Source organism: Shinella sp. HY16, from assembly GCF_028534175.1.
Classification (GTDB): Bacteria; Pseudomonadota; Alphaproteobacteria; order Rhizobiales; family Rhizobiaceae; genus Shinella.
Map to the genome: position 1 here is coordinate 1 of NZ_JAHYXL010000005.1, position 57,671 is coordinate 57,671.

A 57,671-nucleotide genomic window follows, 5' to 3' on the forward strand; every position below is an offset into this window, starting at 1 on the left:
ATGTTGAAACAAGCCGCGACCGATCAGAGCGGAAACCTGCGCTCGCTAATTGCCTCTGATGCAGAGGAGCTGATGCGCCAGCTCCAGGCGCATCAGCAGCGAACCTTTCCGCCGACGGCCCGGAAGAGCATCCGGCAGTTCTCGTCGGCCGAGGCTGCGGAATTCATCGGCATCCACCAGGGGTATCTCCGCCAGATTGTGGCGGAAGGGCATGGGCCGGAGCCATCCTCCAACGGGCGCCGTACCTATTCCGTCGACGACATCGAGGCTTTGCGCAAGCTGCTCGACGAGGGCGGGAAGGGGCCGCGCAAATATATCCGGCATCGGCGTGACGGCGAGAAGCTGCAGGTCATCTCCGTGATGAACTTCAAGGGGGGCAGCGGCAAGACCACGACCTCCGCCCATCTCGCGCAGTTCCTCGCCCTTCGCGGCTATCGCACGTTGGCGATCGATCTCGATCCGCAGGCTTCCCTGTCGGCGCTGTTTGGTCACCAGCCGGAGTTGGATGTCGGCGACAACGAAACGCTTTATGGCGCCATCCGCTATGATGACACCCGCCGGGACGTGACCGAGATCGTCCGGGCGACCTACACGCCCAACCTCCACATCATTCCCGGCAATCTCGAGCTCATGGAATTCGAACATGAGACGCCAAAGGCACTGATGGCGCGCACCGATACGAACTCCATGTTCTTCGCGCGCATCGGGGAATGCCTTGCGGATATCGAAAGCGCCTATGACGTCGTGGTGATCGACTGCCCGCCGCAGCTCGGTTTTCTCACCTTGTCCGCCCTTTGCGCCGCGACGGCCGTTCTGATCACCGTGCATCCGCAGATGCTCGACGTCATGTCGATGAGCCAGTTCCTGCAGATGACCGGTGACCTGTTGCAGGTTGTGGAAAACGCGGGCGGTACGATGAACTACGATTGGATGCGGTATCTCGTCACCCGCTTCGAGCCGAACGATGGGCCGCAGGCTCAGATGGCCGGCTTCATGCGTTCGATTTTCGGCAACCGTGTTCTTTCCAACGCGATGCTGAAGTCGACCGCGATTTCCGACGCGGGCCTTACCAAGCAGACCCTCTACGAGATCGATCGAGCGCAGTTCACGCGCGGAACCTATGACCGCGCTCTCGAATCCCTGACGGCAGTGAACACCGAGATCGAGGAACTCGTCAAACAGACCTGGGGACGGAAGTAAACAATGGCCAGAAAGAACATCTTCGGTGCAGATACGGATGGAGCGGCCGGCAGCAGTGCCGAAACCGGCTCGCTTGCCGATATCCGACCACTGGCCAATCTCGATCGCCCCTTGCGACGCTCCGGCCCTGTCGGTGCCTTTTCCCAGTCCCTGGGCAGCATTTCGGAAAAGGCACAACGTGCGGCCGACCTCGAGAGACAGCTTTCACATGGCCAGACCATCGTAGAGCTGGATCCCGCGCTCATCGACAGCTCCTTCGTGCCGGACAGGCTTGAGATCGACACCGAAGGGCTGAACAGCCTGATCGAACAGATCCGTGAACACGGCCAGCAGGTTCCGATTTTGGTTCGCCCTCACCCGGATACCGAGGGGCGCTATCAGGTCGCCTACGGCCACCGGCGGCTCGCCGCCATTCGGGCGATCGGTGGAACGATCAAGGCAGTCATCCGGCCACTCACGGATGAGCAGCTGGTCGTGAGCCAAGGTCAGGAAAACAATGCTCGCACTGATCTTTCCTATATCGAGCGGACGTTCTTTGCCCTTCGCCTCGAACGCCGCGGCTTTTCGCGCGATATCATCATGTCGTCGCTCGGCGTGGACAAGGCCGCTCTGTCGCGGATGATCGCGCTGGCGAGCCGGCTTCCCGATGTGTTGATCGAGGCGATCGGCCCGGCGCCGAGCTTTGGCCGTACGCGATGGGCCGAAGTGGCGGATCTGCTCGACAACGCCCTGAAGAAAGCCAGGGCGTTGAAACTCATTCATGCCGATGAATTCAGGGCGCTGTCTTCTGACAGCCGCTTCGAGCACCTCTTCGAGCAGCTGCGGGCGGCAAAACCGAAGCCCAGAAGCGGGGAGTGGCGTGCGGACGGCTCGAAGGCGGTGAAGGTCACGGAGACCGACGGCCAGCTTACCCTGAATTTCAACAAGGCTGCCGTGCCGAAGTTCGGTGCTTTCGTCGAGAAGCAGCTGGACCGGCTTTACGAGGAATTCCTGAAGGAAAACGAGGAGCTTGAACCGTAAAAGAAAAAGGCCCCCAAACGACCAAAGCCGTGGAAGCCTTCTCCTGATTTCTAGCAAGATCAAGAATCGCATTTCCACGAATCCTAGTCAAGAGTCTTTGGCACCGTTTTGGTGAGCGGATTTCTTTTGCCTGAAGAGAGGTGAAGGAAAATGCGGAATGGAAATGTGACGACGCCTTTTGGGCGGCGGCCGATGACGCTTGCTTTGGTGAAAGGTCAGCTGGAGACGGCCGACCACAATCCGAACAAGACAGTCGACAAGTGGAAAGTCTTTCGGGACGTCTGCGAAGCCAAGGACGTTTTCGGTGTTCAGGACCGGTCGCTGGCGGTGCTTCATGCACTGCTGAGCTTTTATCCCGAAGGGGACCTTTCCGACGAACGTGGCCTGGTGGTTTTTCCCTCGAATGCTCAGCTTGCGATTCGCGCGCATGGCATTGCCGGAACGACGTTGCGCCGGCATCTGGCGGCTTTGGTCGATGCCGGATTGATTCAGCGCCGCGACAGCCCGAACGGCAAACGATATGCCCATCGCAACAGGGGAGGGGAGATCGAGGAAGCTTTTGGCTTCAGCCTCGCGCCGCTCGTTGCCCGAGCAACGGAGTTCGCGGGTCTCGCCCAGAAAGTGGCTGAGGAAAAGCTGCGCTTCAAACGTGCCAAGGAGGCCCTGACGCTGTGCCGGCGCGATGTTCGCAAGCTGATTTCGGCAGCAATGGAGGAGGGGGCCGATGGCGACTGGTCCGCGATCGAAGACCTCTATCTCGCGCTGATCGCGCGTCTTCCACGCCTGCCACGACGGGATCAAGTCGATATCGTGCTGGAAGAAATGGAACTGCTGCGCGAAGAGATCGTCAATCTGTTGGAAACACAACTGAAAACAGAAAAATCAAGCGGCAATGCTATCCAAAATGGCCAGCACATACAGAATTCAAAACCCGAATCCATCCATGAACTTGAACCTAGCTCCGAAAAAGAGCAGGGCAATATGTCGAGACAGAAAACACGCAAGGCTGTCGAACCGACCAGAGCTTTCCCTTTGGCAATGGTGCTGAAGGCCTGCCCCGAGATCGGCAATTATGCGCCCGGCGGTTGCATCACGCACTGGCGCGACCTGTTGACGGCCGCCGTCACCGCGCGCTCGATGTTGGGGGTCAGCCCTTCTGCCTACCAAGAAGCTTGTGAAACTATGGGGCCGGAGAATGCAGCGGTTGCGGTAGCCTGTATCCTCGAGCGGGCCGGTCATATCAACTCGCCTGGGGGCTACTTGCGCGACCTCACACGAAAAGCCGCTCGCGGCGAATTTGGCCTCGGGCCGATGTTGATGGCGGCTTTGCGGGCAAATGGCGGGGAGGGAAGGCGTACCGGCTGAATGAGGGATTTCCTCCGTTCTATGGACGTTTGAAACTCCACCGTTTTTGAAGCGCGCTCAGAGGGTGAGCCGGGCGCCTGGAGCACCCCGTTAGAGACCGCTGCCGTGTGCCAAGCGAGGAAGGCAACGAGATGTTGGCTGAAGCAGGAGAGGATTTGCAGAGCGGAGCGAAGGTAGCTGAGGGCATTTTCCCTTCTCCGCGTTGCCGATTTTCGCAGTTTTCTCTCTAATGAGAGGAATGACCGATAAGGCAATCTTATCCAGCGTTATGGGTATTGGACATGTTGTGATGTTTTGCCGGGAATTAGCCATCTAACCGCACGATGGCTTGGCTGGTTGTTGTGGAATTGCCCTGTAGTTCTGCGTCACTTTCACCTTGGAAGGCTATGGACAAAGTGCCTTGCGCTCAACAGCCTGGCGCCTAGCCATTCGCCGGTATGTGCATTTTTCTGAGCCATCGATACATCGTGTCTGCGCTCGACCTATGGCGAGCAGAATGCCCGGTCATTTCAGAAGCCGCCGATAGGGGGGCCGAGGAGCGTCTCTTTGTCGTCACGGGGGCTACCGCGGGCCGATTTCCGTTCATTTGGGAATGAACAGTCGAAAAGAGGCACACACTTTTTTGCAATCGACATCCCTTCGCGCGACGAACCGGGCTTGACTATGCGTTATTTGTCGTTTGTTATAACACTCGACAGAGAAACTTTACAGGAAGCCATGCCATGACCGTGCATCAGATCTCGCGCCATCCGCTTTTCAGTCGTCTGGCGGACCCGTCGCTGGTCAGGCAGCATGGTTATGTCGGGGGGCAATGGGTAGCGGCCGACAATGGCAGCACGATCGCGGTGATCGATCCTGCAACCGCGCTTGAGATTGGCACCGTGCCGAACATGGGCGCCGCCGAGGCTCGCCGGGCCATCGCGCTGGCGGAGGAGGCCAGGCAGGATTGGGCAGCCCTTGCGGCGAAGGATCGGGCTGCGGTCTTGCGACGCTGGTTCGATCTCATGCTCGCCAACCTATCCGACCTTGCTGCTATCATGACAGCCGAGCAGGGCAAGCCGCTTGCCGAGAGTGAAGCCGAAATCCGCTACGCCGCGTCGTTTGCCGAGTGGTTTTCCGAGGAAGCCAAGCGCGCTTATGGCGACCTTATTCCTGCGCCCAGGGCCCAGTCCCGTATCATGGTGCTGAAGCAGCCGATCGGTGTCGTCGCCGCCATCACGCCTTGGAACTTCCCTTCCGCGATGATCACCCGCAAATGCGCGCCGGCCTTTGCAGCAGGCTGCTCGGTCGTGGTGAAACCCTCCGAATTCACGCCTTACTCTGCGCTGGCTCTGGCCGAACTCGCTGAACGTGCCGGTATGCCGAAGGGCATCTTCAACATCGTCACGGGGGATGCGACGTCTATCGGCGGCGAAATGACCTCCAATCCGGTCGTGCGCAAGATCAGTTTCACGGGCTCCACGCGGGTCGGCAAGCTGCTCATGGAGCAGTCGGCGAGCACGGTGAAGAAGGTGGCGATGGAGCTCGGTGGAAACGCCCCGCTCATCGTGTTCGAGGATGCCGACCTCGATGTCGCCGTGCAGGGGGTCATCAATGCGAAGTTCCGCAATACCGGGCAGACCTGCATCTGCCCGAACCGCATCTATGTGCATGAGAAAATCCATGATGCCTTCGTCGCGCGCCTTTCGGTGGCGGTCGGTGCCCTCAAGGTCGGTGGTGGTTTTGTCGATGGTGTGCAGCAGGGTCCGCTGATCAATGAGGCGGCCCTCACCAAGGTGGAGCGCCACGTCGCGGACGCCCTCGACAAGGGGGCCAAGATCGCAACCGGCGGCAAGCGTCATGGACTGGGCCAGACCTTTTTTGAACCGACCGTGCTGACAAATGTCGACGCCAGCATGCTTTTCGAGAGCGAGGAGACGTTTGGTCCGGTTGCTCCCGTGCAGCGCTTCTCTGATGAGAAGAGCGTCATCAAGGCCGCAAACGCCACTTCCTCTGGCCTTGCCGCCTACATCTTCACGCGCGATCTCGACCGCATGTGGCGCGTCGCCGAGCAGATTGAGTCCGGCATTGTCGGGGTCAACGAGGGCCTGGTGTCGAACGAGGTCGCACCCTTTGGCGGTGTCAAGGAATCGGGCATCGGCCGCGAAGGCTCGAAATACGGGATCGAGGAGTTCCTCGAGCTCAAATACGTCTGCATCACCCAATCGGCTGCCTGACAGCTCGCCGAACCAAGCAACCCGCCGGTAATGGTGCCAGCGGGTCTCACCTGAACGCGCATGAAAAAGGGGAAACACGTGAAACTTGCGACTTCATTGAAACTGGGAGTTCTAGCCTGCGCCACCGCGCTCATGGGGGCGATGTCCTTCGCCGGCTCCGCACAGGCGGGTGCGGCACTCGATGCCATCAAAGCCCGCGGCAATCTTGTCTGCGGCGTCGGCCAGGCCGTTCCGGGCTTCTCCGCACCGGCTGCCAATGGTGAACTCGCCGGCATCGACATTGACTACTGCAAGTCGATGGCGGCGGCCATTCTCGGCGATGCCTCCAAGGTGACCTACCGCCAGACATCCTACTCGGAGCGTTTCGTTCTGCTGTCTTCCGGCGAAATCGATGTGCTGGCCCACGACACGACGACGACGCTCAACCGTGAAGGCGCCCAGAGCGCGCGCTTCGCATCGCCGAACTACTTCGACGGCTACACCTTCATGGTGCCGAAGTCCCTCGGCGTCGATAGCCCGGACCAGCTTGCGGACGCGACTGTCTGCATCCTGCAGGGATCGACCTTTGAGGTGAACACCGAGAACTTCTTCAAGTCGCGGGGCCTGAACTATACGCCGCTCGTTCTCAGCGCCTGGGAACAGCTCGACGCGGCCTTCTTTGGTGGTCGTTGCGATGCCTTCGGTGGCAACTACGGCAACCTCGCCGGTTCACGCGCCGGCAACGGCAATGTCGATGACTACATCATCTTCCCGAACTTCATCACGCTGGAGCCCTATGCACCGGCTGTGAAGAGCGGTGATGAAGAACTCTTCCTCGTCGCACGCTGGGTCATGTTCGCTCTCGTCGAATCCGAGCGGCTCGGCATCACGCAGGCGAATGTCGCCGATCTTGCCAAGAACTCACCCGACCCGGAAGTCAAGCAGATCCTCGGCACGACGCCCGGCAACGGCAAGGACCTGGGCCTGTCCGAGGACTGGGTCGTCAAGATCGTCACGGCCGTTGGCAACTATGGCGAGAGCTTCGAACGCAATCTCGGCAAGGCTTCGCCCCTCAAGCTCGATCGCGGTCTCAACGACCTGTGGACGAAGGGTGGCCTCATGTATGCAGCACCGTTGCGTTGATGCGTAGCGAGCGCCTTCAAAACGCGCTGTTTGTCGCGGCAGCCATCGCAGTTCTTGCGTGGCTGTCGCACAATCTCGCGTCCAACCTCGCCGCCCGCGGCATCGGCATCGACTATGGCTTCCTTTGGAACGCCACGTCGTTCCCGATCGGCGAGTCGCTGATTTCCTTCGGCTCCGGCGACAGCTATTTCCGGGCACTGCTCGTTGGTTTGCTCAACACCATCAAGCTGGCCTCCGCCGCCATCGTGCTGTCCACCGTGCTTGGACTTCTGATCGGCCTTGCGGGGCGTACCGCCCATCCACAGCTCCGCGTGCTTGCAAAAGCCTATATCGAGGTGACGCGCAACACGCCGCTCCTGTTGATCCTTGTCGTCTGCGCAACGGCCGTGCGTGTACTGCCGCCGCCGCGCCAGGCCTGGACCCTTGGGGAATCGGTCTTTATTTCCAGCCGCGGCCTTTACATTCCGACGGTCCTGGTCGGGGATGCCGGCCCGGTTCTTGCCACCATCACAGTGCTCGCTCTTGTCTGCGGCTTCCTTTTCTGGCGCATCATGGTGCGTCGTCGCAACGAGACGGGTCACTTCCCGCGATCGGCCACGACGGGGCTGTTCCTTTCGATCGTGGCGCTTGTCGGTGTCGCCATCTATGCGCTTGGTTGGGGCGAAATCCAGAAACCTGCGCTCACGGGCTTCAACTTTCGCGGCGGCATGGGCATGACGCCGGAATATATGGCGATGCTTGCCGGACTTTCCTTCTATACGTCGGGCTTTATTGCCGAGATCGTCCGCGGTAGCCTGGCAGCGCTGCCCAAGGGGCAATCGGAAGCAGCCCATTCGCTGGGCCTTGGACCTCTCCTGACGCTCTATCTCGTGCTGGCCCCGCAGGCGCTGCGTCTCATGCTGCCGCCGCTTGCCAACCAGTATCTCAATGCCATCAAGAACACGACGCTGGCCGTTCTCATCGGTTATCCGGACCTGGTTTCCGTCGGCAACACCGCCCTGAACCAGACCGGCCGGGCCATCGAGACCGTATCCATCTATCTTCTGATCTATCTGTCGCTCAGCCTTGTGACCTCGGCGGTCATCCGCTGGCTGGAGAAGCGCGCGCAACTGGTGAAGTCATGAGTGAAATTACCGCGGCACTCCCGCGCCCTTCCAGCGGCGGGCTCGCCGGCTGGCTGCGCCCCTACTTCCATCCTTGGTCGCATGCTGTGCTGACAGTGGCGATCACCGGCAGCCTTGTTTACCTCTTCTTGCGTTTCTACGGATGGGCCGTCACCGATGCCGTCTTCGGGCAGGCTTCGCCGGAGACCTGCCGTGCGGCTGCAGGTGCCTGCTGGGCCTTCCTGCATGAGCGCTATCACATCATCCTCTTCGGCAGCTATCCGGCCGACCAGTATTGGCGGCCGACGCTCGCTGTCGTGCTGGTGCTCGCGATCCTCATACTCAGTGGCTTCCGGCGTTTCTGGAAGCCGGCCCTGGCGCTTGCCTGGGTCGCTGTCATGGTCATCAGCCTGGTCCTGATGGGCGGCGGCATTTTCGGCCTGCCTGCGGTTTCCACCAGTCGCTGGGGTGGCCTGCCGCTTACCGTCGGCCTGTCTGCCTTCGGTATCGTCCTGGCACTTCCGCTGTCGGTCCTCATCGTGCTCGGCCGCCACTCGAAGGCCACCGTCATCCGCCGCTTCTGCTCGCTCTATGTGGAAATCGTGCGTGGCCTGCCGCTGATTGCGGTGCTGTTCATCGCTTCGACCATGCTGCCCTTCTTGTTGCCGGGCGGCAATCTCATCGACAACATTCTGCGCGCGCAGGTCGCATTGATCCTGTTCCAGGCCGCCTATCTTGCCGAAGCGATCCGCGGTGGTCTCGAGGCCGTGCCGCGTGGCCAGTCGGAGGCCGGTCACAGCCTTGGCCTTTCCAATCGCCTGATCTCCCGCCTCATCGTGCTGCCGCAGGCCTTCCGGATTGCGCTGCCGGCGATCATCAATACCTTCATCGAGTCGATCAAGGATACGACGCTGATCAGCATCATCGGCCTTATCGACGTGCTTGGCGGAGCGCGCGGGGCGATTGCCGACGGCGCATGGCTCGGCTTCTATCGCGAAGCCTACCTCGTCGTCGGCGGTGCCTTCTTCATCTTCTGCTTCATTCTTTCGATCCATTCCCGCCGGCTTGAGCGGGAGTTCGCCAATGAGAAGCGTTGAGGATGGGCAGCAACGAAACAGTGCTGGCGGACGGGGGCTCCATGCAGACCTACAAGACGCTCGTCCAGGATACGCTCAATGAGCAGATCTATCAGCAGATCAAGGAAAAGCTGATCATCGGGGAGTTCCGTCCCGGTGACCGGCTGGTTCTGAGAAACCTGGCCGCGGCCCTCGGCACGAGCGTCGTCCCTGTCCGAGATGCGCTCCAGAAGCTTGAAAGTCTCGGTGCGTTGCGTCTCGAACGTACCTTCGTCGTTCCGCGGTTGACCATCGCGGAGCTCACGGAAATCCGTGATATCCGCGTTGCCCTCGAAGGGCTTTCAGCCGCTCGCGCCGCGAGGGCTGCGACACCGGAAAGCCTTGCAGGTCTGCGCATCCATTTCGACGCCATGGTAGAGGCCGCGCACACAAACGACACCAGCCGGTTTCTGCGCGCCAATGCACGCTTCCACCTGCATATCGCGGATATGAGCAACTCGCCGATCCTGCGCGACATGATCGAACCGCTCTGGTTGCGCATGGGGCCTTCGGTACGTCTGGCCAAGGCCGAGCCCGGCAAGCTGACCGATGCCATTCCCGACCACGAAACGGCATTTGCGGCCATTGCGACGAATGATGCCGCCACGGCCCGCAAGGCCGTCGTTTCAGATGTCGTCAACTGTTTCGGCATTCTGGCGGACTCCTTCCAGGAGGCCGGCGAATGACCGCACGGTTCGATGCCGCCGAAGCCGAAGGTGTCGTATGGCGCTATTTCGGCGTGACTGGCCAGGCCAGTGAGCTTGGTGGCGAGCGCACCCAGAATTTCCGAATCCGGACGCCCGAGGGCTTGGCCTTCACACTCAAGGTCTCGGACCCGCAGGAGAGCCCGGATGGCACCCTGCTTGAGAGCGCCGCGCTTCGGCACATCGAACACGCCGCCATGGATGTCGCAGCGCCGCGTGTCCTGCCTGCCCTGAACGGCGAGAGCTCCGTTTTCCTCGGCATCGAGGATGGTCGCCATCTCCGGTTGCTGACCTATATCGAAGGTACGCCGTTCTCCATCATCGACACGCCGACAAGAATGCTGCGTCGTGCTGTTGGAGAAGCGGTTGCCAGCCTGGATGCGGCGCTTGAAAGCTTCGTTCATCCCTATTTGCGTCAGCGTGACCTCATTTGGGACGTCAAGAACATTGCGCGCCTGCGCCCCTTCCTGGCATTGATCGACGAGGATCGTCGGCCGCTTGTCGAAGCGATGCTCGACCGCTTTGAAACCGTCGCGGGACCGCACATGGCCGCACTGCCCGCGCAGGCCGTTCACAGCGACATGAACGGCCAGAACATTCTCGTCGCCAGCGAGGCGAAGGACCGCCTGTCCGGCTTCCTTGATTTCGGTGACCTCGTCTATGCGCCGAGGCTCGTGGACCTTGCGGGTGCCGCCTTGCTCCAGGTTCAGGGTGGCGAGAATGATCTGCGCAACGCCTGCGATGTCGTCGAAGCCTATCGTCGGGTTTTGCCCTTGAAGGGTCTGGAGATCTCGCTGCTACCGGAATTCATGATCGCGCGCTGCGTCATCAACGTCGTGGTCACGGAGCTCCTTGCGACCCGCGATCCAGCCAACCGCTCCTACATCATGAAGAACAATCCCGTGTCCTGGATGCGGCTGGAGCGGCTTTCGGCCCTGCCGCAAAATCCGTTCAGGAACACCCTCTAGCAGCGAAGGTGCATGCCATGAGCTTACCCGTGATGATCAACGCGTTCGACAGCCGGAACGCCGGAACCCTGGATGAGCGCACGCGCGATCTGGTGGAACGTCGCCAGCGCGTCCTTGGTCAGCCCTACCGCATGTTTTACGAGGAGCCTGTCCATTTCGACTGGGCGAGCGGCGTTCGTCTCTACGATGCCGCCGGCAATGCCTACCTCGATGCCTATAACAATGTTCCCTGTGTCGGCCATTGCCACCCGCGCGTCGTTGCCGCCATCGCCGAGCAGGCGGCAAAGCTCAACGTGCACACGCGTTATCTCGACGAAAGCATTGTCGGCTATGCCGAGCGGTTGCTTGGCCATTTCCCCGCCGACACCAATCGCCTGATGCTGACTTGCACCGGTAGCGAAGCCAACGACCTCGCTCTGCGTATCGCGCGCAACCATACGGGTGGCACCGGCTTCATCGTCACCGCCAATGCCTATCACGGCATCAGCCACGCAATCGCCGCCATGTCGCCCTCTCTCGGCCCGAACGTGCCGCTGGCGGTGGACGTGCGCACCGTCACGGCCCCGGATCCACGCCTTGCCGCTTCGCCGGAAGAGGTTGGCAGGTTCTTCGAGCGCGAGGTCCAGGCCGCCATTGCCGACATGCAACGTCATGGCATCCGTCCTGCCGCCCTGCTGGTCGATACGATCTTCTCCAGTGATGGTGTCTTTGCCGAACCGGCCGGCTTCCTTGCGGGAGCAGTCGCGGCGATCCGCGCAGCGGGTGGCCTCTTCATCGCCGACGAGGTGCAGGCGGGTTTCGGCCGCATGGGCTCGCATATGTGGGGCTTCCAGCGTCACGGGCTGGTGCCTGACCTCGTTACAATGGGAAAACCCATGGGCAACGGCTACCCCATCGCCGGTGTCGTCGCGCGCGAGGAGGTGTTGGAGCGTTTCGCCCGCGAAGCGCGCTACTTCAACACCTTCGGTGGCAACCCCGTTGCTTGCGCCGCGGCCACTGCCGTTCTCGACATTCTCCGGGACGAGGACCTGCAGGCGAACGCATCGAAGGTCGGTGGGCATATGAAAGCCGGGTTCGAGGCGCTGGCGAAGCGTCATGCGGCCATCGGTGATGTCCGCGGGCAGGGTCTTTTCCTCGGCGTCGATGTTCTCGACCCGGAAGGCGTCCCATCCCCCCGCACCGCAAGCGATCTCGTCAATGCCCTGCGCCGCCGCCGCGTGCTCATCAGCGCGTCGGGGCCGCTCGGCCATGTCCTGAAGATCAGGCCACCGCTGCCCTTCTCCATCGCCGATGCGGATGAGCTTTTGCAGGTCTGCGATGAGGTTCTGGCCGCCCTTTAGGACGACGCAATTCAGATCAATCGCGCCGCCGCTGCGGCGTGGCGTAGCAATGCAGGAGGATGCTCGAATGGCGGGCGAAAACATCATACGTGCCGACGATCTTCACGCGGACACCATGCGGATGCAGGTGTCCGCGACGGATGTCGCTATCGATATCGAGAAGATGCACAAGTGGTACGGGGAGTACCACGTTCTCAGGGATATCGACCTCAAGGTGATGAAGGGCGAACGCATCGTCATCTGCGGGCCCTCGGGTTCCGGCAAGTCGACGATGATCCGCTGCATCAACCGCCTGGAAGAACACCAGAAGGGCAGGATTGTCGTCGACGGTATTGAACTCAACGATGACCTGAAGAAAATCGACGAGGTGCGCCGCGAGGTCGGCATGGTGTTCCAGCACTTCAACCTTTTCCCGCATCTGACGATCCTCGAAAACTGCACGCTCGCCCCGATCTGGGTACGCAAGATGCCGAAGAAGGAAGCCGAGGCGGCGGCGATGCACTATCTTGAACGCGTCAAGATCCCGGAACAGGCAAACAAGTATCCCGGGCAGCTCTCCGGCGGCCAGCAGCAGCGCGTGGCGATCGCCCGTTCGCTGTGCATGAAGCCGAAGATCATGCTGTTCGACGAGCCGACGTCGGCGCTCGATCCGGAAATGGTCAAGGAAGTGCTCGACACCATGGTCTCGCTGGCCGAGGAAGGCATGACCATGCTGTGCGTGACGCACGAAATGGGCTTTGCCCGTCAGGTCGCCAACCGGGTGATCTTCATGGACCAGGGCCAGATCGTCGAGCAGAACTCGCCGGCCGAGTTCTTCGACAACCCGCAGCACGAGCGCACCAGGCTCTTCCTCAGCCAGATCCTCCACTAGGAGCGCACCAAGACGCAGCCGCAAAGGGGAGCACTCATGCAAAGATACCGTTACACGGACCTGATGGATTTCTCCGCGCGGCTGCTCGAATGCGCAGGCCTTGCGCCCGAGTGCGCACAGACGGTCGGCTCGCTGTTTCTCGAAGCCGACCTTCTGGGTTATTCGACCCATGGCATGCAGCGCCTGCCGACGAATGTCGAATGGCTGCTCAGTGGCGAGACACGGCGAGAGGGCGATCACACCGTCGTCAGCGCATCCCGAAACAGCGAGGTCTGGGATGCCGCATTCCTTCCCGGACCGTGGATCACGGCAAAGGCGGTGGACCGCGCCTGCGACATGGCGACGACCGAAGGGACTGGGACCCTGGTTGTCCGCCGGGCACAGCATATCGCCTGTCTTGCGAGCTATCTGGAGCGGGCAACCCGACGCGGCATCATGGTGATGATCACCGCCAGTACGCCAACGGAAGCAGTCGTGGTGCCGCATGGCGGAGTGAGCCGCGTATTCTCCTGCAATCCGATCGCCGCCGGCATTCCCACCGATCGGGATCCCATTCTGATAGACACCACCGCGGCGATGTCCGCGCTGGGGCCGCTGAACCGCAGCTACCGACTGGGGCAGACGCTGCCGGTTCCCCTGATCATTTCGCAGGATGGCAGGATTACCGGCGATCCCGCCGAGTTCGTCGAAAGAGGCGGTGGCATTCTGCCCATCGGCGGCACGGAACAGGGCTACAAGGGCTTCAGCCTGGCCCTTCTTACCGAGGCGCTTTCCGGTGCATTGGGCGGGTTTGGCCGGACTTCACAGAGCGGTGACAGCGAGGCGAATGGTGTCTTCGTGCAGGCTATCGATCCCGCCCATTTTTCCGGCCGCGCATCATTCGAGCGCGAGATGGGGCGGTTGGCCGCGCTATGCAGGGCAAGTGCGGTCGCTCCGGGGCACGACCCCGTGCGTATTCCGGGAGACCGTTCGCTCGCGCGCAAGCGTGACCAGCTTGAGAGCGGCGTGGGACTGATTGATACGATCGTCGATGATATCCTGCCTTGGGCGAGCAAACTTGGCTGCCGCTTCCCCACGCCGATCTGAACTGCTTCCGCCCATCGAGACGGAAGCGCCCATCTCCTCATGCTCTGAAGTCAGTCAGCTTCATACCGAAGCTGACTGACTTTGGCGTTCTTTGTTTTCGTCTGTCTTTTCGGGAAAACCGGGTTCCACTTTTCCTGGCAAACTCTAGTCGGTTGCGGCGAGGATGGCGGCCGTAATTGTCTCCGTCTTGTCCTTGCCGGGGCTGACGCCGATGCCCTGTGCTGTGGTGCGCTCGATGGCGGCCATGACGCGGCCGGCGGCGCCGTGCTCGCCGAGGTGATCCAGCATCATTGCACCGGACCAGACGGCGGCGATGGGATTGGCTATGCCGAGATGGGCGATATCCGGCGCGGAGCCGTGTACGGGCTCGAACATGGAGGGTGCGCTGCGATCAGGGTTGATGTTGGCGGAAGCGGCAAAGCCGAGACCCCCCTGGATCGCCGCACCGAGATCGGTCAGGATATCGCCAAACAGGTTGGAGGCGACGACCACGTCGAGGCTTTCCGGCGCCATCACCATGCGCGCGGCCATGGCGTCGATGTGGTAGCTGGTGACCTCGATATCGGGATACTCGGCTGCAAGCTGCTGGGTGATCTCATCCCAGAATACCATTGAATATTTCTGCGCATTGGACTTGGTGACGGAGGCGAGCCTGCCTCGCCGTGCACGCGCCTGTTCGAAGCCGAAGCGCAAGATGCGCTCAACGCCCGCGCGTGTAAAGATGGAGGTTTCCACAGCCACTTCGTCCATCGTGCCCTGGTGGACGCGCCCGCCTGCGCCTGAATATTCCCCTTCCGTATTTTCGCGGATGCAGAGGATGTCGAAGCCCTCCGCACGCAGCGGGCCTTCGACGCCCGGCAACAGGCGATGCGGACGTATATTGGCATATTGCACGAAAGCCTTGCGGATCGGCAGCAGCAAACCATGCAGTGAAACGGAATCGGGAACCTTGGCCGGCCAGCCGACCGCACCGAGCAGGATGGCGTCGAAGGCGCGCAACGTCTCGATACCGCCCTCCGGCATCATCATGCCGTTTTCCTCGTAAAAGGCGCACGACCACGGGAAGGTCGTGCCCAAGAGCTTGAAATCGCGGGCGGCGGCCTTTTCGAGAACCGCCCAGGCGGCCTCGGTGACTGCCGTGCCGATGCCGTCGCCGGGAACGAGCGCGATTGAATAGGTCTTCATGGAAGGGCTCTCCAGGTGTTGCGGATCGCATGAAAAAGGGCGCCGTAGATGAGACGGCACCCCTTTTTTGTTCAATTCAGACCTTCGGTGGCGCACCAGTGTGCGGTGTCGTCGAGGGCCTTGCGCAGGCGGTTCACGGTCTCGTTCACCTGCTCCTCGTTGATGATGAGCGGCGGGCAGAGCGCGACGACGTCGCCGATCGCGCGCACGACAAGGCCGTGGTCATGCCCGGCCGCAAAGGCACGTGCGCCTGCTTTGCCGGCAGCAGCGAAGGGGCGGCGCGTTTCCTTGTCCGCCACCATCTCGATGCCGGCGATAAGACCGGCGCCGCGCACTTCGCCGACCAGTGGATGATCGGCGAGCTCAGCCAGACGCGTCTGGAAGATGGCACCAACGCGGGCAGCGTTGCCGACGAGATCGCGCTCTTCGATAATCTTGAGGTTTTCCAGGCCGACGGCAGTTGCGACCGGATGGCCCGAGGCGGTGAAGCCGTGGCCGAAGGTACCGATCTTTGCCGTGTTGTCGGCAATCGCATTATAGACCGCTTCGGTGAAGACGATGGCGGCAAGCGGCATGTAGGATGAGGTCAGCTGCTTGGACATGACCATGATATCCGGCGTGAAGCCGTAATATTCACAGCCGAAGGTTTTGCCGAGGCGGCCGAAGCCGCAGATCACTTCGTCGGCGACGAGCAGGATATCATACTTGCGGCACAGCGCTTCGATGCCCTTCCAGTAGCCGGCCGGCGGCGGCATGACACCGCCCGCCGCCATCAGCGGCTCGCCGATGAAGGCGGCTATGGTCTCCGGGCCTTCCTCGAGAATGACGGCTTCCGCTTCGGCGATCAGGCGTGCGGCGAACTCCGCCTCGGTCTCGCCCGGGAGGCCGAAGCGATAGTGGTGCGGGCAGGTCAGGTGGCGGACCGGAATCGCCGGCAGGTCGAAATCGCGATGGTTGTTCGGCAGGCCCGTCAAGCTGCCGGCGGCGATGGTGATGCCGTGATAGCCGCGGGTGCGCGCCAGGAACTTCTTTTTCTGCGGCCGGCCAAGCGCGTTGTTCATGTACCACACCATCTTGATCATGGTGTCGTTGGCTTCCGAGCCGGAGCTGGTGAAGAAGACGCGGGTGAGGGGCTCCGGCGTCATCTCGATGATCTTCTCCGACAGCCGGATAGAGGGCTCGTGCGACTTGTGGCTGAAGGTGTGGTAGTAGGGCAGCTTGGCCATCTGATCGGCCGCAGCCTTCACCAGGCGGGGTTCGTCGAAGCCGATGGCGACCGACCAGAGGCCTGCGAGGCCTTCGATATATTCCTTGCCGGCGTCGTCATAGATGTAGATGCCCTTGCCGTGGTCGACGATCATCGGGCCCTGGCGCTCGTGAGCGCGGGCATCCGTATAGGGATGCAGGGTCGTCGTGATGTCCGCATGGGCGAGGGAATTGGAGAGCTTGCCGCTCATAGTCTGTTCCTCCTTGGGGCTTGGCCGCAATGGCGGAGCCCTGGCGGCGACACGAGGCCGCCGCCGCTTGCATGTTTGTGCTGGTATCCTTGCAGATGACCGTTCGGAAAACCGGAGGCGGCGCGACAGGCGCCCGCCTCCGGCGATGGCGACAACACGCCCCGTCGCATCCTGGAACGCGCCGGAATCGACCCGGTACGGTCACGTCGCCGGATGAGGCGGGGGTGAACTCGACAGAATCGGCCCGGGTGCACCAACACGTCGTCACCGCACGGGTGAAGCTTGTCGGGCGGACCCTCATGGCCGGGCTGCTTCCGGTCGAGGAGAGCGAGTTGAATTTCCGTCTAGTGTTATAACAAAAATACCATGCCCTGCCATGTTTTTCGTGTCAAGCCGTGTGTTTGATGTTATGACGGGCCACGCACACAGGGAGAGCCTATTTGACACGTGGTGAAGCACCCTTCGGTGGGGCGAACGCGCCGGAACTGTCTCCAGTATCGCGGGACATGCTGCACGAGCAGATTTACGAGATGCTGAAGCGCAACCTCATGATGGGACGTTTCACCCCCGGACAGAAGCTTCCCCTGCGCGGACTGGCAAAAAGCCTCGGCACCAGTCTGATGCCGGTTCGCGATGCACTCCAGCGGCTGGAAAGTGTCGGAAGTGTCGTCTCGACGCCCAACAGAACGATGATGGTGCCGATCTTCACCACCAAACAATTGCAGGATATCCGCACCCTGCGCTCGATCCTCGAAAGCGCCGCGCTCGAACTGGCCGTGGTCAACCGAACGGATGAAGAGCTTGAAAAGTTGAAAGCCCACGTCGCCGATATTTGTCGCTCGGCGGAAGTTGACGATCTCGATCTTTTTCTCGAAGCCAACTACCACTTCCACATGCTGATTGCCGAAATGAGCCGGCTGTCCTTCATCGGCCAGCTTCTGGAGCCGCTGTGGATGCATATCGGCCCGTCAGTCCGTCACTCGGTGCCCAACAAGACGCTTTTCTACAGCTCGGCGCAGAACCATAAGGATGTTTACGACGCGATCGTTGCCGGGGATGCCAAGGCCGCCAACGCGGCGCTGCAGAGGGATATTTCCGAAGGCTACAACTTCTAAAATACTTTTCAGCCGATTGGCTATGTGAGTGCAGGTAAGCGAGATGGCGCCACAGGCTTGGTGGTGGCTCTCCATCTCTAGACGCTGACAAGGCGCCGGGGCGGATTTCATCTTTACGCCGCCGATCCCGGCGTTCGGTTGGGGCCGCCGTCGACCGTTCTTCCGCCAGTTGGGAATGGTCCCCGCCGATGGCCTTTCCAACATCACCGCATGGAGGCAGTCATGCGGCAAATCGGTTATTTCCATTCTGCTGCATCCGGCTTCGCCAGGCAATTCGCCACGCCCGTTGCAGGGTGAGGACTACGGCATTTGCTCCGCACGGAGGGAGATTGCCGGACTGGATGAGCGCGAAATTGGTCTGGCTCGATTCTTCAAATTGGTGGGATCTATCCCATCCAATCTTGGTAAGACGCTCTGGAAAATTCCGGCGTAAACGCCGTGTTGACAGAGACAGGAAGACTTATCGATGACCGAACAGACCAACCCAAAGTGCCAAACCGTGAGCGCAGTTACATCAGAACCGGTTGAAATCCGCGCGGTGGCGCCGATGGATGAAGCGGCCTGGAGAAAGCTCTATCGGGCCTATGCGGCCTTCTACAGGGTGCCGATGACGGAAGATGTTCTCGACCGGACATGGGCCTGGCTGCGTGACCCGGCGCACCCGCTCGAAGGGCTTGTGGCCGTGACGGGTGAACTCGTCGTCGGCTTTGCACATTACTGGCCACAGCCGAGACCGTTGCTTGGGCGGGATGCCGGGTTCTTGGACGATCTTTTCGTGGACCCGTCACAGCGCAGTCGGGGTATCGGGCGTCTGCTTCTCGAGGCGCTGAACGAAACGTCCCGCGCGCGCGACTGGGCGATGCTGAGTTGGGTAACAGCGCAGGACAATGCGACAGCGCGCCGACTGTATGACGACGTCGCAAAGGCGGCGAACTGGGTTACTTATGAACTGACGCCCTGATCCGGCCATTGTCTGTGGCCTACCTCTCCCGGTACAGGCAACGACGCGCCCAATTTTCTGGAAAGGCCATGCCTTGAGAAACGGTGAATGGCGAATCTCCCTAGAAGGCAATATTGCGCCCTGCCACTAGCAAATGGCAGAACCGGGCGTTCTGAAGATTTTGAGCTTCAGAACGCCCGGTTTGAGAGGCGCAAGAGTGTAAGTCAAAACAAGCCAGAAACAAAACGATTGAGGATCAAGAATTGAGAGTAATGACAAGAAGCGTATTTGCCGGCGTTATCATGCTTGTTTCAGGTTCCGGCGCCTTCGCCGCGCCGACATACCTGACCTGTGAGTTTGCGGACCCGACGGGAGAACCTCAGGTGTTCAATTTCGCTCTCGACGAATCCGCCAGGACATTCGGCGTCTATGTCCCGGCTTCTGGAAGCCAGAGAACCGCGGAGGGTACGTTTGCCGATGGAAAAGCCAGCCTGAATGAGGGGGCTGTTGCATGGGAAATCGATCTCGCAAAGGGCGTTGTCATTCGCGACAAGCGCATGGTTGGCGAGAAGGACAGTGGCACTTGCAAAACGATTTCAGCGGAACAAAGCGGCTTTGACGAGTAATTCTTCGCCCCGCTCGGCAGTTTTTTGGCTGCATACGAAGATGACAACAGATAAACAGCTCAGTTAAGCCGTGAACATAAATGGAATCTGAACTGAAACTCTACCAGAAAAAGCAAAAGCTCATGCTGGGAGGTCTTGGTGTCGCCGCGCTGCTTACTGCTCTGGTTGTCGTTCTGATAAGTGGTCCCGATCCGAGCTCGGTTTTTGGGCCACTGCGGGTTCCAGCGATCTTCTATCCCCTGGGGCTCGCGGGTCTAGCGCTCACACTCTATCTTTTGCGGTTTGCGATCACCAGTCTGCGCAATCCAGCACCAAGGGTGATCTCGTCTGCACATGGTGTCACTGTTGACGGCTTTTCCGGACGCTTTCGTGCTCCATGGGAAGAGATCAAAGGCTACACCGTGAACTGCCAATCCACCTATGTGCTGCATCTCAAGGATGCTCAGGCGTTTCTTGAAAGGATACCGCCTGGCCGAGCCAAGGAAACCGCTCGGGCATTGGTGGGAATGTTCGGTAGCCCTTTGCTGATCGAAACCAAGATGCTCGACGTCGAGACCTACACGATCGAGGCGTTCCTTGGAAAGTATACTCAGGAACTGGGGACTTGATCGGGAAACGGTCTTGCCTTTTGCGAGAATTATGGAAGGTACGGAGTCAAACAAGGTGCCTGCCGGCACCGGCAGTAGTTCTCATCAACAATGGCTTGCCCGAGAGGGCATGCCATTTATGCGTCGGTAGTGGTGCCGATGATTGTTGCATACAGGGTTCGAAATGAAAAAAGTCACAAGTATTGTCATCCTGGGAGCGCTCGGTGCTTTTGTCGGAGCTTACGCGACGGGAGGGTTCAACGCATGGCTGCCGCAGGAGATGAAAGTCGGGGTCTCGAGCGCATCCTTGCTCGGCGATGGTGAAGTGGCATTGAAGGAGCAGGACACGCAGTTGGAGGACAAGCTGCAGCCGGTCATCGGCTGCCTCAACGACGTGGCCAGCCCGTTGCGCGATCATGCCCAGACCTATGTGAACGAATATCCGCACCTTGCGGCAACACCCGGGGCGACAAGAATTGCCGCCAGCTTCAAAATCCAGGTGTATGAACAGAACAACTCTATATCGCGTGAGTGTATTGCCGCTCTCAGGGGCGCCATCACCATGACCCCGGCCGACGCGGGGCTGGATGATCCGGGCAAGATTTTTGCCGATACGCTGGAGCAGCTCATTCCCGTCATGAATGAGGTTGATCTCTATTACAGCCGCAAGGACAACATTGATGACCACATGAAGAAGGGCGGGGCGCTCAATGAGCAGATCATGCCGCTCTTCACGACGCTTTTTGATGCGGAGGACAAGCTCAGGGAGATCGTTTCAGAGCGCAACCATACACTGCGCGAGAAGCGACTTGTCGCTATTGAGCAGGCATTCGGAACGGAGAATTTCGGCTGGCACACGCTCAACGTTTCCCTTTCCGCCCGGCGTGCCATCGACGGCATCAGCAATCTTGCCGCGACAGGTCAACTGGATACGCAGTCGATAGAGAAGGTCGAGCAGGCCTATCAGGCCGCTCTCGACAAGGCCGACGCCTTTGCCAAGGCACACCCTGACACCAGAACGAAGCTCGGCAACACGCCCAAATGGTTTGCGTCGTCCAGTGGCTTCAACACTTTTCTGGTCGGCCTGAAGGATTTCCGGAGATTGCTTGCGGGCAATCCGGACCAACAGGCCATCGAGGCTCAGCTTTCCAAGCTGCAGGGTGACTACAACAGCATGATCCGAAGCTACAACATGATCCCGGATGTCTGACAAGGCAGGTGCCCTTGCGCCTTCCGCAGGCTGGAAGGCGCATACTATCCGCTACCTGGCTTTCAGGCGCCCGTCAGGAAACGTGCCACTGCCTGGCGGGCCGGCTCCCCGCCATCCGTAGTCTTCAGGGCACGCAACCGCAAATCCTTGCCAAGTGTCCCAGTCATCGTCTACCCCGCCAATGTGGCTGTTGGGGCAGATACCGACCACAACGTCCAGTCGCTCTCGATCCATTGATACCCGATGGGTTCTAAAGCATAGCTTCGCCACAATGAAAATCTGGCTGAAACTCTTCAGCGCCCTTTCTCCATCAGCCGAATTTTTGCTTCCACTATTTCGGTTCGTGCTGCGTGTATGGCGGTGGCAGAACATCGCGGAGCAAGCCCTGGGTGTAGGTGTGCGTCGGATGGACAAGGATGCTTGCGGCATGTCCCGTTTCCACCACTCGTCCTTCATTCAAGACGACAATTTTCTCGCATAGGTCTCCAGCCACCGCGAAATCATGGGTGATCAGCAGATATCCGATGCCTGCGGACCGATGGAGTTCCATCAACAGTTCGATCAGCCGAGCCTGTACCGAAACATCGAGCGCAGACAGCGGCTCATCGAGGACGAGCAAGGCGGGATCCGGTGCCAGAGCGCGTGCCACGCAGAGCCGCTGGCATTGGCCGGTGCTGAGTTCGTGAGGATAACGATCCAGTAGATTGCCGCTTAACGTCACGCGATCGAGCAGGGCCGTCAGGCGCGCGCCGCGAGCTGAACCTTCCTCACTCGGCGTCCAATTGTCGAGGGGTTCGCTGAGCAGTTGGCGCACGGTCCAGCGTGGATTGAGGCTGGACCGTGGATCCTGGAAAACAGCCTGGATTTCGCGCGATGCGGTCCGGCGAACGGTGCGTTCTGCAAGGGAGCGGCCGCGCCAGCTCATCTGACCGGCATCGGGGCGTTCCAGCCCCAGGATGCATTTTGCGATGGTGCTCTTGCCGGAGCCGGATTGCCCGACCAGTCCAACGATCTCGCCGGCGCCGACCTTGAAGGATACCTCGGTGAGAATTTGCTGTTTCCCATAGCTCTTGGAAAGGCGTTCGATGGTCAGCATGGGTCACGTTCCATAGGCGCGAAGTGGCTGCAGTTGGCGGCCGGGTACGGCGGCCAGTAGCTCCCGGGTATAGGCGTGGCTCGGCCGGGTGAAAATCTTGTTGGCGAGCCCCGTTTCGACCATTTGCCCCTCGCGCATGATCACGACCCGGTCGGCTACCCGTGATACGACCCGCAGGTCGTGGGAGATGAACAGCAATCCGAGACCATAGAGAGACTGGAGTTCGCGCATAAGGTCTAGGATGCGAACCTGAGTCGATACATCGAGCGCCGTGGTCGGTTCGTCGGCAATGAGCAGGCGTGGCCGGTTGACGACCGCCATGGCGATCACGACGCGCTGGCGCATGCCGCCGCTCAGTTCGTGGGGAAATTGGTCGATGACGCGATGTGGCAGATGGACTTCATCGAGCACTTCCCGCAGTCGTCGTTCAAGTTCGACACGTGAAGGCGCCATGTGGACTTGCACAACCTCCCGAATCTGGTCGCCGATGCGCAAGACCGGATTGAGGGCAGACAGCGGATCCTGATTGACCAGCGTCACCGTCCTCCCGCGCACGTTTTGCCAGTCGTCCCACGACCAGCCGGCGGTGTTTTTTCCGAGTAGGGTTACATCGCCATCTGTCAGAGCCAGCGGCGGGCGGGTCAACCCAAGGGCCAGCGTCGCGAGCGTACTTTTGCCGGAGCCGCTTTCGCCGATGAGGCCGACGCACTCGCCGGGCTCTACGTGAAGGCTGACGTTATCCAGAATGCAGCGGCCGAAAAATGGCGAACGTCGGTCGGCCACCTCCACCCGTACATTGGCTAGGCTGAGTACCGGTGTAGGCAGAGCATGATCCGGTTGAACAGGGAAAGGTTCCCTAGGCCGGGATCGAAATGTCGGCCATACGATCCAGCTGCGCGGGCCATGAACGGTGCGGCTTTCGACACTATCCCGCACGACGTCGCCAAAGTAGTTGACCGAGAGCACCACGAGGAAGAGCGCTATCCCCGGAGCCAGAACCAGCCAGGGTGCGATCTCCATGCTCGCCCTACCGTCATTGAGCATCGCGCCCCATTCCGGAGCGGGAGGAGGCACGCCAAGGCCGAGAAAGGAGAGAGCGGAAACGGCAAGGATCATGTTTCCGATATCGAGCATGCCGAGGACGAGGATTGGACCGACCAGGTTGATAGCGATATGCCGAAACAGGATCTTCCAGGTGGGTGTACCCATGCAGCGAGCAGCGGCGACATAACCTTCCCGGGATATCTGCAGCGTGAATCCACGGATGATCCGCGCGTAGGCAGGCCAAGCCACCGCCGAGACGGCAATGACCAGAGGCACAATCCCGCCCCCCATCAAGGCTGCGACGGCGATGGCGAGAACCAGGCGCGGAAAGGCCAGCAGCACGTCGATGAGTTTGGTCAGTACGAGATCGACCACGCCGCCGAAGTAGCCGGCTGTGATGCCCACCGAGACGCCAATCGTCATGACAATGATGACGGCGATCGCACCGACCATGAGCGACGTCCGGCCGCCGTAGAGCAGGCGGGTGAAAACATCCCGCCCGAAATCGTCCGTACCCAGCAGGTGGGTGGCGCTTGGCGGCAGCAGCACATCGCGGAAGTTCGTATCGATCGGACTTGCCTTGCTCAACAGAGGAGCGGCCAGCACCATCGCGACAATCCCGACCATGACGAGCAAAAGCAACAGGCCAAGAGGATCCCGCTTCAGGTTGATTACAAAGCGGCGAAGAACGCGATCAGCCATGGTTTCCCTCCTCCACTCGCACGCGAGGGTCGAGGAAGCGATAGAGCATGTCGACCGTGAAATTGATGATGACGAACATGGTGGCCATGATGAGAGTGAACCCCTGGACGACGGGGTAGTCGCGGCCGCTGATCGCCTCGATGACGTAGCGCCCGATCCCGGGCCAGGCGAAAACAGTCTCGACCACGGCCGCACCGCCAAGCAATCCGCCCGCAACCAGGGACGCGGAGGTGAGGACCGGGATCAGCGCCGGCCGCAGAGCGTGGCGAAACAGGAGTATGCCGCGCGGCATACCCTTCGCCTCGGCCATCAGCATGTATGGCTGCGACAGGGTATCGAGAAGGCTTGCCCGTAACAGCCGTGAGGTTGCAGCGGCAATGCCGGTTCCGAGCGTCAGGGCCGGCAGAATGATGCTTTCCGGCCTTTGCCAGCCCAGTGCCGGTAGCCAGCCCAGCTCGATCGTAAACAGGTAGATGAGCAGGACGCCGAGAAAAAAGCTCGGCATCGACTCGCCGATCAGGCTGAGAAACCGGGTGACGTGATCCACCGGCCTGCCGGCATAAAGACCGCCGAGGATGCCGCTTGGAAGAGCGATTACGAACATCACGAGCAGCGACGTTCCAGCAAGGGCCAACGTTGCCGGGAGACGAACGGAGAGCTCGTCGACGATCGGCTGGCGGCTGCGCAGGGAAGTGCCAAGATTGCCCGATACGACACGGCCGAGCCATTTGACATATTGTTCAGGCAACGGGTCGTTCAGCCCCATCTGCTCCCGCATCTGCTGAATGTCGCCCTGTGTGATTTGTGCGGAATCGAGACCGGGCTCGACCATGGTGAGCAGCACGGCCGTCGCGGGGTCGCCCGGGATGAAGCGCAGCATCAAGAAGATGACGACGGTAATCCCGAGCAGAACCGAGAGGCCGGCAAATGCCCGCTTTACGGCATAAGCCAGCACGAACCCTACTCAGCCTTGATGAACATCGAAGGTGTGATATCGCGCGGGCGCTCAGGATCTACCCCTCCGACTTTTACACCCTGCGCAATAGCAATCAGCTCGGAGTTTGCTACGTAAAGCAATGCATGGTCCTGCATGACCCTGTCCTGGATCTGGCGAGAGAGTTCGAAGCGTTTTTCCGGCTCGAGTTCGGTTCGCAACTGGTCGATGAGCGCGTCGACCTGCGGATTTGCATATTTCTGCCAGTTCTGAACGGCGTCCGAACGGTAAAAGCTCGCAAGCTGCCCATGAAGGTCGCCGGTCGCAGCGCCACATGAACAATAGGTGGCAATATCGAAGGCTCCGTCGAGCATGATCTGGTTCGAAGCCGTGGGCTCGACCACTTGCAGCTTGGTCGCCACGCCGATCTTGCGCCATTGCGCCTCCAAGGCGATAGCGACAGTTTGCCACCAACCATAGGTCAGAACAGAAAATTCCAGACGCTTGCCGTCCTTCACGCGGATACCGTCAGCGCCCGGCTTCCAGCCAAGCTGGTCGAGAAGAACGTTCGCCTTTTCGACATCGGATGCTTGCTGTGTCTTGATGGCATAGGGCAGGCCGGCCGGAAAATGCCCGGTGGAATAGGTGGCGAAGGGAGCCATGACCCCGTCCACGATTTCCTTCCGGTCTACACCGAGGCTCAAGGCTTCGCGGAGCTTCGCATCCTGCAGCAACGGGTTGCGGTAGTTCATCCAGATGTTCCAGTTGGTCTGATTGACGGCCGGAAACTGAAACTTCTTGCTTCGGATGTAGGACCGGCGCTGCTCGAACTGGACGTTGGCGTCCATATCCGCTTCGCCGGATTGCAGGGCGAGATACCGGGTCTGGGGATCGACGACAAAGCGTGCCTCGAGGCGCTTCAGCTTCGGCTTCTCACCCCAGTATCCGTCGAAAGGCTGAGCGACGACCAATTCGCCGGGCACGAATTGGGTCGGCTTGAAGTAGCCCGAAAGGTCGGCTTCCATCGCATACTTGTCGCCGAGTTCATCAGCCTTGGCAGCGTTGTGGATGCCGATTGTGACGGTCTTGAACAGGAAGGCGGGATCCGCCGCCTGTGTGCGGATCTCAAGCGTTGTTGGCCCGACTGCCTTGAAGGTTGCTCCCTTGAGAAGCGAACCGGCGCGGGTGTTTTTTGCCTGGTGACGCTCGAAAGACGCCTGAACGGCCGCCGCATCGACTGCTGCGCCACTCCAGAATTTGGCATTTGGCTGAAGCTCGATGCGCCAAATCGTAGGCTCGACCATCGCCCAGCTCTTGGCAAGCGCGGGGATGAGCGATGCACCGTCGAGGCTGGCGTGAACCAGTGGTTCGGCGAAGCCGTTGTTGATGATCCGTTGTGCATCGATATTGATGGGATCGAGTGAGCGCGGCATGTTGGCGGTGACAAGGCGCAACACCTGCTCGTCCGCCGGCGCCATATCCGCGGCAAAAGCCGCACTCATCAGCCCAGTGCAGGCAACCACGAGCGCTGCTATCGCAGCACGCGGAACGTATCCCATCTTATTCTCCCATCGGGTTGGATTGAGGACAGCTGGCGCGGAGGCGCTGCTTGCGTCCGTTTGGTTCATAGGCGTGTTCGCTGGCAACACGGCCTTCGAGAAGGTGCTCGGAAATAATGTGGTCGAGGGCGGCCTCGTTGACGCCGCCATAGTAGGTGCCTTCAGGCCAGACCTGGACGACGGGCGCAAGATTGCAAGGACCAAGGCAAGTGGACTTGGCGGACATCGTGCCTTCGCCCGTCACGCGCAGCTTCAGCCGTTCCTGCTCGTTACGCAGATGCCCCCAGAGCACATCCGCGCCTGCCGAGTTGCACGGGCCGCCTTCGCAGACCAGCACGCGTCGCTTCTGCGCCGGCACGAGCGAACCTTCGGTCACGGCCTCGGGCGGAACGGGAACAGGTGCGTCCGGCCCCTCGGCCAACAGTTCCGAGAGGACGGCAGGCATCAGTGTGCTGCGCGCAACGTCCCGCGCTATCGCCACCGGCGGCCATGGCCGGTTGGATTCATGCTGCCAGCGCTTGAGTGATTTTGTCAGCCAGATGTGGAAGCTCGGTTCCATCGGCAACACGAGCGGCAAGATCGTGATGGCATCGTATTGCCCGTCCAGCAGATCATGAAGTGCGTCACGGAGCGACGGGCGACCCTGTTCCGAAAACGCGGAAATAACGCGACCGACGCCTGCAAAGGCGGCCACGATGTCGGCAATTCTTGCCATCTCCTGGTGCGGAGCTGCAGCGAAAGCCGCCTTGGCCAGAACCACGATCGCACGACCGCGGCGCCGGCTCTCCGAAATACCTGTTGCTGATTGCACCCACCCACCTCGCTAGCGAACGGGGCAGGCAGAAAATGAGGCGACCGGATGATATGACAAGCCATCGGTGAACCGTCATCCTGCTGACCATCCCCGGCCACGGAAAACTATGCTTGATGGCAGGTCTCCTGGCTCACGGATATCTGTCGCCCATCTGCCTTCCCGCGGATGGTGGCCCGCAGTGGCATGGCGCTCTCGCGCCACAAGGATAGACGGCAATCCGCTTACAGTTGCGGGGGCAGCCACGGCCTTGGTCCCTGACGGGGCCTCACCGTGTTCCCTATTAATCCCCGTCGAGTTATCGGGCGGGGAACCATCGGCGCGCACGCTATCCATGCATCTTCTTGGCGTCAAGACGGTTGGTGCCTTGACCACCATAAACATGATTTATATACTCATATTTATGGTGGTCCCCTATAGAGAGAGCGGGGAAGGCTTCAAACTGCCCGCATATTGCCAATGCCGGTTGTTCGGCGGGCTTGTCTTTCCAAGGCGCGCACCCAGACGGCAGGCGAAAGAGACAGTACGAAGGGTGTCGAGGCAGGATGGGTCATTGGTCACCCTACAGGGAAGACACCGTCGCGATGATGGAAGCCGGCGACATATCGCTTGCCGACGTGCTTTATTCGCCTGCGGATAGCGAGCCGCTGGTTTTTGCGACAGGCCGGCATCGCACGCGCGCACTATCCCCGTATTTGCAATATATCGATTGCCGACTGACCACGACCGCACCGCTTGAGGCGACGGGCCAGTTCGCGCCGGGCATCTGCATCAGTCATGCTTTCGAGGGCAGTTGGACGAGCCGGATAGACGGCCACTCCCTTGCCCTGAGATCGGGCGGCGAGACCCTTGTCTATGGTTCCTCCCGTGAACTGGACTTTCTGGAAAGCCAGCCGGAGAACATCTGCATCGCCATGGCCGCGCTCTACATCGGCGCGAATTTCTTCGATGCGGTGGATGTACCCTGCGAAATGATGGCGCTTCTTGACGGCAACGATCTCGTTTCGCGACACCTGGCCAAGGCCGGTGCGCTGCGCTCGGTCCTGCAGCAGATGTTCCAGGCGCCGCAGGACGGCTACCTTGCCGGGTTGCACATGACGAGCCTCGGCCTTGCTGCGGTCGTCGAGCTTGGCAGGGCGCTCGGCGCGGAGCCGGCGGTGGGCCAGGCCGATCGCCGGCAGCGCGAGCGCGCCCATGCCTTGCGGGACTATCTCGACGCCAACATCGCGGATCTGCCCTCGATCCCGGAAATCGCATCGCTCCTCGCGACCAACGAAAGCACCCTGCGACGGGCCTTCAAGGCGACGTTCGGGCTGTCCATCACCACCTATGTCCGCAACAGCCTGCTTGACCACGCCCGAGTGCTGGTACGTGACGGCCGGCTTCCGCTCTCCGTCATCGCCTATCGCTGCGGGTTTGCCACGCCTGCGAACTTCACCAGCGCGTATCGCCGGCAGTTCGGCCATCCTCCCAGCACCGAGCAGACGAAATCTGCCTGATCCGCAATAGTCTTGTCCCGACGCGCAAAAGCTCCTCGCTGCTAAGGAAGCACCCGTAAATCAAACAACGGGTGCTGAAAGTGCAGATGCAGGACGAAGCGCGATCCGGTATGTCCCGGGCCTTTCTGGGGGCCGCCGCCTTCTATACGGCGACGGCCATCCCCATGTCCTATGTGTTCTATCTTCTGCCGGCGCAGTTGCGCGAGGTCGGTCATTCGGCGACGACCATCAGCCTGCTGGCGCTGGTCTATCTGCCCTACGCCCTGCGGGCGTTGTGGGCCCCGGCCATCGATCGTTATGCCCGTGGCGATGCGCGACGCTTCAAGATCGTCCTGGCCGCGTGCGCTGCCACGGCGGTTCCTGCCGTGCTGGCCTTCGGTCTCGTGGAACCGGCTGGCCAGATTGCAAGCATCATGACGATCGCCGCCGTGCTCTTCGTCATCCTCTCCACCGGCACGACCGGCCTCGACGGTTACACCGTCGCAACGCTGGGGGGAGGCGACCGTCGCCATGCCAGCATATGGCAGACGGTGGGCTTTACGGTCGGCGGCGTCGTCCTTGGTCTCGGTGCGATGCTGGCCGGCGGGCTGGCATGGAGCACCGTCGTCGTCCTGATCGCCCTCGCCACGGCGGTGGCGGCCCTTCCCATTCTGGCCTTGCCGGCCGCCCGGCCGTCGCGCGCCGTTTCAATCGATGGAACAGGATCAGGCGAAGGCGGCTCGACCGGTGCCTTCCTGCGCAATCCGGCTGTCCGGCGGCTGCTCTGCATATCGCTTCTCTCCAAGATGGGATTGGGCATGATTGCGGGCTATCTGCCGATCCTTCAGGTGGACTATGGCGTATCGGCCAGCCAGGCCGGTTTCTTCGGTGCCTTCGGCAGTAACGTGCTGGGCCTCGGCTCTGCACTTGTCGGCGGCTGGTTCCTGCTGAGGATCGGCGCTCTGCGCGCCATCGGCGTGATGGGTCTCGTCGCTGCGGTGTTCTTCGCCCTGGCGGCGCTGACCCACGAAACGCTGCGCAGCCCCGCCTTCGCCATCACGCTGACCCTCATCTTCCTCTCGCTCGGCTATGCCTTCATCGCGCCGTTCAAGGCGCTTTCGCTGGCCGTCAGCGACGGGCCGCGCTGCGCCAGCCGCGCGGCGGCACTCGCTTCCGTCGATCTTTCGCTCTCGATCCTTGCCGCTTCGATCTCGGGTTCTCTCGTCACGGCGCTCGGGCTGGAGAGCTTCCTTTGGCTTTCCATGGCCCTGTGCCTTGCCGCCGCCGGTGTCGCGTTGCGCACCGCACGAGGCCGACCCGACGGGCTTTCCGCTTCAACGACAGAAAGGTTGCCACTTCCGTGAACATGACAGCCCATCACCGCCCGCTTCTTCTCGCCACAACCGTGCTTGCCGGTTGCCTCGCCTTGCCCGCACAGAATGCCGCCCATGCCCAGGAGGCGGATGACGGCGCGACCGTGCTCGAAACCATCACGGTCACCGCCCGCAAGCGCAAGGAGGACATTCGCAACGTGCCGGCGTCGCTCGATGTCGAAACCGCAGAATCGCTCGAGGAAAAGCGTGCGCTCGACGGCCAGGCGGTGATGCGCGACGTGTCGGGTGCCAGTGTCGGCACCTTCGGCGATCGCTCCAATGGCTTCATCGTCATGCGGGGCGTCGCGCCCATCCTCACACCGCTCAGCCCGGATGACAGTTCCGTTCTCACCTTTATCGACGGCGCTCCATTGCCGCTTGGCGGATCCTTCTCCTCCTCCTATCTCGACCTCGACCGCGTCGAAATCCTGAAGGGGCCGCAGAACACGCTGTTCGGGCGCAACACTTCGGGGGGCGCAATCAATCTGATCCCGGCGGAGCCGACGCACGATTTCCACGGTTCGGTGCGTGGCGAGTTCGGCAATGACGGCATCTACCGCACCGAGACGATGCTGAACGGTTCGCTCATTCCCGACGTGCTGGCCGGACGCATCGCCCTTCGCCGTTCGTCGATCGACGGCTATATCGACAACATCGCCGGCGACGATCTCGGCGCGGAAGACAACTGGGTCGGCCGCGCATCGCTGCTGTTCACGCCGACCGAAGACACACGCTGGCTGTTGAGCCTGCAGGGCGAGGACAGTGACATGACCCCGACGACCTACATCGCCCTGCGCCCGGGCGAGGCAAAACTTGCGGCACAGAACCACACGATCGACGATACGCAGCTGGCTACCATCAACTCCCGCCTCGAACACGATTTCGAGACGATGACCTTTACTGCACAGACGAGTTTCACGAAGCTGAAGAACCGTAACGTCTACAATTACCCGGATGCCTTCATCGCCCATGATTTCAGCGGCCTTCCGCTGGAGGATTTCCTCGATCCTGATACCAATTTCATCGGCTGGACGAAGCGCGATACCCGGCTTTCGCAGGAATTCCGCCTTTCGTCGTTGCCGGACTCCGATATCGGCTGGCTCGCCGGCGTGTCTCTCTACCAGGACAGGGCGCACCGTCATCGCCCCGTAGAAATGTGGTATTTCGGGCCGTCGGCGACGGGAGAATATTTCTATGACCAGACGACGACCGGCCAGGCCATCTTCGGCGAGATCACCTATCCGGTACTGGAGCGGTTCAACCTGTCGGTCGGCGCGCGCGCGACCCATGAGAAGAAGACGTTCGACGGTTCGTTCTTCAGCGATGGCACCGCCGGCGCCGTGAAGGAGTTTCACGAGGATGGCGAACAAAGCTACGGCTTTGCGACAGGCCGCGCGGCGCTCAGCTACGAATGGTCCGACGAGCTGACCACCTATGCCAGCGTCTCGCGCGGGTTCAAGAGCGGCGGTTATGCCGTCGAGAATTCGCTGATGTGGGCCGGCGTTCCGCGCAATCCCTACGATTCCTCTTCGATCATGAGCTATGAGGTCGGGGCCAAGTCCGCCTGGCTCGACAACCGGTTGAAGCTGAACGCTGCTCTCTTCTTCAACGACATGTCGAAGGAGCAGATGCAGACCTGGGATTATATGACGTTCACCGGCCGCACCTTCAATCTCGATGCCCGCAGCTACGGCTTCGAACTGGACGGCGACTATGACGTCACCGGCAACTGGACGCTTTCCGGTGGGCTTGGCTACACCTTCAGCGAAGTGCGCAACGTGCCCGCCGAGGTGACGGCGGCGCAGGATCGCCTCGTGAGCGGCAATTGGTTGCCGACGGTTCCGCGCTGGACGGCGCGCGCTGCCGTTCAATACCAGGCGGAGGGCAGCGAACTCGGTTTCGAGGGCGCCCTTGCCGAGACGATGTTCAATGCACGCCTTGCCTACAACTACACGGGCAAGCGCTATACCGATGCGTCCAACACCGGGGAGCTCGAGCCGGCGCATGTCGTCTCCGCCCGCCTCGGCGTCGATTGGGGTGGCGGGGAAGCCTACCTCTTCGGGGACAATCTCATCGGCAAGCAGTACATGACCATCAAGGACCGCTTCGGAATGGATCCTTCGGGCACCTCGACCGTCTTCGGCGTCTCCTATGCACGGGGCCGTACCTTCGGAGCGGGAATCACCCTTCGCTTCTGAGCTGCCGCGCGCTGGCCGCCCCGGCGGGGCGGCCAATGCATATCCGCAAGCCTGTTCTCCACATGTGCCATGTCCATATCCACCGACCAAGAGGCGGCGCAGGCGATGCCCGCACCCGACTATTTTGCCAGTCTGCGGCTTGTGCTTCCGTTTTTGGATGGGTCGCGCAAGGCATTGGCGGGCGCCGTCGCTCTGGCCACGCTTTCCGTTTTCCTGCAGCTGGTCCCGGTCTGGACCGTCTATCGCATCATCGACGCGGCGGTTGCAGGCGGCCTCGTCTGGCGCTTCGCTGTCAAAAATGCCGTTCTTGCTTTTGGCGCGATCCTGCTTGGTAGCCTGATGATGGGGCTGGCGCTTGGTCTTTCACATGTCGTCGCCTTCGATACCATCCACCGGTTGCGGCACGCCATGGCCCGGCACATGGTGCGCCTGCCGCTCGGCTACTTCTCCGACTGGCCGAGTGGTGATGCCAAGAAGCTCGTAATCGACGAGCCGGAGAAGCTGGAGGGCATCATCGCCCATGGTCTGCCGGAGGGCGTCAGCTCGCTCGCCGCGTGGCTCGCGGTTTCGGTTTGGCTGCTCGTGCTCGACTGGCGGCTCGCGCTTGCCGCGATCTTCGTCACGCCGGTCTCCTTCTGGCTGCTTGGTGCCGCCATGCGCAGCAGTGCGCGCAACGCGCCGGCCTATCAGGCGGCGGCCTCGCGCATGAACGCGGCGATCGTCGAATTTCTCGCCGGCATGGCCGTGGTGAAGGTGTTCAACCGCAGCGACGAGAGCCTTGCCGAAGCGAGTGCGGCCGTGCGCGACTATGTGGTGCTGGAGACGCGATGGGCGCGTGACTATCTGCCGCTCGGGGGAACTTTTGCCAGTCTGGTCCTGACCAACATCGTCTTCATCCTGCCGTTCGGACTGGTGCTGCTCCATCTCGGCGAGATCACGCTTGCGACGCTGCTGCTCTTCATCATTCTTGGCGCGAGCTACAGCCAGCCGCTTCTCAAGCTGTTCGACCAGTTCCACAACCTCGCCCATGTCAGTATGGGCTCCTCGCTGGTTGCGGCGCTGCTGGCTGCGAAGCCGCAGCATGACAACAGGGAAAAGCTTGAGCTGGCTTCCCACGATGTCCGCTTCGAGAAGGTCTGTTTCGGCTATGGCGGAGAGCCTGTGCTACGCGATGTCGGTTTCCGGGCCCGCGCCGGAACCGTGACGGCGATCGTCGGGCCCTCGGGAGCTGGAAAAAGCACAATTGCAAGCCTCATTCCACGCTTCTGGGATGTGCAGTCCGGCGGCATCGCTATTGGCGGGGTTGATGTGCGCGATATCGGTCTGGACCAGCTGATGGACACGGTCGCGTTCGTCTTTCAGTCGACATTCCTCTTCTCCGACACGATTGCTGCGAACATCCGCTTCGGAAAGCCGGACGCTACCGACGAGGAGGTGGAGGCTGCGGCGCGATCGGCGCAGGCGCATGATTTCATAAGCGGGTTGCCGGAGAGCTATGCCACCTGCATCGGGGGAGGGGGTGTTGCACTGTCCGGCGGCGAACGGCAGCGCATCGCGATTGCCCGGGCGATCCTCAAGGATGCGCCAATCATCGTTCTCGATGAGGCGACGGCCTTCGCTGACCCTGACAACGAAGCGGCCATCCAGCAGGCACTTTCCGTGCTTTCCGCGGGGCGTACCCTGATCGTTGTCGCGCATCGCCTGCACACCATTGCCGGTGCCGACCAGATCCTCGTGGTCGATGCCGGGCGGATCGTGGAGCGCGGGCGGCATGAGGACCTGGTCGCTGGCGGCGGCCTCTATTCCCGGCTCTGGGACGACTATACGCGCGGGCAGGCGGGCCTGCAGCCGCAGAGGATACGATGATGCAGCCCCGCAACCCTCGCGTCGATCGGTCGGACCTCGGAAGCCTTGCCCGCCTGTGGGAGCTGGCCGGGCCGCTTGGTGGCGGAATCCTGCTTGGCATCCTGTTCCGTATCGCGCAGTCCCTGTGTCTCGGCATCGCATTCGGCGCTGTTGTTTGGGTCGTTTCGGGCATTGCGGAAGGGCGCAGCCTCGATTGGCGGCGGATCGGTCAGGTTGCGCTCATCATGACGGCGTCGCTTGCCGGGCAGCTCCTGTTCGGCTACCTCGCGGCTTCCCGGAGCTGGCTTTCCAGCTATGCGCTTGCCGGACGACTTCGTCTGTCGCTCCTCGCACGCCTGAGATGCCTGCCTATGGGCTTTCACCTGTCGCGTCACCGCGGCGATACGGTGACGGCGTTGACCTCCGATATGCAGATGCTGGAGGGTTTTCTCTCGGAGGCGCTTCCGCGCATCGCACAAGCTTTCGCCCTGCCGGTCATGGTTCTCGGCTTTCTCGTCTTGAGGGATTGGGCGGTCGGATTGTCCGCGCTCACTCTTCTCCTTGTGTCTGTGCCGTTGTTTCTATGGGCAAGCCGCGAACTGTCGCAGCTGGGTTTGCAGCGTCAGGACCTGCAGGCGGCGGCCAGCGCGCGGATGATCGAATATGCGCAGGGTATTGCCGTCATTCGTGCCTTCAACCGCATTGCAAGGGGCGAGGAAGGTTTTGCAGCCGCCCTCAGGGATTTTCGCGACATATCCATCCGGCTCGTGGTGCGTCTCACAACGCCGCTGACCTTGTTCTCCATCGTCATCATGCTGGGCGTGCCGGTTGTCATGGTGGCTGCGGCTTTGCGGCATGAGAACGGCGCGATCGATACTGCGACGTTGATCGCCTCCCTGGCGCTGGTCTTCTCCCTCTACCAGCCGCTCCTGGGGCTAGCAGCGGTCATGGAACTCGCGCGGATCGCCGATGCGTCGCTGGCGCGCATCGATCGGATCATGACGGCCGTTCCGCTGCCGCAACCGCAAGTGCCGCGGGAGCCTGACGGTTTCGCCATCACGTTCGAGGCGGTCTCCTTCGGGTATGGACCGGACCGTTCGGTGTTGCGGGATGTCGGCTTCACGGTTCCCGAGCGGTCGATGACGGCGATCGTTGGCCCGTCCGGCGCGGGAAAGAGCACGGTGCTTAACCTCCTGCCGCGGTTCTGGGATGTGGATCAGGGGAGGGTCCGCATTGGCGGCGTCGACGTTCGCGACATTGCCGAAGAACGGCTGAACGGCCTTGTTTCGGTTGTGTTCCAGGACGTCTATCTCTTTGCCGGCACGCTGTTCGACAATATTGCGTTCGGCCGCCCCGGCGCGGTCATGGCCGATGTCGTGGCCGCAGCACAGGCTGCGCGGGCGCATGAGTTCATCCTGGCGCTGCCGGGCGGGTACGGTACGCGTGTCGGTGAAGGCGGGGCGACGCTCTCTGGTGGCGAGCGACAGCGGATTTCGATCGCCCGGGCAATCCTGAAAGATGCCCCGATCGTTCTTCTCGACGAAGCGACAGCGGCGATAGATCCGAGCAACGAGCGTGCAATCCAGGAAGCACTCGCCTGCCTGACGGCCAGAAAGACGCTGATTGTCGTTGCTCACAAGCTGTCGACCATTCAGGCCGCAGACGAGATTCTCGTGCTCATGGATGGGCGCATCGTCGAGCGCGGCAGGCACGATGCGCTGCTTGCGGCCGAGGGCTCCTACGCGCGCCTTTGCCGGCGTCGCCAGGAGGCTGCTTCCTGGCACCTTGGCCGGGTCTGACGGCTTCAGTCGGGTATTTGCCCGAGGGGCGCCGCCTGCCGCTCCAATGACGCCAATCCGGCACCCTGCCAAGAGTATGGCGTGAACCGACTGCACAATATCGTTGTCGCCTCTCTTCGGGTTCGAGAGAAAATCGCCTATTTTCCCATGCACTCCAGGAGGCGGCGCGGGTTGATCGCCTTGCATACGGGGTTTTTGCGCGCTTTCACGCAGCTCATGTCCTCTGCCGCCAGCATGGCGTTGATCACGGCTTCGTCCACGGCATTGACCGTGGCGAGATAGACGGGATCGAGCCAATCATCCGGGATCGAGGTCATCGGGCGCAGGGCAGAGGCAAGTTCCCTGCGGGTGAAGCTGTTGGCGGTGCTGAAGGCGAGGAAGATGTCGCCGGATCCATTGCCGCCCGGACTGCCGCTGCGGGAGATCCCGATGCCGCCGCGTTGGGCGAGCCGTTCCAGCTGATTGGGCAGGAGCGGAATATCCGTTGCGATGACGACGATGATGGACCCCTGTTCGCTATCGTACATCCGGTCGTCCTGAAGGTGGCGCCCGACCGGAACGCCGAGCACCGTCAACCAGTCACGCAGACCGTAGTTCGCCTGGACGAGGACGCCAACGGTATAGTTCGTGTCGCCGAGCCGCACCGTCTGCGAAGCCGTGCCGGTACCCCCTTTGAATTCATAGGCGATCATGCCCGTCCCGCCGCCGACATTGCCTTCGGCGAGCGGCGTCGAGGCTGCGGCGTCGAGTGCCTGGAACACATGCTCCTCACGCACGTGCTGACCGTTGATGTCGTTCAATACCCCGTCATAGGTCTCGGCCACCACGGGCATGGCCCATACGTGATCGGAAAGGAAGTCATCGGCGTGCTGGCGGATCATCCATTTGGTCGCGGCTGCGTGTACGGCGCCGACGCTGTGGGTGTTGGTCAGGCAGATCGGGCCGCAAAAGTGGCCCGCGTGGCGTATCCAGTGGCTTCCCGTCATCTCGCCGTTGCCGTTCAGCGCATGAAGGCCTGCCCAGACCGGTCGCATTTCTCTGGTCTGGCCCCGAGGGAGAATGGCGGTGACGCCCGTGCGCACCGGGCCCTCGCCAACGGTGAGCGGTCCGTCGCCGCTAATCAATGTCGTATAGCCGACGGCGACGCCCGGGACGTCCGTGATCGCGTTCCACGGGCCGGTTCGCCCCGGAAATTGAAGCCCCAGTGCGCGGCCGCGCAGTTTCACCCCTTGTGTTCCCATAGCCATCTCCTTCGCTGATATATTTTTATAACATCGATTGACATAATAGTTACAAATATACCAGAATTAATTTGCTCGGCCGGGAGGGCCGCTCAAAAAAGGGGAAAGTCACATGAAACGAAGATCCATCTTCCTGGCTTGCGCCTTTGCCGGCGCGCTGCTGTCCCAGCCGGTTTCGGCCGAAAGCCTTATCCGCATCGGGTCGCCCTATCGGACGACCACGCTCGATCCAATCCGTTCGACGGCGGCAGGAAACATCGAGGCCTTCGGTCAGCTCTATGCACGCCTGCTGCGCAAGGATGAGGCCGGCAAGGTGCAGCCGGGCCTGGCCAGCGCGTGGACGATTTCCGAGGACGGACTGGAGCTCGTCTTCACGCTACGCGCGGCAAAATTCTCCGATGGCAGACTGATCACCGCCGAAGATGTCGCCTTCAGCCTGACCCGCGCCTTAAAGGATGAAAAATCGGTCTATGCCGCGACGCTCGCCGCCGTCGAAAGCGTGCGCGTTCAGGGCGATGCCGCAGTCAAAGTGCGGTTGAAGCATCGCTTTGCGCCGATCCTCGACAATCTCGAAGTGTTCAATGCGGGCATCGTTTCAAAGGCCGACGTGGAAGCGCGGGGGGAGATGGCCTTCAGCGAAAAGCCGGTGACATCAGGGCCCTACCAGGTCCGCGAGTGGCGGCCGAACGACCGGCTGGTGCTGGAACCCAATCCGAACTACTGGCGCGAAGGGTATCCGAAGAACGATGGCGCCGAACTGATCGAGGTGGAAAACTCCAACACCCGCGTGTCCATGCTGATGTCCGGAGAGCTCGATGCGATGCGTGACGTTCCGTGGGCGCAGCTCGAAGCCGTCAAGGCGCGGGATAGTCTGCTGATGGCGCTGGAGCCCTCGACTGTCATCTATATGACGTTGCTCAACGAGCGTCGCCCGCCGTTCGACAACATCAAGGTTCGCCAGGCGGCGGCCCATGCGCTCAATGTCCCGGCCATCGCCAAGGCGATGACGGCCGGCAACGGCATGCCGGCCAACACGACCCTGCCGGCTGCGCTCGATTATCACGCGAAGGATCTGCCCGGCATCGCCTACGATCCGGTGCTGGCGCAGACGCTGTTGTCCGAAGGAGGTTATGACGGCAAGGAGCTGACCATGCTGATCTCCGCCAATGCGGATGCGGAAAAGCTGGCGACCCTCCTGCAGGCGCAATGGGCAGCAATCGGCCTCAAGACGAAGATCGAGAAGGTCGATCGCGGAGTCTGGTGGGAACGCATACCGGCCGGCGACTACGATCTCGCGCCGAGCTGGTGGTACAATGAAACCTCGGATCCGGATCTTGCGGTGCGATGGGCCGTCTGCGGAACGTGCGGCACACACAGCTTTCACACGCACTACGACAATCCGAAGGTAAATGCGCTGACGGAAGAGGCGGTTCGTGAGCTTGATCCGGCGCGGCGCGGCGCGCTCTATCACGAGATCCAGAAGATCTCGACCGAGGAGGTCGCACAGATCCCGCTCTACTATCCGCCCTATGCCAATGCTTATGCCAAGGCGGTTGATGGCTTGCGGCTGAGCCCATCCCTGCAATGGTCGCTCGAGGATGCCGTTCTGGCGAAATGATCTGGTCCGGCAGCCGGCGCGGACCGCGCCGGCTGCGCCGATCGTGTGGCGACGTCCCGATGGAGACCCCCAATGGCCTTCCTTGCCGTTCTCGTGAAACGGCTGGTTTCGATCATCCCGGTAATGATCGGCATCAGCCTTGTCAGCTTCCTCCTCGTGCATCTGTCGCCGGGAGATCCGGCGCGGCTGCTGCTCGGCGACCGGGCGAGCGAGGAGGCCGTGGCGCAGCTCCGTGACCAGCTTGGCCTGAACGACGGCTTGGCCGAGCAGTATTTCACCTATCTCGGCAATCTGCTGATGGGAGACCTCGGTTATTCTCTTCGTTTCCAGAAGCCGGTAATCGGCCTCATCTGGCAGTTCCTGCCGCCCACCCTGTTCCTGGTCGGCTATGTGATGGCGATCAGCATTCCGCTGACGCTCATGCTTGCTGTTCTGGCCGCCCGCAACCATGGCCGCTGGATCGACCAGGTCATTCGCTTCGGCGCTGTTGCAGGCATGACCTTCCCAGTTTTCTGGCTGGCGCTGATGATGTCGCGTTACTTTGGCGTGGAACTGGGCTGGTTTCCGGTCAGCGGTTACGGCGAAGGCTTCGTCGGGCATCTGCGCCACCTCTTTCTTCCCGCGGTGAGCACGGCGCTCTGGCTCGTGCCGCTGCTGCTGCGCAGCCTCCGGGCGACCCTGATCCAGGAAATGGAAGCCGATTATGTCATCGCCGGGCGCTCGAAGGGCTTGCCGGAGGGCGTGAATTTTGTGCGCCACGTGTTGATGAACTCGCTGATCCCGACCCTCAATCTGCTGGGTGTCATGCTGGCCTATCTGATCGGTGGAGCGGTGGTGGTCGAGATCGTCTACGCCGTTCCAGGCATCGGCACATTGATGGTTACCTCCGTGCTCGGCCGGGATTTCTCCGTGATCCAGGGCCTTACTATCGTCTATGCGCTGCTGACGGTGTCGATCACGCTTCTGGTCGACGTGCTGTCCTCGCTGATCGATCCGAGGGTCAAGCTATGACGGCAGCCGCTTTCCTTGCGCGCAAGGGTGCGCTCGAGTTCATCGCCGGTGTTCTCGTGCTGCTCGTGCTGTTCGTCCTTGCACTTGCAGCGCCGCATGTCTCTCCGTTCGACCCGAATGCGATCGATTTCGAGGCCTTGCTCGCCGCCCCGTCCGCCCAGCATCCCTTCGGAACGGATCATCTCGGCCGAGATGTCCTGAGCCGCACCATCTATGCGGCCCGCATCGACCTTTGGATGGGTGTCGCCGGCGTTGCCGCGCCGCTGGTGCTCGGGGCACTTGCCGGCCTGGCAGCCGGTTACTTCGGCGGCTGGACGGATGCAGTTCTCTCACGCCTTATCGATGTGACGGTCGCCTTTCCGTTCTTCGTGCTGGTAATCGCCATCGTCGGCATCATGGGGCCCGGGCTGACGAACTATTTCATCGCGCTGGCACTGGTCGGCTGGGTATCCTACGCGCGGCTTGTGCGTGCGCAGACGGCGGTCCTGCGGGAAAAGGACTATGTGCAGGCCGCCAGGGTTCTCGGCTATTCGACGCCGGTGATCCTGCTGCGCCACATCATGCCTTCGACCCTGCCGGTTGTGCTTGTCTACGCCACCACGGATATCGTGATGATCGTTCTGGCCGGCGCCAGCCTCGGCTTCCTTGGCCTCGGCGTGCAGCCGCCGACGCCGGAATGGGGAGCGATGATCGCGGAAGGCCAGCCCTATGTCGTGGATGCCTGGTGGATCTGCCTGTTCCCCGGCCTTGCAGCGATCCTCATGGGCTTCGGTTTCGTTCTTGTCAGCGATGGGCTTGGAAGGATGTTGAAATCATGATCGACGAATCCACTCCGCTTCTTTCCGTCGAGGCGCTCGGCGTTTCCTTCGGTGCGTTGCCGGTCGTGCGCAATGTGGGCTTCACGCTGATGACGGGCGAGGTGCTCGGCATCGTCGGTGAAAGCGGTTCCGGCAAGTCCTTGACCTGCCGGGCCCTGCTTGGGCTTCTGCCTCAAAATGCCAAGGTTTCCGGCCGTGTCCTGTTCGAAGGCCGGGATCTGCTTGCCAGCACGGCCGAGGAGATGCGCGGGCTACGGGGACGGAAGATGTCGATGATCTTCCAGAACCCGGCCTCGCATCTCGATCCATTGAAGACGGTTGGCCATCATGTCGCCGAACCCATCATCCTGCATGGCGCGGCCGGCAATGTGGAGGCGCGTGCCCTTGATATTCTGCGCGCCGTGGAAATCAACGAGCCGGAAAAGCGTCTGCGGGCCTATCCGCATGAATTGTCCGGCGGCATGAAGCAGCGGGTGATGATTGGCGGAGCGATCGCCTGTGCGCCGCGCATCCTGCTTGCCGACGAGCCGACGACCGCACTCGACGTCACCGTCCAGGCCCGTATCCTTGACGTGCTGCGCGACCTGAACCGTCGTCTCGGCCTGGCGGTAATCCTGGTCTCGCACGATCTCGCGGTGGTGGCGGACATATGCCACCGTGTCGTGGTGATGCGGCAGGGCGAGGTCGTCGAGGCCGGGCTGACGCGCGACGTCCTGCAGGCCCCTCGCCACGACTATACCCGGTTGCTCATTGCATCGCAGCCAAGCCGCCTTGACCTGACGCCGGTCACGCCACCGGCGACCACCGCTGCGCCGTTGTTTTCCATCCGCGATCTCGGCGTCACCTATCGTCCCGGCGGCGTAATGCGCAGGCGCAGCGGTACGATCCAGGCGCTCTCGGACGTCTCGCTCGACATTCGTCGTGGGGAGTGTTTCGGTATCGTGGGCGAAAGCGGCTCCGGCAAGAGCACCGCGGCAAAGGTGTTGATGCGCCTGGTCGCACCGGCGCAGGGGCAGGTGCTGTTCGACGGGCAGGATGTTCATCGTCTGAAAGGGGCGGCCCTTTCCGCTTATCGCCGCCGTGTGCAGATGGTCTTCCAGAACCCGTTCGATTCCCTGAACCCGGCCATGGCGGTGATCGATACCATTGCCGAGCCGCTGCGTCGCCATGGCCTTGCCGATGCTGCGGAGGCGCGCCGCCGCGCGCTCGATATGATGCGGCAAGTGGAATTGCCGGAAGATTTCGCTCAGCGCCGCCCAAAGCAGCTTTCCGGAGGCCAGTGCCAGCGCATTGGCATCGCCCGGGCCTTGATTCTCCAGCCGGAGGTTCTGGTTGCCGATGAGATCACCTCGGCACTTGATGTGACGATCCAGGCGCAAATCATCCGCCTGCTCGTCCGCCTGCGCCAGGAGCGCGACCTCACGGTGATCTACATCTCGCACGATCTCCATGTCGTTCGCAAACTCTGTGATCGCATCGCGGTCTTCCGGTCGGCGCGCTTGGTGGAGATGGGTGAGACAGCCCGCGTTCTCGATCAACCGCAAAGCGAATATACCGCGTTGCTCCGCGATTCCGTACCACGTATGTAAAGAAAAACGGAGCCGGCGCGGGCGTGTCCGGAGTACCGACCGGGAGAAGAGCATGGCGGCCGACAGTGACAAGCCCTCCGGCAAGCGTGGCCAGGAAATGGACCTGAACACCTTTCTCGAACGTGGGCTTGCCAGCGAGGACACGGGGTGGTCACGCTCCGGCCGCATGATCGCGTCGCATTTCCGCGACAACTGGGACCGCCTGCCATACGAGACCGGGGCCTCGCTCGCCGCCGCGCTCGGTCTCAGCGAGATGACCGTCATCCGCTTCATTCGCCAGCTGGGTTACGCGAACCTCAAGGACTTCAAGGAAGCGCTCAAGCCGGCGGCGGGGGCGGAAGCCGCGGGCATGGGCAATGTGTTCAAGCGCCTGCAGCTTGATCCGCTCAACGAGCAGACGCTGGAGAAGAGCCTCCAGCGGGAATTGGAGGCCGTCACGGAAGCCTACAAGCTGACGACGCTGCCTCGCTGGCGATACTGTGTCGAGGCCATCGCGGATCCGCAGTTCGTGAGCGTTGTCGGCTTCCAGGCTTCCCGTGGTCTTGCCATCGATTTTGCCAGCCGGCTGCAATATGTCCGCCCGAAGGTCCGCTTTGCCGAAGATCACGCGGGTGTTTCCGCTGAAATTCTTGATATGTCCGGGGACAGCCATTGCCTGGTTCTGGTCGATACGCATTCCTATGCCCGCAAAGGGGTCCTGCTTGCCGAGAAGGCGCGCGATGCCGGCATGCCGCTTGTCATCGTCACCGACAAGTTCTCCAACTGGGCCTACGAGTATACCGAGCTGGTGTTGCAGGGCGAAACCTATGTGGAGACGTTCTGGGATTCGTCGGCCAGCCTCACGGTTATCCTCAATCTGTTGATCAACTCGATCGCACGGCGGCACAGCAAGACAGTCGAGGCACGCACTGACAGCATGAAGGAGCGCGGACGCCATTTCGGGGAATTCGATCAGCGGACGTCTCTGCAGCGTACGGTTCCCGGGCGTGAATGAGTGTGGTGGGCCTTTGTGTGGACGCATGATTGCAGGGGGAAGCTGACCGAACAGCTAATTGTTGCGCTTCATTCAGATGGCAGGGTTGGGACGGCGGTCCGCCAATTCTAGCCCTTCCAGCAATTTGCGCAGCAACAGCCGGTCTGCCTCTCGCTCTGCCCCTTCGATAGCGGCCAGCCCGTTGCGGCGCGCCTCGTCCCGGGCGCCGGCACGCGCATAGACAAGGGTCGCTGCGGCATGGAAGGGCTGGAAGCCGTCGAGCTCAGGTCGCAGCGCCGCGATTTCTGCCTGAGCGGTTTCGACAAGGCCGGTCTCGGCCAGGGCCACGGCATGGTTCAGCCGCACCACCGCAGTCGGCTCCATGGTCATGAGAACCGTGTAGAGCTGCAGGATCTGTGGCCAATCCGGCCCCGGATCGGCCATCTGGCAGGCGCTGATCGCAGCCTTGATCTGAAACGGGCCGGCGCGCCGGCGCAACAGGGATGTGTGGAGAAGAGCCCGCCCTTCATCGAGGCTTTGCCTGTTCCACAAGGCCCGGTCCTGTTCGCCGGGCGGCACGCTTGCGCCATCGGTGCCGATCCTAGCGGCGCGTCGGGCGTCGGTCAGCAACATCAGTGCAAGGGCGCCTTCGATCTCGGCCTGATCCGGACGCAGGATCAGGAGCAGACGGCAGAGAAAGATCGCCTCGGCGCAGAGGTTGCGCGGCTCGTCCGGGCCGGTCGTATAGCCGATAGTGAAGATCAGGTAGATCGTGGTCAGAACCGTTTGCAGGCGGTCGTCCCAATCCTCAGGCCCCGGTACTGCGAAGGGGATGCCCGCCATCGCGATCTTCGACCTGGCGCGGCTGAGCCGCTGGCCCATGGTCGGCGCCGTATCCAGAAACACCCGCGCGATCTCCTCGGTGGTCAGCCCGCACACGGTTCGCAATGTCAGGGCCACGCGCGTTTTTTCTTCCAGTGCCGGGTGGCAGCAGGTGAAAATCAGCCGCAGCCTTTCGTCGGGAATATCCTCTGTCACCTCGTCGGTATCGAGGATGGTGAGCTGCGCCAGCGCCGCTTCGCGCTTTGCGCCGCGCCCTTCTGCCCGCAAGCGATCCAGAGCCTTGCGCCCGGCCACCTTCAGCAGCCAGGCGCGTGGCGATTCCGGCACGCCAGATCGCCCCCAATGGAGGAGCGCGGAAATTCCGGCCTCCTGCAGCGCATCCTCGGCGCGCTGAAAATCGCCGAGGCGCGCGACAAGCGCTGCCATGAGCCGCCCCCGGTCCTCACGCATCACCACGGATAGGGCGCGCGTGACAGTCATGGCGTGGGGGGCGGCTCCTGCCATCAGAGATTGGCGGGGTTGTAGGACATCAGCGGCCGGACCTCGATCGTGCCCCAGGCGGCGACCGGCAGCAGCGCCGCGTAGCGCAGCGCGGCGTCCAGATCGGGGACGTCGAGTATGTAGTAGCCGCCCAGATGCTCGCGGGTCTCGGCGAAAGGACCATCCATGGTCTCGACCTTGCCGCCGCGCAGGCGCAGCGATGTCGCCGTTTCGATCCCCTGCAACGCTTCCCCGCCGCGCAAAACGCCATCGGCGTTGGCTCGGTCGTTGAAGTCGGAGAACCCCTGCATCATGGCCTGGAATTCCGGTGTGCCGTAAACAGGTTCGGCGTCGGGCGATGTATAGATCAGAAGCATGTACTGCATGGAACTCTCCTCAGAGGCCGAAGGACGTGAAAACAAGGCAGACCATGGCGTTCAGCGTGGCAAGCAGGCTGGCCGTATTGCCGATGATGCGCAGAGGGTGCGCTGGATTGGCTGCAGTGAGCCCGAAGGGGTGGACCAGCCGCCCGATCAGAAGCAACGCACCCGAAACATGCAACCAGATCGCATCGGCCTTGTTGCCTTCGGCGATGATCATCAGGATCAGCACGATCGACACCCATTCGACGAAGTTACCGTGCTGTCTGATCTTCTCGTGCAGGCCGGTGTTGCCCGCATCGCCGATGGAAACCTTGAGGTTCGAACGGGTCGTTGTCACACGGAACCACAGGACAACATACAGGGCGGCAAGCGGCAGCGCGTAAAGCGCCGTAACTTGAAAAAGCATAAAATTTTTCCTCATTTGTGTTGCGACAGGCCAAAGACGCCGCCGACCCGGCCGATTTCGACATCCCTCCATCAGGCAGGTATTCTTTTTTTGATTTTTCCCACCGGGCGCATCCGGATAGAAGCTATCGCACAAAGGGGCAAGAGGCGTTCAGGGGGCATTTCACGTCAACCGTCGGTAGGTGCCCATTGCTGCCACTGCATGCTTTGTGATTGCCGCGGCATCCCAGCTTCGCGGTAAACAGCGGTGCCCAGCTACGCCTCTCCATCGGTGGGACAGTGCGATCATCGGCGGCGCCAGAAGCGATGCGACCGTCCGATTTGCATCCGTTTCGATTTCCGCTCATACAGCCTCCAATGGATGAGATCGAGAAAGAGACCACACGTCCGGCCTGTGTGGAAAAACCCGCCAGCCGGGAAAATCCATTGGGCAACCGGACCGATGGCGGGCTGCCCGCGCATCACGCCCTCGACGCGCTGTTTCTGTCTGAGATCACCGAAACTCTCGGCATGCCGGCGGGCACGCCGGCCACTCTGCTTGGGGCGGGGCAGAACAATCTCGTCTACGACGTCGGGGGTGAACTCGTTCGGCTACCGCGCCATGCGACAGCGGAAAACGAACTTGAGCGCGAGGCGCGCGTGCTTGCGGTGCTCAAGCCATTGCTTCCGGCGCCGATACCGGCCCTGAGGGTGTGTCGGAGCGGACAGAGGGTGTTTTCAGTCCATCCCCGAATTCAGGGTGAACCGCTTTCGACCCTGCGGGTTTTGACCGACGAACAGCAGCGTGGGCTGGCCGCGGATCTTGGCGGTTTCCTGCGTGCCCTGCACGCGGTTCCAGCCGCCCTTCTGCCCGATCTTGCAGGGGCATTGCCTTCGATGGAGTGGGATGACTTGCGTTCGCGGTGCGAAGCGCTTGCCTTCCCCCTATTGGCCCCGAGGGCAGTCAGCCGCTTGCGTCGGGCGTTCGACGATTTTCTGGCCGTTTGCGATGCACTGCCGCGCTCTGTCCTGCATGGGGATTTCGGGACAGGGAACATTCTCATCCATGAAGGCCGCCTCTCCGGTGTGATCGATTTCTCCGGGTGCGATCTGGGTGATGAGGCCTATGACTATGCCAGCCTGGCCGCGGGGCTCGGCGATGCCTTTGTCGATACGATGCTGAACCGTTTTCAAATGGGAGAGGGATTCCGTGACCGTATGCGTTTCTACCGGCTCACCTTTCCCTTGCTCGACATTCTGCATGGTGTCGAACATGGCGACCGGGAAACGCTGCATGCCGGCGTGGAGGCGTTCTCGGAGGCGAATTTGCTCTGAGGTCAGGCCTTTGGCGCGGCGGGCTTCCCGGTTTCGGCGGCATGTACTGGCAACGGATTGTTCGAGCATCTGGCGGCAGTGATGCCGTGCCCAGCGGCGACCTCGCAAAGCGTACTGCGACCCTCGCCCCCTGTGCGGCTATCTGCATGATCGCATCACGTCGACGGTGCTGTCGATGATCTATAAGAGAACCCGGTCCCTTTTGATTATGCGTTCAAGATCCAGTCCCTGAACGCCGAAATCTTCGGCTGTTGTTGCTTGTTGTCGGGGCAGATGAGGTAGTAGGCAAAATCCTCCATATTCACGGCAGGAGACAATTGGACCAAGCGGCCATCTCGCAGTTCGTCTTCAACCAGAGCTGCCGGCAGAAGCCCTGCACCCTGGCCAGCAAGGATCGCCTTTAGCAGGAGCCCGCTGTCATCGAAGGACGGGCCGCGCGCTGCCATCCGCTCGGGCACACCGTGCGTTTCAAACCACAGGTTCCAGCCCTTCCGTTCGGCATCGTGGACCTGCGGCCAGTGCGCGAGGTCCGATGGTCGGCCAGGAAGCCCCAGCCGCTCGACCAGTCCAGGCGTCGCCACCGCTGCCACCTCAACGGTGACGATACGATCGCTGCGAAGCCCGGGATAGCGGCCCAGCCCGTGCCGGATCGCGACATCCACTTCCGAACGAGAGAAGTCGACGAGTGCGTTGCTGGTGACGATCTGGAGATCAATGTCGGGTTGGATCTCTCGAAAGGATGACAACCGCGGAACGAGCCAGGCCGACGCGAAGAAGGGCGTGGCGCTGACGGTGAGCAGCCCGGAGTCCCGCTGAGCTGCGATCCGCTCGGATGCGTCTGCGATTTGGCGGAATGCATTGCGTATCGAAGGCAAATAGTCATGCCCCGCGTCGGTCAGATAGATTCCCCGTGTCACCCGCTCAAAAAGCCTCACCCGCAGGTGTTCTTCCAGAACCTTGATCATCTGGCTGACCGCTCCCGGCGTCACGCACAGTTCCTCCGCCGCGTGCTTGATTGAGAGGTGGCGAGCAGCAGCCTCGAACGCTTTGAGCGCATTCAGCGGCGGTAAACGGTTCATCATAGCTTAGATTATATAACTCGTATGCGTTAAATATTCTGGTTTGCCTGTATACGAAAGACAACATAACTCTGGCTACTGTAGGGTGTCAATTCAGCAATCGAGCTGGCCTGTACGCTATAAATTCTAAATCATAGAGATGGTGCGCCTCCGGGCGCGCAATTGGAGAAAGGGCTTAGGCATATGTCTTTCAAGGTGGAATTCTGTGATCTGACGGAGGTTGGGGAACTCATCGCCCGGCGGGTGGTCACCTCGAGGGAGGTCACGGAAGCGCTTCTGGCGCGCATTCAACGCTTGGACGGCAGATTGAGGACATATGCCCGGGTCCTGGACGACCGGGCGCTCCGTCAGGCGGAAGCGGCCGATCGGGAGATCCGGGAGGGCGTGCACCGGGGGCCGCTCCACGGCGTTCCCATCGCAGTAAAGGACTTGTGCTGGACCGAGGGCGCGGCAACTGCCGGCGGCACTGTGATCCATGGAGATTTTGTTCCGACACACGATGCGACCGTCGTGCGGAAATTGACGGAAGCAGGCGCAGTGCTGATCGGCAAGACCCAGCTCACCGAGGGGGCGTATTCCGACTACCATCCGTCGATACCGCCGGTGTGCAATCCCTGGAACAGCGCGTATTGGGCAGGCATCTCCTCCGGTGGATCGGCAGCCGCCACCGCAGCCGGCCTATGCTTCGGGGCGATTGCCTCCGATACCGGCGGGTCGATCCGCTGGCCCTGTGCAGCCAACGGCGTCAGCGGCCTCAAGCCGACCTGGGGCCGCGTCAGCCGCCATGGGACGTTCGACCTCGCGCCGTCGCTGGACCATATCGGCCCAATTGCCCGAAGTGTCGTGGGTGTAGCAGCCATTTTCAAAGCAATTGCCGGGCACGATGTCGATGACCCGACGACAAGCTCTCGCCCGGTTTTCGACTATATGGCCGACACGTTCGCAGACGTGCGCGGCAAGCGCATTGGCATCGACCGAAACTGGAATGGTGACGACGTCGATGTCGGGACAAAGGCTGCACTGGCCGAAGCGTGTGCGGTCTTCTCGGATCTCGGAGTCGAGATCGTTGACGTCTCTTTTCCGGATGTCCGCCAGATCGTCCTTGACTGGACGCCGAATTGTGCCGTCGAGGCGGCTATCGTCCATGAGGCGGCCTATGCGCTCCACAAGGAACAATACGGCCCCATTTTGTCATCCGTCGTCGAGGCCGGGATGGCCGTTTCAGGGATGGACTATCAACGCATACTGCTCCGCCGAGCCGCCTTCCGCGGGCAGGTCGAAGCTCTGCTGTCTTCGGTCGACGCTGTGCTGACCCCCATCCACCCATTTGCACCGCTCACGCTGAAGACGATCGCGACACTTGGCGAGCAACCCGAACTGATCGCCAAGCTGCAACGCTACACTTGCCCTTTCAACATGAGTGGGCACCCGACACTTGCGTTCCCCGGAGGGGTCTCGGCGGACGGCATGCCAATCGGCCTTCAGCTGATCGCCGCCGCATTCGATGAGAGCTCGCTTCTGGCGCTCGGCGCGGCGTTTCAGGGCTGGACGGAATGGCATCGCCGTCGCCCGGATCTCGATGACGGGCTGGCCGAAAGTCACGTCGCAGGAGCAGCGTGATGAGCATGTTCGACGAAGCGGCAGCATGCCTCCCCGGTATGCCTGGTTTCGCATGGCCCGAAATGCGCAAAGGCGCGATCCGTGGTCGGTTTGAGATTGCGCCGAGGCATCGGCCTCTCCACGGGCTTCTGCGCGGCGCAGCCGGCGGAGGGCTCTCGTGATCTCCCCAAAACAGTCTTTCGTGCTCTTCTACGGCTGGTTCGTCGTCGCTGCAGCCTTTGTCATAACCTTCGTCGGCTTCGGAAGCGCCTATACGTTCAGCTCATTTCTTCAGCCGCTTCAAGAGGAGTTCGGAGCATCCCGTGGATCGGTATCCCTGGTCTTTTCGTTGGCGGGCTTCCTCTATTTCGCGCTCGGTGTCGTTTCCGCTCCGCTCGCAGATCGGTACGGTGTGAAGGTTCTTTCCGCAATCGGAATGATGCTTGTTGGACTGGGCCTGCTCATGGCCGGGCGGGCGCAGACCATTCTACAGGTCTACGCAGCCTACAGCATCGGCATTGGAGTGGGCGTCGGCAGCGCCTATGTGCCGACGCTTGGGGCCGTGCAGCGCTGGTTCGTCAGTCGCCGTGGTCTTGCCTCCGGCTTTGCGGTCAGCGGCATCGGGATTGGTACTCTCGCGCTGCCGCCGTTTGCGACGTGGCTGATCTCGGGCTTCGGCTGGCGCAGCGCGTACACGACGCTGGGTGTCATTGCGATCGTTCTCGGCGTGTTGGCGGCGTTCGTGATGGAAGACGAGCCGGCACGTCGTGGACTATCGCCCGATGGTGCCGATAGCATCCGAAATGCCGGTTCGCCGCAATCGGGCCACGATATGTCCGTGGGGCAAGCCGTCCGGACGCGGCGCTTCCATGCGCTGTATCTCGCATCGCTCTTTGGTGCGTTTGGGGTGTTCGTCCCCTTCGTTCATCTGGTGCCCTATGCGATCGACCATGGCGTTTCGGCGGCGGTTGCAGTGTGGCTGCTTGGTGCCATCGGCATCGGCAGCACGGTCGGCCGCTTCTTCCTGGGCGGCATAGCGGACCGGATGGGCAGGGAGACGTTCCTGATCGCCATGTATATCGGCATGGCTTCCTCTCTCGCGATCTGGTCCGTTGCTGCTTCTTTCGGTCTGCTCCTTCTGTTCGCGCTCATTTTCGGCCTCTTCTATGGCGGCTGGGTAGCAATCCTGCCAGCTGTCGTTGCCGATCTGTTTGGCGCGCGCCAAGCCGGCCGCATCATCGGCGTTCTCTATACCAGCGTTGCCATAGGCACGCTCGCTGGGCCGAGCGCGGCGGGCTTCATCTACGACTTCAGCCAGAGTTACTTCATTCCCATCGCAGTCAGCGCCGCATCAAATGTCGTCGCTGTGGTTGTCACGGCAATGGTGGCCTACCGGGAGGCTGCGCCGGGAGCACCTCTGTGAAACAGCCTGTGCGGCCGGTGTCTATAGCGGACGAAACCGGCCCCACGCGCTATTGCATTCATTCTTCAACGGAAGCCGACTGTCACCCTGCCGCCGCTGACGTGGGCTTGACCGCGCGGGCACGCGTGGCCGCTTTCAATGGGAAACAGGGGTCTTGGTTTTTTACGGAAATGGCAGGCTACCGGCGAGCACAACCGGGACTCCTGCCGCAATCGCCCTGCTTCCCATCGCCAGACGCTCCAGAACGGTTCTATTCCGGACAGAGTCTCCCAGGGTATCGCGAATCCTCCCCTGTAAACCATTTGGCTAGGGCCGGGACCTTTCAGCCACGTTGCCTCGATGCATGAGAGTTCTACGATGGGGCCTGGTCAGTGATCTGGCCCCCTGCCAGACGCATCGGCTGGGCGGAACCGTGCCGGCAGCCCCTGATCCCCATCCTTGCCGACACGGTGGGGGAGACCCCGAGGCGCCCCCTGTCCTCGTCCTCCGGGTCTCCCTCACGCCCTGCGCGACTGTCAGGTCCAACTGTCCTCTCCGGAAGGGATCTCTCATGGAAAAGGTGAAGGAACGAAAGATCGTACCCGCCCCCACGCAAGGCACGGCGGACACGACAGTCGAAAAGACAGGCAAAAGCGTTGCAACGCTTGCAGATCTCTTCCATCGCTATCGGCGCGAAGGCTGGAGCGACAGCGAGATCGAAATGGGTATCGCCGGCCAGTAGTGCGGGTTGGTCCTGTCAGCGTGAAGCACCATTCCTTATTAGAAGAAGCCAGTCGCTGGAGCCGGAGGCGTTCTGTGAGGACGGCGCCTGCAGCCGGTGGATACCCGTGTCCTTGTCCAGCGGGACGGATCGGCTGAGCGCGCCGGTAGACGGGTCGTACCATTCGGCGACCGGATCCGGGACCGTAAGCCCTGGCGCATCGACCTCCACGGAGACCGCATCATAGAGATAGGCCACGGCGAACGATGCGTCGTCTGCAAGGGCCGAGATCGCGGTCGCTGTGGGCAATCCCTTGGCTTTGAGGGCGAAGCCCCGGTCGGCAGGCTGCAGTTTCCACCAGTCTAGGCGTTCGAAAAATGCGGCAAGATGGCCGATGCTTTGCGCGCCGTCGCTCGCGAGCGCCTGCCGCCAGCCCGCCGGGGCGTCATAGAGGCCGGGTCCGCCAAAATGCCAGACGGGATTGTTGCCATAGATCTGACCGCTTGCGCCCGACAGCAGCGCGCCATAGGCGATCTTGCGGATTTCCGACGCGCCGACGCCATGTTCATTTTCGTAGCGGGATTCGATGAGGAAAAACGGTCGGCGCGGCCCGGAGCGATGGCGTGCCAGAACCGCCGCGGCCACATCGCCATAGGTGTAGACGGTGTCGAGCTTCAGCCAGTCTGCACCCTGCCAGTAAAGGCTCGTCGTCGAGTCGCGATCCCCGTGCACGGTCTGGAGGGCACGGGGATTGCCCGTCTCGATGCCTGAGGCCAGGGCTTCCACGAGGCGTTTGTCGGGTGGATCATAGTCACCGCCCTGAACCCAGATGATGTTCGGATAACGGGCAAAACGCGCACCGACATAGCGGCCATAGGCTTGCAGCGCCGCTGGACCGGCCGCTGCCACTTCACCGTACCAACCCTGCGGGCCGCCATTGGCACCAAGATAGGCGGGCGCCAGAAGAACGAGCATGTCGGCGCTCAGCGCGATATCGAGCATACGTTCGGCCGCCGCGAAATAGCGGTCATTCGGCCTGGTGAAGTTGCCCGGTTCGAGAAAGGGTGCGACGCCCTCGATGTTGTTGGGCGCGTTCCGGGCGAATTCGTGCTCTATGAGTGAGACCAGCAGGGTGTTGAAGCCGCGCGCCTTCCGGTCGGCGATGTAGGATTGCGCCTCTTCCGGCGAGAGGTCCGCGATCATCGACCAGGCCGAATCTCCCGTGATGAGAAACGGTTTTCCCGTCTGGTCTTCGAGATGGAGGCCGTTCGGCGCGAGGCGCAGTGGAAACCGCACATTCTCCGCATCGACTGTACTGGCCGGAAGCAGGAGGCCGGCAAGCAGGCCGGCGCCGAGGGCAAGACGGAGGAGATGCATGGCGGATCCTTTCGAGGAGGATATCGGTCACAGTCGCTCACGGACGAGGCGCAGCCAGTTTTTCACCGGAGCGGGAAGGTAGGTCCGCAAGCCCGGGCGCAGGCCGGGCGGCAACGACCAGTTCTCGATGGGGAGGGATGGGGCGATCGGCGGAGGATTCGATGCAGTCTTGCGCAGTGCCTCGGCATACCGCATCGCCATGCGCTCCACGGTGAAGCTTCGCGCCACCTTGCGCCGGGCGCCAGCGGACAATTCTGCAAGGCGCAGGCGATCGCCATCGAGGGCGTAGACGAGGTCGGCGGCCTTCCTCCGGTCTCCGATGGGAAACAGAAGACCGTCGTGACCGTCGTCGACGACCATGTCCGTGACGCCGCGAAGGGCGGAGGCGATCGGCACGCAGCCTGCTGCCATGGCCTCCAGCAGGGTCATGGGTAGCCCCTCATAGCGTGACGGCATGAGAAGGATGTCATGGCGTGCCATCAGCGCCGGCACGGCCTGGAGGCCGACCGATCCCAGAAACTCGACTCGCGGCGAGGCGGGCAGGGCCGATCGGAGGCGGGGGAGGTCCGGACCATCGCCTGCGATCGTCAGCCGCGCGGTGCCGGGGGATCGCGCGAAAATCTCCGGCAGCCACAGCACCCCCTTCGAGGCATCCTCGATCCGACCTAGGAACAGGAGGCGAAGGCCTTCTCCCTCGAACCGTGATGCGCGGTCCTGCAACGGAAAATCGCTCAGCGAAACGGCGTTCGGAATGACAAAGGTGCGGCCGGCGGGAAAACCATGGCGCTCGACGAGATCATCCCGGGCACGGCGGCACACGCAGATGGTTGCGTGCACATGCGGTGCGATGGCGCCGGCCGCGGCATAGGTGCCGGGCGTGATGTTGTGCACGACCATGAAACGCAGGATTTCGGGCGGCAGGTAACGCACGATGTTCGTCTGGAGGCGATCGCTGAGGACATTGACAATGACCCCATCGAACCCCCCTGCCAGAATGGCATCGGTAAGACGGCGGGCTGTTTCCCGGTCATCCGTGAAAGCCTCGGTGTCGATCCCGGCGCCCAGATCTGCGGCATCTGCAAGAGCTGGATCGATGTTGCCTGTCTTGTGGCAAAGCCCGAGCCAGCGGAGCTCGATGTCGTACGGCGCGAGCCCCCTGCGAAGCTGCGTGAAAACGGTGTAGGTACCGCCGAGATGCGGGAGAACGAAATAGGCGAGCTTCATGGCCAACCCCCTGCATTCTTTGTCGTCGCACGGCGGAGACATTGGAATCCGCCCGTTCGAACCGCCATAGCCCTCCTTCGCGACAACGCCCCGCCGATCTACCTCTTCCGGATGAGGCTGCGGTACGAAGGAGGGCGTTTTCCACTCTCTGCCCGGGCGCGATAATCCTGCCGCTATCGCGCTCCGGATGGGACCTACGGATGAAAATCGGCCTGCTGGGACAGTTCGGCTCCGGAAATTCCGGCAATGACGGCTCGCTGGAAGCCATGGTGCGTTTCCTGCGCCAGGCACGCCCTGAGGCGAAGCTGCTGTGTATCTGCTCCAATCCGGCAAAGGTTCATGACGATTTTGCGCTCGACGTCGTCAGCATCCGGGGGCAGAAGCCGTCGGCGGACCGGGTTACGCGATCGACCGGCGCCAGGCTCTGGCGCGTGCCTTCCCGGCTCGGAAGCATGGTTGCCATTTTCCAGGCGCTTGCCGGGGCCGAGGTCCTCGTCATCCCCGGCACGGGCATTCTTGACGATTTCCAGGAGACGCCGTTCGGCTGGCCTTTCATCCTTTTCTGGTGGTGCTTCGCCGCCCGCCTGCGCGGCATCCGCATCGCCTTCGTGAGCATCGGCGCGGGGCCGATCCACAACGCGCTCAGCCGCCGGTTCCTGAAGGCGGCCGTGCAGATGGCGGAATACCGCTCCTACCGCGATGATTTCTCGCTCCATTATGTCAGGGATCTCGGCGTGGACGTGTCTCGCGATCTTCGCTTTCCCGACCTTGCCTTCGGATTGCGTGCCCCGACCCATGATCCCGTCGTGGATCGCCGGCCGGCCCATGCCGCCGTCGGCGTCGGGGTCATGCACTATCGTGGCTGGAAACGCGGGCAGGCCGACGGGGAAGCAATCTACCGCAGCTATATCGCGAAGCTCTCGGCGGTCATCGGCCGGCTTCTCGACGATGGGCGGCGGGTACATCTTTTCATGGGGGACAAGGCGGACGAAACCGCACTGGACGATATCTTCCACGGGCTTGCACCGCGTCCTTCTGGAGTGAGCCACGCCTTTGTCTCGGTGGCACGCACGGCCTCGCTGGATCAGGTGATGGAGGAACTCAAGAAGGTCGATATCGCCATTGTTTCCCGCTACCACAACCTGCTCTGCGCCCTAAAGACGGGCCGGCCGGCCTTCTCGCTCGGATATGCACAGAAGAACGATGAGCTGATGGCGGCGTTCGGCCGTTCGGCCTTCTGCCAGCATATCGAGGATTTCGACGTCGAGGTCCTGATCGGGCAGGTACGCACCGCACTCACCGACCTCGACGGCGCCCGCAAGGAAATCGAACAGCACAACGCCGCCATCCGCGGCGAGCTTTCCCGGCAGGGAGAGCTTCTCCTGTCGGGCGTATTGAAGGAGCGATTGGCCTGACGGTCGACCGCGCCAGGCTCAACGGACGGCTGCGCGTGCCGGGCGTGCGCTCATGCCGCCCGTGATTGTTGAATGAACCGGCACGGGGTGCCGTTGTGAAAACGTAGCGCCGCCCGCCCGCCGGCGCCGGAAAGCGTGATCCGTATGGTTCGCCGCGCATACATTATGGCATCGCTGGAGCAATACCTCGGCCTGCTCGTCAATTTCGCGGTCCTTGCGACTGTGGCGCGGCTGCTCACGCCCGGCGAGATCGGCGAGGCGGTCACGGGGCTGGCCATCGCCGTGGTCGCCTTCTCGACGCGTGAATTCGTGACGGCGGAATTCCTCATCCAGCGCCATGCCATCGACCGCGAGGCTGTGGGCACATCTCTGACGCTCCAGGTGCTCTGCAGCGCCGCCGTCGCCCTCGGTCTCGGTCTTGCCTCCGGACTTGTCGCCGGTTTCTATGGCACGCCCGATCTCTCCTTCTTTCTGCTGCTCGCTGCCGTCGCGGGCTTTGCAGAGGCCGTTGCCCAGCCGGTCATCGCCATCCTGCGCCGGAACATGAGCTTTGGCGCACTTGCGGTGATCCGCACTGCCGTCTCTCTCGTCAACGGACTGACGACCATTCTCCTTGCTGCCCTCGGCTTCGGTGCGATCAGTTTTGCCTGGGGCCTCCTGGCGGGTGCGATGATGCTCGCTGGTCTCTCCGTCGCGCTCTCGCCCGTGCCGGCCCGGACGTTCCTTCGCCCAGGCCTTTCGCGCTGGCGGGAGGTCCTGACTTTCGGCTCGTTCAAGGGCGCGGCGCTGGTGGTGGAGCGTATCCAGGAAACCGTTCCGCAACTGATCCTTGGCCGGCTCACCTCCATGACCGCCGTCGCGCTCTACAACCGCTCGAACGCTCTTTGCGGCGTGCCGGACCGTATCATCATGTCCGCCTTCTACAGCATGGCCTTTCCGGCACTCGCAAACAGCATCCGGGAGGGGTATGACATCGAGAAAACCTATCTTCGTGTGCTGGCCTATCTTTCGGTGCTCTATTGGCCGGCCGCCATCATGGTTTGCCTTCTCGCGCCGCAGATTGTCCGGATCGTGCTCGGCCATCAATGGGAGGAGGCCATTCCGGTCGTGCGGCTCCTCGGCCTTTCCGCCGTCTTCTGGGCGCCGGCAATCGTCACGGGGCCGCTTCTCCTGGCGCTTGGCCAGAACCGCGACGCCTTCCTTGCCAGCCTGATTTCGCGCGTCTTCGCCGCGTCCGTCCTCTGTGCAGCCAGTCTCCACGGTGTGATCGCCATGGCGCTCAGCCAGTTCATCGCCCTGCCGGTTCAGACGGCGGTGGGCTTTTTCTTCGTACACCGTCATGTCCGCTTTTCCCTGCGCGCCCTCGTTGCGGCGTTTGTGCCGAGCGCCATCGTCACGGCTTTCGCCCTTGCAGGCCCGCTGACGCTTCTCGTCCTGAACGAGCAGCCGCGATCGGACCTCCCGTCCTTCGCCACGGCCGCTGTTCTTGCCGCTATTGGCTGGCTGGCCGGGCTGCATCTTGCCCACCATCCCTTTCTGACGGAAATACAGATCGCGGCGCGCCTTGGCCGCAGTCGTATCGAACGGCTGCGGCGGCTCCTCGCCGCAGGGGCCTAGGCTATGACGAGCGTCGATATCGTCATTCCCAACTACAATTACGGCCGGTATCTCGAAGCCTGTGTGAAAAGCGCATTGGCGCAGGACGGAGCCGTGGTGCGCGTCCTTGTCGTGGACAACGCCTCGACCGACGACAGCGTGGCGATCGCCCGACGCCTCGCCGCTGCGGACCCACGGGTTGAGCTGCTGCTTCGCCCGGAAAACCTCGGTCCCCATGCTTCCTTCAACGCCGGCATAGACTGGGCGCGTGCCGACTATTTCCTTCTGCTCTTTGCCGACGACGTTCTTGTGCCTGGCGCACTCCGGAGGGCAATTGCGGCCATGGAGAAGGACCGTTCGCTTGCCTTCTGCTATGGGCAGGCCGTTGCGATCCGTGACGATGCGCCGTTGCCCGAGATCAGGGTGCAGCCGCTTTTCCCTCCGGTGGAGCTGATGTCCGGCCGCGCCTTCATCGAACGGTTCTGCGATCTCGGCGTCTTTCAGATACCAGGTC

The 57,671-nt window shown here is 61.8% G+C and carries 48 protein-coding genes and 1 riboswitch (1 of these 49 running past the window's edge); of the genes, 34 read left to right on the forward strand and 14 right to left on the reverse strand.

Translation table 11 applies throughout. The features are described 5' to 3' along the window. The 12 genes from repA to K0P03_RS30495 all read left to right on the forward strand — a co-directional run bounded on the left by repA (position 1) and on the right by K0P03_RS30495 (position 14,110). Positions 1–1,200 carry a plasmid partitioning protein RepA gene (repA, locus tag K0P03_RS30440; RefSeq protein WP_023513498.1) on the forward strand — a complete coding sequence of 400 codons (1,200 nt, stop codon included), beginning with the start codon at positions 1–3 and terminating at the stop codon, positions 1,198–1,200. A gap of 3 nt (positions 1,201–1,203) precedes the next feature. After that, entirely contained in the window at positions 1,204–2,220 is a 1,017-nt protein-coding gene (gene repB / locus K0P03_RS30445; RefSeq protein WP_023513499.1) for a plasmid partitioning protein RepB, read from the forward strand. A gap of 150 nt (positions 2,221–2,370) precedes the next feature. Beyond that, positions 2,371–3,585 carry a plasmid replication protein RepC gene (repC, locus tag K0P03_RS30450; RefSeq protein ID WP_023513500.1) on the forward strand — a complete coding sequence of 405 codons (1,215 nt, stop codon included), beginning with the start codon at positions 2,371–2,373 and terminating at the stop codon, positions 3,583–3,585. 722 nt (positions 3,586–4,307) lie between these two features. Next, on the forward strand, positions 4,308–5,801 hold the full coding sequence (locus tag K0P03_RS30455; protein ID WP_272791565.1) for an NAD-dependent succinate-semialdehyde dehydrogenase: 1,494 nt from the start codon (positions 4,308–4,310) through the stop codon (positions 5,799–5,801). A gap of 78 nt (positions 5,802–5,879) precedes the next feature. Further along, positions 5,880–6,923 (forward strand): amino acid ABC transporter substrate-binding protein, encoded by a 1,044-nt coding sequence (locus K0P03_RS30460; protein WP_037409030.1) that lies wholly within the window; start codon positions 5,880–5,882, stop codon positions 6,921–6,923. Further along, positions 6,923–8,047 (forward strand): amino acid ABC transporter permease, encoded by a 1,125-nt coding sequence (locus K0P03_RS30465; protein WP_272791566.1) that lies wholly within the window; start codon positions 6,923–6,925, stop codon positions 8,045–8,047. Before K0P03_RS30460 ends, K0P03_RS30465 begins: the two co-directional genes overlap by 1 nt. Then, a complete protein-coding gene (locus tag K0P03_RS30470; RefSeq protein WP_272791567.1) occupies positions 8,044–9,123 on the forward strand; it encodes an amino acid ABC transporter permease in 1,080 nt (359 codons plus the stop codon). Before K0P03_RS30465 ends, K0P03_RS30470 begins: the two co-directional genes overlap by 4 nt. A gap of 2 nt (positions 9,124–9,125) precedes the next feature. After that, a complete protein-coding gene (locus K0P03_RS30475) occupies positions 9,126–9,827 on the forward strand; it encodes a GntR family transcriptional regulator (RefSeq protein WP_023514148.1) in 702 nt (233 codons plus the stop codon). Then, complete coding sequence (locus K0P03_RS30480) at positions 9,824–10,813, forward strand: phosphotransferase (protein ID WP_272791568.1); 990 nt, start codon at positions 9,824–9,826, stop codon at positions 10,811–10,813. Before K0P03_RS30475 ends, K0P03_RS30480 begins: the two co-directional genes overlap by 4 nt. A gap of 17 nt (positions 10,814–10,830) precedes the next feature. Beyond that, a complete protein-coding gene (locus K0P03_RS30485) occupies positions 10,831–12,153 on the forward strand; it encodes an aspartate aminotransferase family protein (protein ID WP_272791569.1) in 1,323 nt (440 codons plus the stop codon). Between the two features lie 67 nt (positions 12,154–12,220). Then, a complete protein-coding gene (locus K0P03_RS30490) occupies positions 12,221–13,024 on the forward strand; it encodes an amino acid ABC transporter ATP-binding protein (protein ID WP_272791570.1) in 804 nt (267 codons plus the stop codon). Between the two features lie 63 nt (positions 13,025–13,087). Continuing rightward, complete coding sequence (locus tag K0P03_RS30495) at positions 13,088–14,110, forward strand: Ldh family oxidoreductase (protein ID WP_272791571.1); 1,023 nt, start codon at positions 13,088–13,090, stop codon at positions 14,108–14,110. Between the two features lie 144 nt (positions 14,111–14,254). Here the strand turns inward: K0P03_RS30495 and K0P03_RS30500 are convergent, their stop codons facing one another. Next, a complete protein-coding gene (locus K0P03_RS30500) occupies positions 14,255–15,295 on the reverse strand; it encodes a tartrate dehydrogenase (RefSeq protein WP_272791572.1) in 1,041 nt (346 codons plus the stop codon). Positions 15,296–15,366: 71 nt separating this feature from the next. Further along, the gene (locus tag K0P03_RS30505; RefSeq protein WP_272791573.1) at positions 15,367–16,752 is read right to left on the reverse strand and encodes an aspartate aminotransferase family protein; all 1,386 of its coding nucleotides are present in this window, start codon (positions 16,750–16,752) and stop codon (positions 15,367–15,369) included. Positions 16,753–17,258: 506 nt separating this feature from the next. Between K0P03_RS30505 and K0P03_RS30510 the strand changes: the two genes are divergently transcribed. The 5 genes from K0P03_RS30510 (at position 17,259) to K0P03_RS30530 (ending at position 21,230) form a co-directional block, all read left to right on the forward strand. After that, entirely contained in the window at positions 17,259–17,867 is a 609-nt protein-coding gene (locus K0P03_RS30510) for a GntR family transcriptional regulator (RefSeq protein WP_037409032.1), read from the forward strand. A gap of 466 nt (positions 17,868–18,333) precedes the next feature. Beyond that, positions 18,334–18,828 (forward strand): GNAT family N-acetyltransferase, encoded by a 495-nt coding sequence (locus K0P03_RS30515; RefSeq protein ID WP_272791574.1) that lies wholly within the window; start codon positions 18,334–18,336, stop codon positions 18,826–18,828. Between the two features lie 251 nt (positions 18,829–19,079). Continuing rightward, positions 19,080–19,433, forward strand: coding sequence for a hypothetical protein (locus tag K0P03_RS30520; protein WP_272791575.1), 354 nt, complete (start codon positions 19,080–19,082; stop codon positions 19,431–19,433). 80 nt (positions 19,434–19,513) lie between these two features. Next, positions 19,514–20,041 carry a hypothetical protein gene (locus K0P03_RS30525; protein WP_272791576.1) on the forward strand — a complete coding sequence of 176 codons (528 nt, stop codon included), beginning with the start codon at positions 19,514–19,516 and terminating at the stop codon, positions 20,039–20,041. A gap of 163 nt (positions 20,042–20,204) precedes the next feature. Next, positions 20,205–21,230: a DUF3829 domain-containing protein gene (locus tag K0P03_RS30530; RefSeq protein ID WP_272791577.1), complete on the forward strand. Its 1,026-nt coding sequence runs from the start codon at positions 20,205–20,207 to the stop codon at positions 21,228–21,230. Between the two features lie 331 nt (positions 21,231–21,561). Here K0P03_RS30530 and K0P03_RS30535 read toward each other — a convergent pair whose 3' ends face one another. From K0P03_RS30535 to K0P03_RS30555, 5 genes are read right to left on the reverse strand one after another with little or no spacing between them, the layout of a single operon-like run. Further along, positions 21,562–22,326 (reverse strand): ABC transporter ATP-binding protein, encoded by a 765-nt coding sequence (locus tag K0P03_RS30535; RefSeq protein ID WP_272791578.1) that lies wholly within the window; start codon positions 22,324–22,326, stop codon positions 21,562–21,564. Positions 22,327–22,329: 3 nt separating this feature from the next. Continuing rightward, complete coding sequence (locus tag K0P03_RS30540; protein WP_272791579.1) at positions 22,330–24,072, reverse strand: dipeptide/oligopeptide/nickel ABC transporter permease/ATP-binding protein; 1,743 nt, start codon at positions 24,070–24,072, stop codon at positions 22,330–22,332. Next, positions 24,065–25,027, reverse strand: coding sequence for a nickel ABC transporter permease (gene nikB / locus K0P03_RS30545; RefSeq protein WP_272791580.1), 963 nt, complete (start codon positions 25,025–25,027; stop codon positions 24,065–24,067). Before nikB ends, K0P03_RS30540 begins: the two co-directional genes overlap by 8 nt. A gap of 5 nt (positions 25,028–25,032) precedes the next feature. Beyond that, a complete protein-coding gene (locus K0P03_RS30550) occupies positions 25,033–26,565 on the reverse strand; it encodes an ABC transporter substrate-binding protein (RefSeq protein WP_272791581.1) in 1,533 nt (510 codons plus the stop codon). A 1-nt stretch (position 26,566) separates the two neighbouring features. Next, positions 26,567–27,325: a (2Fe-2S) ferredoxin domain-containing protein gene (locus tag K0P03_RS30555; RefSeq protein ID WP_272791582.1), complete on the reverse strand. Its 759-nt coding sequence runs from the start codon at positions 27,323–27,325 to the stop codon at positions 26,567–26,569. A gap of 152 nt (positions 27,326–27,477) precedes the next feature. Continuing rightward, positions 27,478–27,709, reverse strand: a riboswitch (cobalamin riboswitch). A 212-nt stretch (positions 27,710–27,921) separates the two neighbouring features. On the opposite strand from K0P03_RS30555, the gene K0P03_RS30560 reads away from it, so the two are divergent. From K0P03_RS30560 to K0P03_RS30580, 5 genes are all read left to right on the forward strand, one after another. Beyond that, a complete protein-coding gene (locus K0P03_RS30560; RefSeq protein ID WP_272791583.1) occupies positions 27,922–28,875 on the forward strand; it encodes a helix-turn-helix transcriptional regulator in 954 nt (317 codons plus the stop codon). Positions 28,876–28,961: 86 nt separating this feature from the next. After that, the gene (locus K0P03_RS30565; RefSeq protein WP_272816005.1) at positions 28,962–30,218 is read left to right on the forward strand and encodes an MFS transporter; all 1,257 of its coding nucleotides are present in this window, start codon (positions 28,962–28,964) and stop codon (positions 30,216–30,218) included. Between the two features lie 2 nt (positions 30,219–30,220). Beyond that, positions 30,221–32,425 (forward strand): TonB-dependent receptor, encoded by a 2,205-nt coding sequence (locus K0P03_RS30570; protein WP_272791737.1) that lies wholly within the window; start codon positions 30,221–30,223, stop codon positions 32,423–32,425. A gap of 69 nt (positions 32,426–32,494) precedes the next feature. Further along, the gene (locus K0P03_RS30575) at positions 32,495–34,291 is read left to right on the forward strand and encodes an ABC transporter ATP-binding protein (RefSeq protein WP_272791585.1); all 1,797 of its coding nucleotides are present in this window, start codon (positions 32,495–32,497) and stop codon (positions 34,289–34,291) included. Next, complete coding sequence (locus tag K0P03_RS30580; RefSeq protein ID WP_272791586.1) at positions 34,288–36,069, forward strand: ABC transporter ATP-binding protein; 1,782 nt, start codon at positions 34,288–34,290, stop codon at positions 36,067–36,069. Before K0P03_RS30575 ends, K0P03_RS30580 begins: the two co-directional genes overlap by 4 nt. 137 nt (positions 36,070–36,206) lie before the next feature. Here K0P03_RS30580 and K0P03_RS30585 read toward each other — a convergent pair whose 3' ends face one another. Beyond that, positions 36,207–37,310, reverse strand: coding sequence for a DmpA family aminopeptidase (locus K0P03_RS30585; protein ID WP_272791587.1), 1,104 nt, complete (start codon positions 37,308–37,310; stop codon positions 36,207–36,209). Between the two features lie 112 nt (positions 37,311–37,422). Between K0P03_RS30585 and K0P03_RS30590 the strand changes: the two genes are divergently transcribed. The 5 genes from K0P03_RS30590 (at position 37,423) to K0P03_RS30610 (ending at position 43,340) form a co-directional block, all read left to right on the forward strand. Next, positions 37,423–38,928 carry an ABC transporter substrate-binding protein gene (locus K0P03_RS30590; RefSeq protein ID WP_272791588.1) on the forward strand — a complete coding sequence of 502 codons (1,506 nt, stop codon included), beginning with the start codon at positions 37,423–37,425 and terminating at the stop codon, positions 38,926–38,928. A 72-nt stretch (positions 38,929–39,000) separates the two neighbouring features. Continuing rightward, entirely contained in the window at positions 39,001–39,939 is a 939-nt protein-coding gene (locus K0P03_RS30595) for an ABC transporter permease (protein ID WP_023513374.1), read from the forward strand. Further along, positions 39,936–40,757, forward strand: a complete 822-nt coding sequence (locus K0P03_RS30600; protein WP_272791589.1) for an ABC transporter permease — start codon at positions 39,936–39,938, stop codon at positions 40,755–40,757. Before K0P03_RS30595 ends, K0P03_RS30600 begins: the two co-directional genes overlap by 4 nt. Beyond that, positions 40,754–42,346, forward strand: a complete 1,593-nt coding sequence (locus tag K0P03_RS30605; protein WP_272791590.1) for a dipeptide ABC transporter ATP-binding protein — start codon at positions 40,754–40,756, stop codon at positions 42,344–42,346. Before K0P03_RS30600 ends, K0P03_RS30605 begins: the two co-directional genes overlap by 4 nt. Before the next feature lie 52 nt (positions 42,347–42,398). Then, on the forward strand, positions 42,399–43,340 hold the full coding sequence (locus K0P03_RS30610) for a MurR/RpiR family transcriptional regulator (protein WP_272791591.1): 942 nt from the start codon (positions 42,399–42,401) through the stop codon (positions 43,338–43,340). A gap of 72 nt (positions 43,341–43,412) precedes the next feature. Here K0P03_RS30610 and K0P03_RS30615 read toward each other — a convergent pair whose 3' ends face one another. Genes K0P03_RS30615 through K0P03_RS30625 form a run of 3 tightly spaced genes read right to left on the reverse strand, consistent with a single transcriptional unit; the run spans position 43,413 to position 45,431 of the window. Next, on the reverse strand, positions 43,413–44,642 hold the full coding sequence (locus tag K0P03_RS30615; RefSeq protein WP_272791592.1) for an RNA polymerase sigma factor: 1,230 nt from the start codon (positions 44,640–44,642) through the stop codon (positions 43,413–43,415). Between the two features lie 23 nt (positions 44,643–44,665). Further along, positions 44,666–45,028, reverse strand: a complete 363-nt coding sequence (locus K0P03_RS30620) for a YciI family protein (RefSeq protein WP_023513379.1) — start codon at positions 45,026–45,028, stop codon at positions 44,666–44,668. Between the two features lie 10 nt (positions 45,029–45,038). Beyond that, on the reverse strand, positions 45,039–45,431 hold the full coding sequence (locus K0P03_RS30625; RefSeq protein WP_272791593.1) for an MAPEG family protein: 393 nt from the start codon (positions 45,429–45,431) through the stop codon (positions 45,039–45,041). A 356-nt stretch (positions 45,432–45,787) separates the two neighbouring features. Here K0P03_RS30625 and K0P03_RS30630 point away from each other — a divergent pair, with 356 nt between their 5' ends. Beyond that, positions 45,788–46,744 (forward strand): phosphotransferase family protein, encoded by a 957-nt coding sequence (locus K0P03_RS30630; RefSeq protein WP_272791594.1) that lies wholly within the window; start codon positions 45,788–45,790, stop codon positions 46,742–46,744. A gap of 206 nt (positions 46,745–46,950) precedes the next feature. Here the strand turns inward: K0P03_RS30630 and gcvA are convergent, their stop codons facing one another. Next, a complete protein-coding gene (gene gcvA / locus K0P03_RS30635; protein ID WP_272791595.1) occupies positions 46,951–47,826 on the reverse strand; it encodes a transcriptional regulator GcvA in 876 nt (291 codons plus the stop codon). Between the two features lie 180 nt (positions 47,827–48,006). Here gcvA and K0P03_RS30640 point away from each other — a divergent pair, with 180 nt between their 5' ends. The 3 genes from K0P03_RS30640 (at position 48,007) to K0P03_RS30650 (ending at position 51,566) form a co-directional block, all read left to right on the forward strand. Next, entirely contained in the window at positions 48,007–49,443 is a 1,437-nt protein-coding gene (locus K0P03_RS30640; protein ID WP_272791596.1) for an amidase, read from the forward strand. A 157-nt stretch (positions 49,444–49,600) separates the two neighbouring features. After that, complete coding sequence (locus K0P03_RS30645) at positions 49,601–50,845, forward strand: MFS transporter (RefSeq protein WP_272791597.1); 1,245 nt, start codon at positions 49,601–49,603, stop codon at positions 50,843–50,845. Positions 50,846–51,395: 550 nt separating this feature from the next. Beyond that, positions 51,396–51,566, forward strand: coding sequence for a hypothetical protein (locus K0P03_RS30650; RefSeq protein ID WP_165909401.1), 171 nt, complete (start codon positions 51,396–51,398; stop codon positions 51,564–51,566). Positions 51,567–51,581: 15 nt separating this feature from the next. Here K0P03_RS30650 and K0P03_RS30655 read toward each other — a convergent pair whose 3' ends face one another. Then, positions 51,582–52,922, reverse strand: a complete 1,341-nt coding sequence (locus tag K0P03_RS30655; protein WP_272791598.1) for an apiosidase-like domain-containing protein — start codon at positions 52,920–52,922, stop codon at positions 51,582–51,584. A 27-nt stretch (positions 52,923–52,949) separates the two neighbouring features. Further along, a complete protein-coding gene (locus tag K0P03_RS30660; protein WP_272791599.1) occupies positions 52,950–54,146 on the reverse strand; it encodes a glycosyltransferase family 4 protein in 1,197 nt (398 codons plus the stop codon). A 200-nt stretch (positions 54,147–54,346) separates the two neighbouring features. On the opposite strand from K0P03_RS30660, the gene K0P03_RS30665 reads away from it, so the two are divergent. The 3 genes from K0P03_RS30665 to K0P03_RS30675 all read left to right on the forward strand — a co-directional run. Continuing rightward, the gene (locus tag K0P03_RS30665; protein WP_272791600.1) at positions 54,347–55,561 is read left to right on the forward strand and encodes a polysaccharide pyruvyl transferase family protein; all 1,215 of its coding nucleotides are present in this window, start codon (positions 54,347–54,349) and stop codon (positions 55,559–55,561) included. A 144-nt stretch (positions 55,562–55,705) separates the two neighbouring features. Next, positions 55,706–57,178 (forward strand): oligosaccharide flippase family protein, encoded by a 1,473-nt coding sequence (locus tag K0P03_RS30670; RefSeq protein WP_272791601.1) that lies wholly within the window; start codon positions 55,706–55,708, stop codon positions 57,176–57,178. Between the two features lie 3 nt (positions 57,179–57,181). Beyond that, a protein-coding gene (locus tag K0P03_RS30675) for a glycosyltransferase family 2 protein (RefSeq protein ID WP_272791602.1) crosses the window boundary here: on the forward strand, positions 57,182–57,671 show its 5' portion. It continues 482 nt past the right edge of the window; the window shows 490 of its 972 coding nt (coding positions 1–490); the start codon lies at positions 57,182–57,184; its stop codon lies off the right edge, out of view.

What these genes read in the sequence shown, in the direction of transcription:
- repA (WP_023513498.1), top strand. Translation starts at nt 1, where the DNA reads ATGTTGAAACAAGCCGCGACCGATCAGAGCGGAAACCTGCGCTCGCTA.
- repB (WP_023513499.1), top strand. Translation starts at nt 1,204, where the DNA reads ATGGCCAGAAAGAACATCTTCGGTGCAGATACGGATGGAGCGGCCGGC.
- repC (WP_023513500.1), top strand. Translation starts at nt 2,371, where the DNA reads ATGCGGAATGGAAATGTGACGACGCCTTTTGGGCGGCGGCCGATGACG.
- K0P03_RS30455 (WP_272791565.1), top strand. Translation starts at nt 4,308, where the DNA reads ATGACCGTGCATCAGATCTCGCGCCATCCGCTTTTCAGTCGTCTGGCG.
- K0P03_RS30465 (WP_272791566.1), top strand. Translation starts at nt 6,923, where the DNA reads ATGCGTAGCGAGCGCCTTCAAAACGCGCTGTTTGTCGCGGCAGCCATC.
- K0P03_RS30470 (WP_272791567.1), top strand. Translation starts at nt 8,044, where the DNA reads ATGAGTGAAATTACCGCGGCACTCCCGCGCCCTTCCAGCGGCGGGCTC.
- K0P03_RS30475 (WP_023514148.1), top strand. Translation starts at nt 9,126, where the DNA reads ATGGGCAGCAACGAAACAGTGCTGGCGGACGGGGGCTCCATGCAGACC.
- K0P03_RS30480 (WP_272791568.1), top strand. Translation starts at nt 9,824, where the DNA reads ATGACCGCACGGTTCGATGCCGCCGAAGCCGAAGGTGTCGTATGGCGC.
- K0P03_RS30485 (WP_272791569.1), top strand. Translation starts at nt 10,831, where the DNA reads ATGAGCTTACCCGTGATGATCAACGCGTTCGACAGCCGGAACGCCGGA.
- K0P03_RS30490 (WP_272791570.1), top strand. Translation starts at nt 12,221, where the DNA reads ATGGCGGGCGAAAACATCATACGTGCCGACGATCTTCACGCGGACACC.
- K0P03_RS30495 (WP_272791571.1), top strand. Translation starts at nt 13,088, where the DNA reads ATGGATTTCTCCGCGCGGCTGCTCGAATGCGCAGGCCTTGCGCCCGAG.
- K0P03_RS30500 (WP_272791572.1), bottom strand. Translation starts at nt 15,295, where the DNA reads ATGAAGACCTATTCAATCGCGCTCGTTCCCGGCGACGGCATCGGCACG.
- K0P03_RS30505 (WP_272791573.1), bottom strand. Translation starts at nt 16,752, where the DNA reads ATGAGCGGCAAGCTCTCCAATTCCCTCGCCCATGCGGACATCACGACG.
- K0P03_RS30510 (WP_037409032.1), top strand. Translation starts at nt 17,259, where the DNA reads ATGCTGCACGAGCAGATTTACGAGATGCTGAAGCGCAACCTCATGATG.
- K0P03_RS30515 (WP_272791574.1), top strand. Translation starts at nt 18,334, where the DNA reads ATGACCGAACAGACCAACCCAAAGTGCCAAACCGTGAGCGCAGTTACA.
- K0P03_RS30520 (WP_272791575.1), top strand. Translation starts at nt 19,080, where the DNA reads ATGACAAGAAGCGTATTTGCCGGCGTTATCATGCTTGTTTCAGGTTCC.
- K0P03_RS30525 (WP_272791576.1), top strand. Translation starts at nt 19,514, where the DNA reads ATGGAATCTGAACTGAAACTCTACCAGAAAAAGCAAAAGCTCATGCTG.
- K0P03_RS30530 (WP_272791577.1), top strand. Translation starts at nt 20,205, where the DNA reads ATGAAAAAAGTCACAAGTATTGTCATCCTGGGAGCGCTCGGTGCTTTT.
- K0P03_RS30535 (WP_272791578.1), bottom strand. Translation starts at nt 22,326, where the DNA reads ATGCTGACCATCGAACGCCTTTCCAAGAGCTATGGGAAACAGCAAATT.
- K0P03_RS30540 (WP_272791579.1), bottom strand. Translation starts at nt 24,072, where the DNA reads ATGGCTGATCGCGTTCTTCGCCGCTTTGTAATCAACCTGAAGCGGGAT.
- K0P03_RS30550 (WP_272791581.1), bottom strand. Translation starts at nt 26,565, where the DNA reads ATGGGATACGTTCCGCGTGCTGCGATAGCAGCGCTCGTGGTTGCCTGC.
- K0P03_RS30560 (WP_272791583.1), top strand. Translation starts at nt 27,922, where the DNA reads ATGGGTCATTGGTCACCCTACAGGGAAGACACCGTCGCGATGATGGAA.
- K0P03_RS30565 (WP_272816005.1), top strand. Translation starts at nt 28,962, where the DNA reads ATGCAGGACGAAGCGCGATCCGGTATGTCCCGGGCCTTTCTGGGGGCC.
- K0P03_RS30570 (WP_272791737.1), top strand. Translation starts at nt 30,221, where the DNA reads ATGACAGCCCATCACCGCCCGCTTCTTCTCGCCACAACCGTGCTTGCC.
- K0P03_RS30575 (WP_272791585.1), top strand. Translation starts at nt 32,495, where the DNA reads ATGTCCATATCCACCGACCAAGAGGCGGCGCAGGCGATGCCCGCACCC.
- K0P03_RS30580 (WP_272791586.1), top strand. Translation starts at nt 34,288, where the DNA reads ATGATGCAGCCCCGCAACCCTCGCGTCGATCGGTCGGACCTCGGAAGC.
- K0P03_RS30585 (WP_272791587.1), bottom strand. Translation starts at nt 37,310, where the DNA reads ATGGGAACACAAGGGGTGAAACTGCGCGGCCGCGCACTGGGGCTTCAA.
- K0P03_RS30590 (WP_272791588.1), top strand. Translation starts at nt 37,423, where the DNA reads ATGAAACGAAGATCCATCTTCCTGGCTTGCGCCTTTGCCGGCGCGCTG.
- K0P03_RS30595 (WP_023513374.1), top strand. Translation starts at nt 39,001, where the DNA reads ATGGCCTTCCTTGCCGTTCTCGTGAAACGGCTGGTTTCGATCATCCCG.
- K0P03_RS30600 (WP_272791589.1), top strand. Translation starts at nt 39,936, where the DNA reads ATGACGGCAGCCGCTTTCCTTGCGCGCAAGGGTGCGCTCGAGTTCATC.
- K0P03_RS30605 (WP_272791590.1), top strand. Translation starts at nt 40,754, where the DNA reads ATGATCGACGAATCCACTCCGCTTCTTTCCGTCGAGGCGCTCGGCGTT.
- K0P03_RS30610 (WP_272791591.1), top strand. Translation starts at nt 42,399, where the DNA reads ATGGCGGCCGACAGTGACAAGCCCTCCGGCAAGCGTGGCCAGGAAATG.
- K0P03_RS30615 (WP_272791592.1), bottom strand. Translation starts at nt 44,642, where the DNA reads ATGACTGTCACGCGCGCCCTATCCGTGGTGATGCGTGAGGACCGGGGG.
- K0P03_RS30620 (WP_023513379.1), bottom strand. Translation starts at nt 45,028, where the DNA reads ATGCAGTACATGCTTCTGATCTATACATCGCCCGACGCCGAACCTGTT.
- K0P03_RS30625 (WP_272791593.1), bottom strand. Translation starts at nt 45,431, where the DNA reads ATGCTTTTTCAAGTTACGGCGCTTTACGCGCTGCCGCTTGCCGCCCTG.
- K0P03_RS30630 (WP_272791594.1), top strand. Translation starts at nt 45,788, where the DNA reads ATGGATGAGATCGAGAAAGAGACCACACGTCCGGCCTGTGTGGAAAAA.
- gcvA (WP_272791595.1), bottom strand. Translation starts at nt 47,826, where the DNA reads ATGATGAACCGTTTACCGCCGCTGAATGCGCTCAAAGCGTTCGAGGCT.
- K0P03_RS30640 (WP_272791596.1), top strand. Translation starts at nt 48,007, where the DNA reads ATGTCTTTCAAGGTGGAATTCTGTGATCTGACGGAGGTTGGGGAACTC.
- K0P03_RS30650 (WP_165909401.1), top strand. Translation starts at nt 51,396, where the DNA reads ATGGAAAAGGTGAAGGAACGAAAGATCGTACCCGCCCCCACGCAAGGC.
- K0P03_RS30655 (WP_272791598.1), bottom strand. Translation starts at nt 52,922, where the DNA reads ATGCATCTCCTCCGTCTTGCCCTCGGCGCCGGCCTGCTTGCCGGCCTC.
- K0P03_RS30660 (WP_272791599.1), bottom strand. Translation starts at nt 54,146, where the DNA reads ATGAAGCTCGCCTATTTCGTTCTCCCGCATCTCGGCGGTACCTACACC.
- K0P03_RS30665 (WP_272791600.1), top strand. Translation starts at nt 54,347, where the DNA reads ATGAAAATCGGCCTGCTGGGACAGTTCGGCTCCGGAAATTCCGGCAAT.
- K0P03_RS30670 (WP_272791601.1), top strand. Translation starts at nt 55,706, where the DNA reads ATGGTTCGCCGCGCATACATTATGGCATCGCTGGAGCAATACCTCGGC.